The organism is Micromonospora sp. NPDC048839, assembly GCF_040649915.1.
GTDB lineage: Bacteria > Actinomycetota > Actinomycetes > Mycobacteriales > Micromonosporaceae > Micromonospora.
Genome location: NZ_JBEZGL010000023.1, coordinates 1 through 54,861, shown reverse-complemented (window position 1 = coordinate 54,861; position 54,861 = coordinate 1). Strand labels below are relative to the sequence as shown.

At 70.2% G+C, this 54,861-nt stretch carries 62 protein-coding genes (1 of these 62 only partly in view); 31 read left to right on the top strand and 31 right to left on the bottom strand.

Going from position 1 to position 54,861, the window contains the following annotated elements:
* From AB0C25_RS31230 to AB0C25_RS31205, 6 genes are all read right to left on the bottom strand, one after another.
* Positions 1-1,207, bottom strand: partial view of an ABC transporter ATP-binding protein gene (locus AB0C25_RS31230; RefSeq protein WP_357377950.1) — the 5' portion only. Its footprint begins 650 nt before the window's first position; the window shows 1,207 of its 1,857 coding nt (coding positions 1-1,207); its start codon is at positions 1,205-1,207; its stop codon lies beyond the left edge, outside the window.
* 36 nt (positions 1,208-1,243) lie between these two features.
* A complete protein-coding gene (locus AB0C25_RS31225) occupies positions 1,244-1,753 on the bottom strand; it encodes a methylated-DNA--[protein]-cysteine S-methyltransferase (protein ID WP_357377949.1) in 510 nt (169 codons plus the stop codon).
* Positions 1,750-3,273 (bottom strand): AlkA N-terminal domain-containing protein, encoded by a 1,524-nt coding sequence (locus AB0C25_RS31220; protein WP_357377947.1) that lies wholly within the window; start codon positions 3,271-3,273, stop codon positions 1,750-1,752. Before AB0C25_RS31220 ends, AB0C25_RS31225 begins: the two co-directional genes overlap by 4 nt.
* Before the next feature lie 78 nt (positions 3,274-3,351).
* Positions 3,352-4,803, bottom strand: coding sequence for an FAD-binding oxidoreductase (locus AB0C25_RS31215; protein ID WP_357377945.1), 1,452 nt, complete (start codon positions 4,801-4,803; stop codon positions 3,352-3,354).
* A 231-nt stretch (positions 4,804-5,034) separates the two neighbouring features.
* Positions 5,035-5,643 carry a hypothetical protein gene (locus tag AB0C25_RS31210; RefSeq protein WP_357377943.1) on the bottom strand — a complete coding sequence of 203 codons (609 nt, stop codon included), beginning with the start codon at positions 5,641-5,643 and terminating at the stop codon, positions 5,035-5,037.
* The gene (locus AB0C25_RS31205; RefSeq protein WP_357377941.1) at positions 5,640-6,149 is read right to left on the bottom strand and encodes a SigE family RNA polymerase sigma factor; all 510 of its coding nucleotides are present in this window, start codon (positions 6,147-6,149) and stop codon (positions 5,640-5,642) included. Before AB0C25_RS31205 ends, AB0C25_RS31210 begins: the two co-directional genes overlap by 4 nt.
* A gap of 140 nt (positions 6,150-6,289) precedes the next feature.
* Between AB0C25_RS31205 and AB0C25_RS31200 the strand changes: the two genes are divergently transcribed.
* Together AB0C25_RS31200 and AB0C25_RS31195 are read left to right on the top strand one after the other, a co-directional pair.
* A complete protein-coding gene (locus tag AB0C25_RS31200; RefSeq protein ID WP_357377939.1) occupies positions 6,290-6,781 on the top strand; it encodes a hypothetical protein in 492 nt (163 codons plus the stop codon).
* Positions 6,782-6,867: 86 nt separating this feature from the next.
* Positions 6,868-7,602 (top strand): peptidase E, encoded by a 735-nt coding sequence (locus tag AB0C25_RS31195; RefSeq protein ID WP_357377937.1) that lies wholly within the window; start codon positions 6,868-6,870, stop codon positions 7,600-7,602.
* A 13-nt stretch (positions 7,603-7,615) separates the two neighbouring features.
* Here AB0C25_RS31195 and AB0C25_RS31190 read toward each other — a convergent pair whose 3' ends face one another.
* Entirely contained in the window at positions 7,616-8,185 is a 570-nt protein-coding gene (locus AB0C25_RS31190; RefSeq protein ID WP_357377935.1) for an exonuclease, read from the bottom strand.
* 97 nt (positions 8,186-8,282) lie between these two features.
* Here AB0C25_RS31190 and ychF point away from each other — a divergent pair, with 97 nt between their 5' ends.
* Positions 8,283-9,368, top strand: a complete 1,086-nt coding sequence (ychF, locus tag AB0C25_RS31185; RefSeq protein ID WP_357246949.1) for a redox-regulated ATPase YchF — start codon at positions 8,283-8,285, stop codon at positions 9,366-9,368.
* Positions 9,369-9,381: 13 nt separating this feature from the next.
* Here the strand turns inward: ychF and AB0C25_RS31180 are convergent, their stop codons facing one another.
* The gene (locus AB0C25_RS31180; protein ID WP_357377933.1) at positions 9,382-9,954 is read right to left on the bottom strand and encodes a nucleoside monophosphate kinase; all 573 of its coding nucleotides are present in this window, start codon (positions 9,952-9,954) and stop codon (positions 9,382-9,384) included.
* 91 nt (positions 9,955-10,045) lie between these two features.
* On the opposite strand from AB0C25_RS31180, the gene AB0C25_RS31175 reads away from it, so the two are divergent.
* The gene (locus AB0C25_RS31175) at positions 10,046-10,420 is read left to right on the top strand and encodes a hypothetical protein (RefSeq protein WP_357377931.1); all 375 of its coding nucleotides are present in this window, start codon (positions 10,046-10,048) and stop codon (positions 10,418-10,420) included.
* Positions 10,421-10,568: 148 nt separating this feature from the next.
* Here the strand turns inward: AB0C25_RS31175 and AB0C25_RS31170 are convergent, their stop codons facing one another.
* The 4 genes from AB0C25_RS31170 to AB0C25_RS31155 all read right to left on the bottom strand — a co-directional run bounded on the left by AB0C25_RS31170 (position 10,569) and on the right by AB0C25_RS31155 (position 13,229).
* Positions 10,569-10,820, bottom strand: a complete 252-nt coding sequence (locus AB0C25_RS31170; protein WP_357377929.1) for a hypothetical protein — start codon at positions 10,818-10,820, stop codon at positions 10,569-10,571.
* Positions 10,821-11,017: 197 nt separating this feature from the next.
* Complete coding sequence (locus tag AB0C25_RS31165) at positions 11,018-11,359, bottom strand: hypothetical protein (protein ID WP_357377927.1); 342 nt, start codon at positions 11,357-11,359, stop codon at positions 11,018-11,020.
* A gap of 164 nt (positions 11,360-11,523) precedes the next feature.
* The gene (locus AB0C25_RS31160) at positions 11,524-12,252 is read right to left on the bottom strand and encodes a phosphotransferase (RefSeq protein ID WP_357377925.1); all 729 of its coding nucleotides are present in this window, start codon (positions 12,250-12,252) and stop codon (positions 11,524-11,526) included.
* A 170-nt stretch (positions 12,253-12,422) separates the two neighbouring features.
* The gene (locus AB0C25_RS31155) at positions 12,423-13,229 is read right to left on the bottom strand and encodes a nucleotidyltransferase domain-containing protein (RefSeq protein ID WP_357377923.1); all 807 of its coding nucleotides are present in this window, start codon (positions 13,227-13,229) and stop codon (positions 12,423-12,425) included.
* A gap of 231 nt (positions 13,230-13,460) precedes the next feature.
* On the opposite strand from AB0C25_RS31155, the gene AB0C25_RS31150 reads away from it, so the two are divergent.
* The 3 genes from AB0C25_RS31150 (at position 13,461) to AB0C25_RS31140 (ending at position 16,128) form a co-directional block, all read left to right on the top strand.
* A complete protein-coding gene (locus AB0C25_RS31150) occupies positions 13,461-14,609 on the top strand; it encodes a helix-turn-helix transcriptional regulator (RefSeq protein ID WP_357378051.1) in 1,149 nt (382 codons plus the stop codon).
* Between the two features lie 171 nt (positions 14,610-14,780).
* Positions 14,781-14,948, top strand: coding sequence for a hypothetical protein (locus AB0C25_RS31145; protein ID WP_357377921.1), 168 nt, complete (start codon positions 14,781-14,783; stop codon positions 14,946-14,948).
* On the top strand, positions 14,938-16,128 hold the full coding sequence (locus tag AB0C25_RS31140; RefSeq protein ID WP_357377919.1) for a helix-turn-helix domain-containing protein: 1,191 nt from the start codon (positions 14,938-14,940) through the stop codon (positions 16,126-16,128). The genes AB0C25_RS31145 and AB0C25_RS31140 overlap by 11 nt, the downstream gene beginning before the upstream one ends.
* A gap of 24 nt (positions 16,129-16,152) precedes the next feature.
* Here AB0C25_RS31140 and AB0C25_RS31135 read toward each other — a convergent pair whose 3' ends face one another.
* The gene (locus tag AB0C25_RS31135; RefSeq protein ID WP_357377916.1) at positions 16,153-16,524 is read right to left on the bottom strand and encodes a VOC family protein; all 372 of its coding nucleotides are present in this window, start codon (positions 16,522-16,524) and stop codon (positions 16,153-16,155) included.
* Between the two features lie 116 nt (positions 16,525-16,640).
* Here AB0C25_RS31135 and AB0C25_RS31130 point away from each other — a divergent pair, with 116 nt between their 5' ends.
* From AB0C25_RS31130 to AB0C25_RS31120, 3 genes are read left to right on the top strand one after another with little or no spacing between them, the layout of a single operon-like run.
* Positions 16,641-17,099, top strand: a complete 459-nt coding sequence (locus tag AB0C25_RS31130) for an SRPBCC domain-containing protein (RefSeq protein ID WP_357377914.1) — start codon at positions 16,641-16,643, stop codon at positions 17,097-17,099.
* Positions 17,096-17,446 carry a metalloregulator ArsR/SmtB family transcription factor gene (locus AB0C25_RS31125; RefSeq protein WP_357377912.1) on the top strand — a complete coding sequence of 117 codons (351 nt, stop codon included), beginning with the start codon at positions 17,096-17,098 and terminating at the stop codon, positions 17,444-17,446. The genes AB0C25_RS31130 and AB0C25_RS31125 overlap by 4 nt, the downstream gene beginning before the upstream one ends.
* A 2-nt stretch (positions 17,447-17,448) precedes the next feature.
* Entirely contained in the window at positions 17,449-17,892 is a 444-nt protein-coding gene (locus tag AB0C25_RS31120) for an SRPBCC domain-containing protein (RefSeq protein ID WP_357377910.1), read from the top strand.
* Here the strand turns inward: AB0C25_RS31120 and AB0C25_RS31115 are convergent.
* The 4 genes from AB0C25_RS31115 to AB0C25_RS31100 all read right to left on the bottom strand — a co-directional run bounded on the left by AB0C25_RS31115 (position 17,876) and on the right by AB0C25_RS31100 (position 21,627).
* Positions 17,876-19,147, bottom strand: coding sequence for an MFS transporter (locus AB0C25_RS31115; RefSeq protein WP_357377908.1), 1,272 nt, complete (start codon positions 19,145-19,147; stop codon positions 17,876-17,878). The two genes, AB0C25_RS31120 and AB0C25_RS31115, sit on opposite strands and share 17 nt — an antisense overlap.
* 164 nt (positions 19,148-19,311) lie before the next feature.
* The gene (locus AB0C25_RS31110) at positions 19,312-20,043 is read right to left on the bottom strand and encodes a class I SAM-dependent methyltransferase (protein WP_357377906.1); all 732 of its coding nucleotides are present in this window, start codon (positions 20,041-20,043) and stop codon (positions 19,312-19,314) included.
* 235 nt (positions 20,044-20,278) lie between these two features.
* Entirely contained in the window at positions 20,279-20,641 is a 363-nt protein-coding gene (locus AB0C25_RS31105; protein ID WP_355050625.1) for a PH domain-containing protein, read from the bottom strand.
* A gap of 71 nt (positions 20,642-20,712) precedes the next feature.
* Positions 20,713-21,627, bottom strand: a complete 915-nt coding sequence (locus AB0C25_RS31100; RefSeq protein WP_357378049.1) for a LysR family transcriptional regulator — start codon at positions 21,625-21,627, stop codon at positions 20,713-20,715.
* Between the two features lie 115 nt (positions 21,628-21,742).
* Between AB0C25_RS31100 and AB0C25_RS31095 the strand changes: the two genes are divergently transcribed.
* Together AB0C25_RS31095 and AB0C25_RS31090 are read left to right on the top strand one after the other, a co-directional pair.
* Positions 21,743-22,099: a DUF1801 domain-containing protein gene (locus AB0C25_RS31095; protein ID WP_357377904.1), complete on the top strand. Its 357-nt coding sequence runs from the start codon at positions 21,743-21,745 to the stop codon at positions 22,097-22,099.
* Positions 22,096-22,518, top strand: a complete 423-nt coding sequence (locus AB0C25_RS31090) for a VOC family protein (protein ID WP_357377902.1) — start codon at positions 22,096-22,098, stop codon at positions 22,516-22,518. The genes AB0C25_RS31095 and AB0C25_RS31090 overlap by 4 nt, the downstream gene beginning before the upstream one ends.
* On the opposite strand, the gene AB0C25_RS31085 is transcribed toward AB0C25_RS31090, so the two are convergent.
* Entirely contained in the window at positions 22,505-22,813 is a 309-nt protein-coding gene (locus AB0C25_RS31085; protein ID WP_355030656.1) for a 4a-hydroxytetrahydrobiopterin dehydratase, read from the bottom strand. The two genes, AB0C25_RS31090 and AB0C25_RS31085, sit on opposite strands and share 14 nt — an antisense overlap.
* Before the next feature lie 183 nt (positions 22,814-22,996).
* Between AB0C25_RS31085 and AB0C25_RS31080 the strand changes: the two genes are divergently transcribed.
* Complete coding sequence (locus AB0C25_RS31080; RefSeq protein ID WP_357377899.1) at positions 22,997-23,437, top strand: (deoxy)nucleoside triphosphate pyrophosphohydrolase; 441 nt, start codon at positions 22,997-22,999, stop codon at positions 23,435-23,437.
* A gap of 276 nt (positions 23,438-23,713) precedes the next feature.
* Here AB0C25_RS31080 and AB0C25_RS31075 read toward each other — a convergent pair whose 3' ends face one another.
* From AB0C25_RS31075 to AB0C25_RS31050, 6 genes are all read right to left on the bottom strand, one after another.
* The gene (locus AB0C25_RS31075) at positions 23,714-24,778 is read right to left on the bottom strand and encodes a succinate dehydrogenase/fumarate reductase iron-sulfur subunit (RefSeq protein WP_357377897.1); all 1,065 of its coding nucleotides are present in this window, start codon (positions 24,776-24,778) and stop codon (positions 23,714-23,716) included.
* Positions 24,775-26,703 (bottom strand): fumarate reductase/succinate dehydrogenase flavoprotein subunit, encoded by a 1,929-nt coding sequence (locus AB0C25_RS31070; RefSeq protein ID WP_357377895.1) that lies wholly within the window; start codon positions 26,701-26,703, stop codon positions 24,775-24,777. Before AB0C25_RS31070 ends, AB0C25_RS31075 begins: the two co-directional genes overlap by 4 nt.
* A gap of 12 nt (positions 26,704-26,715) precedes the next feature.
* A complete protein-coding gene (locus AB0C25_RS31065) occupies positions 26,716-27,522 on the bottom strand; it encodes a hypothetical protein (RefSeq protein ID WP_357377893.1) in 807 nt (268 codons plus the stop codon).
* Between the two features lie 242 nt (positions 27,523-27,764).
* Entirely contained in the window at positions 27,765-29,171 is a 1,407-nt protein-coding gene (locus AB0C25_RS31060; RefSeq protein WP_357377891.1) for a metallopeptidase TldD-related protein, read from the bottom strand.
* On the bottom strand, positions 29,168-30,604 hold the full coding sequence (locus AB0C25_RS31055; protein WP_357377889.1) for a TldD/PmbA family protein: 1,437 nt from the start codon (positions 30,602-30,604) through the stop codon (positions 29,168-29,170). Before AB0C25_RS31055 ends, AB0C25_RS31060 begins: the two co-directional genes overlap by 4 nt.
* Before the next feature lie 32 nt (positions 30,605-30,636).
* Positions 30,637-31,188: a Uma2 family endonuclease gene (locus AB0C25_RS31050; RefSeq protein WP_357377887.1), complete on the bottom strand. Its 552-nt coding sequence runs from the start codon at positions 31,186-31,188 to the stop codon at positions 30,637-30,639.
* A 376-nt stretch (positions 31,189-31,564) separates the two neighbouring features.
* Here AB0C25_RS31050 and AB0C25_RS31045 point away from each other — a divergent pair, with 376 nt between their 5' ends.
* The 5 genes from AB0C25_RS31045 to AB0C25_RS31025 all read left to right on the top strand — a co-directional run bounded on the left by AB0C25_RS31045 (position 31,565) and on the right by AB0C25_RS31025 (position 37,670).
* Positions 31,565-32,608, top strand: a complete 1,044-nt coding sequence (locus tag AB0C25_RS31045; RefSeq protein WP_357377885.1) for an ABC transporter ATP-binding protein — start codon at positions 31,565-31,567, stop codon at positions 32,606-32,608.
* A gap of 55 nt (positions 32,609-32,663) precedes the next feature.
* Complete coding sequence (locus tag AB0C25_RS31040) at positions 32,664-33,782, top strand: dipeptide ABC transporter ATP-binding protein (RefSeq protein ID WP_357377883.1); 1,119 nt, start codon at positions 32,664-32,666, stop codon at positions 33,780-33,782.
* A complete protein-coding gene (locus AB0C25_RS31035; RefSeq protein ID WP_357377881.1) occupies positions 33,779-34,786 on the top strand; it encodes an ABC transporter permease in 1,008 nt (335 codons plus the stop codon). Before AB0C25_RS31040 ends, AB0C25_RS31035 begins: the two co-directional genes overlap by 4 nt.
* Positions 34,787-34,796: 10 nt before the next feature.
* Positions 34,797-35,783, top strand: a complete 987-nt coding sequence (locus AB0C25_RS31030; protein WP_357377879.1) for an ABC transporter permease — start codon at positions 34,797-34,799, stop codon at positions 35,781-35,783.
* A 144-nt stretch (positions 35,784-35,927) separates the two neighbouring features.
* Positions 35,928-37,670: an ABC transporter substrate-binding protein gene (locus tag AB0C25_RS31025; protein ID WP_357377877.1), complete on the top strand. Its 1,743-nt coding sequence runs from the start codon at positions 35,928-35,930 to the stop codon at positions 37,668-37,670.
* Positions 37,671-37,762: 92 nt separating this feature from the next.
* Here the strand turns inward: AB0C25_RS31025 and AB0C25_RS31020 are convergent, their stop codons facing one another.
* A complete protein-coding gene (locus tag AB0C25_RS31020) occupies positions 37,763-38,389 on the bottom strand; it encodes a helix-turn-helix domain-containing protein (protein WP_357377875.1) in 627 nt (208 codons plus the stop codon).
* A 3-nt stretch (positions 38,390-38,392) separates the two neighbouring features.
* Here AB0C25_RS31020 and AB0C25_RS31015 point away from each other — a divergent pair, with 3 nt between their 5' ends.
* The 3 genes from AB0C25_RS31015 (at position 38,393) to AB0C25_RS31005 (ending at position 40,589) form a co-directional block, all read left to right on the top strand.
* On the top strand, positions 38,393-39,136 hold the full coding sequence (locus AB0C25_RS31015) for a hypothetical protein (RefSeq protein ID WP_357377873.1): 744 nt from the start codon (positions 38,393-38,395) through the stop codon (positions 39,134-39,136).
* Between the two features lie 133 nt (positions 39,137-39,269).
* The gene (locus AB0C25_RS31010; protein ID WP_357377871.1) at positions 39,270-40,040 is read left to right on the top strand and encodes a hypothetical protein; all 771 of its coding nucleotides are present in this window, start codon (positions 39,270-39,272) and stop codon (positions 40,038-40,040) included.
* 9 nt (positions 40,041-40,049) lie between these two features.
* Positions 40,050-40,589, top strand: a complete 540-nt coding sequence (locus AB0C25_RS31005; protein ID WP_357377869.1) for a GNAT family protein — start codon at positions 40,050-40,052, stop codon at positions 40,587-40,589.
* 60 nt (positions 40,590-40,649) lie between these two features.
* On the opposite strand, the gene AB0C25_RS31000 is transcribed toward AB0C25_RS31005, so the two are convergent.
* Entirely contained in the window at positions 40,650-41,117 is a 468-nt protein-coding gene (locus tag AB0C25_RS31000) for a nuclear transport factor 2 family protein (protein WP_357377867.1), read from the bottom strand.
* A 234-nt stretch (positions 41,118-41,351) separates the two neighbouring features.
* On the opposite strand from AB0C25_RS31000, the gene AB0C25_RS30995 reads away from it, so the two are divergent.
* The 4 genes from AB0C25_RS30995 to AB0C25_RS30980 all read left to right on the top strand — a co-directional run bounded on the left by AB0C25_RS30995 (position 41,352) and on the right by AB0C25_RS30980 (position 44,856).
* The gene (locus AB0C25_RS30995; protein ID WP_357378047.1) at positions 41,352-42,536 is read left to right on the top strand and encodes a helix-turn-helix domain-containing protein; all 1,185 of its coding nucleotides are present in this window, start codon (positions 41,352-41,354) and stop codon (positions 42,534-42,536) included.
* 135 nt (positions 42,537-42,671) lie between these two features.
* Positions 42,672-42,839: a hypothetical protein gene (locus AB0C25_RS30990; RefSeq protein WP_357377865.1), complete on the top strand. Its 168-nt coding sequence runs from the start codon at positions 42,672-42,674 to the stop codon at positions 42,837-42,839.
* Positions 42,829-44,001 carry a helix-turn-helix domain-containing protein gene (locus tag AB0C25_RS30985; protein ID WP_357377863.1) on the top strand — a complete coding sequence of 391 codons (1,173 nt, stop codon included), beginning with the start codon at positions 42,829-42,831 and terminating at the stop codon, positions 43,999-44,001. The genes AB0C25_RS30990 and AB0C25_RS30985 overlap by 11 nt, the downstream gene beginning before the upstream one ends.
* Positions 44,002-44,064: 63 nt before the next feature.
* The gene (locus AB0C25_RS30980; RefSeq protein ID WP_357377861.1) at positions 44,065-44,856 is read left to right on the top strand and encodes a DUF1152 domain-containing protein; all 792 of its coding nucleotides are present in this window, start codon (positions 44,065-44,067) and stop codon (positions 44,854-44,856) included.
* Positions 44,857-44,902: 46 nt separating this feature from the next.
* Here the strand turns inward: AB0C25_RS30980 and AB0C25_RS30975 are convergent, their stop codons facing one another.
* Entirely contained in the window at positions 44,903-45,265 is a 363-nt protein-coding gene (locus AB0C25_RS30975; protein WP_357377859.1) for a helix-turn-helix domain-containing protein, read from the bottom strand.
* Between the two features lie 108 nt (positions 45,266-45,373).
* Between AB0C25_RS30975 and AB0C25_RS30970 the strand changes: the two genes are divergently transcribed.
* Positions 45,374-46,213, top strand: a complete 840-nt coding sequence (locus AB0C25_RS30970; protein ID WP_357377857.1) for an NAD(P)H-binding protein — start codon at positions 45,374-45,376, stop codon at positions 46,211-46,213.
* A 92-nt stretch (positions 46,214-46,305) separates the two neighbouring features.
* Here the strand turns inward: AB0C25_RS30970 and AB0C25_RS30965 are convergent, their stop codons facing one another.
* Positions 46,306-47,208 carry an NADP-dependent oxidoreductase gene (locus AB0C25_RS30965; RefSeq protein ID WP_357377855.1) on the bottom strand — a complete coding sequence of 301 codons (903 nt, stop codon included), beginning with the start codon at positions 47,206-47,208 and terminating at the stop codon, positions 46,306-46,308.
* Positions 47,209-47,313: 105 nt separating this feature from the next.
* Here AB0C25_RS30965 and AB0C25_RS30960 point away from each other — a divergent pair, with 105 nt between their 5' ends.
* Both AB0C25_RS30960 and AB0C25_RS30955 read left to right on the top strand, forming a co-directional pair.
* Positions 47,314-47,712 (top strand): helix-turn-helix domain-containing protein, encoded by a 399-nt coding sequence (locus AB0C25_RS30960; protein WP_357377853.1) that lies wholly within the window; start codon positions 47,314-47,316, stop codon positions 47,710-47,712.
* 267 nt (positions 47,713-47,979) lie between these two features.
* Complete coding sequence (locus AB0C25_RS30955) at positions 47,980-48,393, top strand: nuclear transport factor 2 family protein (RefSeq protein ID WP_357378045.1); 414 nt, start codon at positions 47,980-47,982, stop codon at positions 48,391-48,393.
* Between the two features lie 112 nt (positions 48,394-48,505).
* Here AB0C25_RS30955 and AB0C25_RS30950 read toward each other — a convergent pair whose 3' ends face one another.
* Entirely contained in the window at positions 48,506-49,426 is a 921-nt protein-coding gene (locus AB0C25_RS30950; RefSeq protein WP_357377851.1) for an alpha/beta hydrolase, read from the bottom strand.
* 126 nt (positions 49,427-49,552) lie between these two features.
* Complete coding sequence (locus AB0C25_RS30945; RefSeq protein WP_357377849.1) at positions 49,553-51,697, bottom strand: prolyl oligopeptidase family serine peptidase; 2,145 nt, start codon at positions 51,695-51,697, stop codon at positions 49,553-49,555.
* Positions 51,698-51,783: 86 nt separating this feature from the next.
* Between AB0C25_RS30945 and mshB the strand changes: the two genes are divergently transcribed.
* The 3 genes from mshB (at position 51,784) to AB0C25_RS30930 (ending at position 53,785) form a co-directional block, all read left to right on the top strand.
* A complete protein-coding gene (gene mshB / locus AB0C25_RS30940; RefSeq protein WP_357377847.1) occupies positions 51,784-52,791 on the top strand; it encodes an N-acetyl-1-D-myo-inositol-2-amino-2-deoxy-alpha-D-glucopyranoside deacetylase in 1,008 nt (335 codons plus the stop codon).
* Positions 52,792-52,805: 14 nt separating this feature from the next.
* Positions 52,806-53,255, top strand: coding sequence for a hypothetical protein (locus AB0C25_RS30935; RefSeq protein ID WP_357377845.1), 450 nt, complete (start codon positions 52,806-52,808; stop codon positions 53,253-53,255).
* Between the two features lie 65 nt (positions 53,256-53,320).
* Positions 53,321-53,785 (top strand): hypothetical protein, encoded by a 465-nt coding sequence (locus AB0C25_RS30930; protein ID WP_357378043.1) that lies wholly within the window; start codon positions 53,321-53,323, stop codon positions 53,783-53,785.
* A 551-nt stretch (positions 53,786-54,336) separates the two neighbouring features.
* On the opposite strand, the gene AB0C25_RS30925 is transcribed toward AB0C25_RS30930, so the two are convergent.
* Positions 54,337-54,861, bottom strand: a 525-nt coding sequence (locus AB0C25_RS30925; protein ID WP_357377843.1) for a GNAT family N-acetyltransferase, incomplete at its 5' end; no start/stop codon positions are given.

Genomic DNA, 54,861 nt, shown 5'->3' with positions numbered 1-54,861 from the left:
CCAGCGAGAGCAGCGTGCTCTTGCCGGAGCCGGTGGCGCCGACCAGGGCGAGCGTCTCACCTGGCTCGACGACCAGGTCGATCTCGCGCAGCACCGGTGCGGTGGCGCCCGGGTACCGGAACGAGACCCGCTCGATGCGGAGCCGGCCCTGCACCGCGTCGCGGGGCAGCGCGAGCGCGCCGGGAGAATCCACGATCTGGGGCGGGGTGTCCAGCACCTCCTGGAGCCGGTCGGCGGCGGTGGCGGCCTCCTGACCGTTGGCGATGATCCAGCCCAGCGACTGCACCGGCCAGATGAGCATCAGTTGGAGGCTGACGAACGCGACCAGCTCGCCGATGGTGAGCGCGCCCTTCGCGGCGGCGGCCGCACCGGCCACCAGCACCACGCCCAGGGTCACGTTGGGCACCAGGTCGAGCAACGCCGACGTGGTGGCCAGCAGCCGCGCCTTGGCGACGCCCGTGTCGTGCAGCCGCTGCGCCCCGACGCCGAAGCGGGCGGCCAGTTCCGGCCCCCGGCCGTACGCCTTCATGGTGCGCAGGCCCTGCGCGGTCTCCTCGACCAGGGTCGCCACGTCGCCCTGCTGGTCCTGCATCCGCCGGGACGCGGCATGGTAGTGCCTCCCGAACCGGCGGCTGATCAGCAGCAGCGGCACCGAGCTGGCCGCGACAAGCGCACCGAGCATCGGATGCAGGTTGACGAGCAGCACCACCACGACGACGTAGGTGGTCACGTTGAGCACCAGGAAGAACACGCCGAAGGAGAGGAACCGGCGGATCACCGACAGGTCGCTGGTGATCCGGGAGAGCAACTGGCCGGACTGCCAGCGGTCGTGGAAGCTGGTCGGCAACCGTTGCAGGTGGGCGTAGACGTCGGCACGCAGCGCCGCCTCCATGCCCACCGACGAGGAGGACTGCACCCACCGGCGGATGAAGATGAGCACCGCCTCGGCCACGCCGAGCAGCAGCGCCAGGCCGCCGAGCTGGAACAACCCGGCCGGTTCGTGCCGGGCCACCGGCCCGTCCACCACCCGCTGCACGACAAGCGGTACGGCGATCCCGGCCGCCGTGCCCGCGAGGCCCGCGACGAGCAGCCAGGCGAACTCGGCGGCGTACGGGCGAAGGTAGGGGCGTAGCCGCCAGAGGTTGTGCAGGGGGTGCCGGGGCGCGGCGACCCGGGTGGCCGGGTTGCCGTCGCTTTCCACAGGCATACCAGACGGTAGCGTCAATGCCAGGCGACGCCGGTGTCAGCTTGCTGTCAGGCGTCGCTCATGACCGAGAAGCCACTTCTTCACGTCCAGCCCCCAGCGGTACCCACCGAGGGTGCCATCGGTGCGCAGCACCCGGTGGCAGGGCACGAACAGTGCCGCCGCGTTCCGGGCGCAGGCAGCCGCGGCGGCCCGCACCGCCGGTGGTCGACCGGCCAGCGCGGCGTACCCGGTGTAGGTGACCGGGGTGCCGGGCGGCACCTCGCGCAGCACCTGCCAGGCGTGGGCCATGAACTCCCCGCCGGTGCGCTGGCGGACCGGCACCGCGTCGATGGCGTCGAGGTCACCGTCCAGGTAGGAGTGGACCGCTGCGCTGATCGGGCCGAGGTCGGCCCGTTGGCGTACCGGCGCCCGCAGGGTCGGGTGGATCAGGGACAGCAGCGCCGCCGGGTCCGGGGTGAAGCCGGCCGCCCGTACGTCGCCGTCCGGGCCGGCGAGGATGCTCAACGGACCGGCCGGCGTGCTCAGTACGGTGCTGTCGATGCTCATGCCGCTCTCCAGAGTCTCATCGTTGCGTAGGACCGCCAGGGACGCCAACGGTCGGCGTACCTGTCGAGGGTTGTCGGGTTGTCGGGCAGGCCGAGGGCGGCGGCGCCGCGCCGGACGGCGAGGTCGGTGCTGAGCAGGATGTCCGGGTCGCCGAAGGCGCGCATGGCCAGGTAATTGGCGGTCCACGGGCCGATGCCGGGCAGCGCGAGCAGCCCGCGTACGGCCTCCTCCCGATCCACCCCCGCCGCCAGGTCGACGGATCCGTCCACGACCGCCCGCGCCAGCCCCCGCAGGGTCTCCCGCCGCCCCACCGGCATCCCGAACCCCGAGTCCGGCAGGGACAACAACTCCTCCGCGCCCAAGAAGCCCCGCAGCCCCCCGGCCCCGACGTCGCCCCGCCGCCCTCCCTCCGCGCCCCGTTGATCATGAGGTTGGCCTGGGGTTTGATCTCCAATCGCCAGGTCAACTTCATGGTCGTGGTCGGGGGTGGGGGCGGTCAGGAGGCGGGTCAGGGTTTTCTGGGCCGAGGCCACCGAGACCTGTTGGCCGATGACGGCGCGGACGGCCATCTCGAAGCCGTCCACCGCGCGGGGTACCCGGATTCCCGGTTCGGCGGCGACCGCGGGGGCCAGCGCCGGGTCGGCGGCTAACGTGGCGTCGATGGCGGCCGGGTCCGCGTCCAGGTCCAGCAGCCGGCGGCACCGGGCCACCGCGGGTGCCAGGTCGCGCAGGTCGGTCAACCGCAGCGTCGCCGCCACGTGCCCGGTCGCCGGGGTCAGCGCCACCTCGCCGGTGCCGTGGGGCAACCGCAGACCCCGGTGGTACGTGCCGTCGCGGACCTCGTCCACCCCGGGCAGTGCCCGCACCGCGAAGAAGTCCAGGAGCGCCTGGGCGTGCAGCGGCGGACGGTATGCCAGCCGCAGCGCGAGAGTCCCCGCACCGGCCGGCGCCCGCTGACCGCCGCGCGCCGTCCGCAGGTCGGACGGGGCGCTCGCGTACACCTCGCGGAGCGTGTCGTTGAACTGCCGGACGCTGCCGAAGCCGGCGGCGAACGCGATCTCGGCCATCCCGAGGTCGGTGGTCTCGATCAGGATCCGGGCGGTCTGTGCCCGCTGGGCGCGGGCCAGCGCGAGCGGTCCGGCACCCATCTCGGCGCTCAGCATCCGGTGCAGGTGCCGTTCGGTGTAACCCAGGCGGGAGGCCAACCCGGGCACGCCGTCCCGGTCGACCACGCCGTCGGCGATCAGCCGCATCGCCCGGCCGACCACATCCGCCCGGACGTCCCACAGGGGCGAGCCCGGCGCGGCGTCCGGCCGGCAGCGGCGGCAGGCGCGCAGCCCGACACCCTGTGCCGCGGCGGCGGACGGAAAGAACCGGACGTTCTGCCGCTTGGGCGTGATCGCCGGGCAGGACGGCCGGCAGTAGATGCCGGTGGACGTCACGCCGGTGTAGAACCAGCCGTCGAACCGCTGGTCCCGACTGTCCACGGCCCGGTAACACCGCTCGAAGTCCAGCTCCATGTCACCGATGATGCCCCGCTCGACCCGCCGTCGGCTGGCGGGAATCGGACCTTGCCGTGTCGGTGAGCAGGGACCCCGTCAACGGGGGCGGCGGCGACGCCGATGCGGCTGACCGGACCCGGTGGGCTGGCCGGCACGGGTGGGCTGCGCGGAACGGGTGGGCTGGGCGGCCCGATTCGGCTGGGCGGCCCGATTCGGCTGGGCGGCACGGCTTGGTTGACCGGTGAGCAGGGCCGAGCGGAACACGCCGTCCGGGTCGTACCGCTTCCACAGCCGTCGTACCCGGATTCCGGTCTCGCCCGGGTAGATCCGGGCGAACGCGGCCGGGTCCGGTCGGCTCTCGAAGTTGGCGTATGCGCCGTCGGCCCGCGCTCCGACGGCCCGCCAGGCAGCATCCAACGCCGCCCCACCCTGCGGTGGGAACACCGAGGCGATGACGAGCGTGTCCTGGTGGCGATGGGCGTACGCGGTCGCGTCGGGTGCCACGTCGTTGACCGCGCCCCCCAGCGAGCGGAGCTGCACCACGGCCCGCCCTGGCCCGTTCACCGCCCGTTGCACGGCCCGTGCGCCGGCGTCGTCCAGCCCGGTGAACAGACCGTTCGTGGTCGTGCCGCGCTGCTGCCCGACGTTGGGATTGAGGTGCGCGGTCGGCACCAGGGTCGGGTAGGGCAGCAGGTCGGTGCGGTGTTCGAGCACCTTGCCGATGGCGAGCAGCGGCTCCACCGCGGGCCGGGCGCGGCGCAGGCTCTCGGCGGCCACCACAGCGGTGATGGACATGAGGGCCGAGCGGCCCTCGGCGTACACCACCGCCGCCGCGGACAACTCCCGTGGGGCCTGCGCGAGGTAGGCCGTCCACTCCCGGATGGTGCGCCCGTCCGGATGCGCCTCGACGACCAGTTGCGTCACGCCGACGTTGCGCTGCTCGACCGCCTCGATCTCGAAGGCCACCACGATCCCCGCGCCAGCTCCGGCGCCCCGGACCAGCCAGAACAGGTCCGGCTCGTGCGTGGCGTCCGCGCGGACCAGCGTCCCGTCGGCGAGCACCACCTCGACCGCGCGGACGCGGTCGAGGGTGAGACCGTGGGCGCGGACCAGCCAGCCCACGCCGCCGCCGGTGGCCAGGCCGCCGACACCGACGCCGCCGTAGTCACCCGAGCTGATGACCAGGCCGTACGGCGCCAACGCCTTCGCGACGTTCGCCCAGCGTGCGCCGGCCTCCACCCGGACCAGCCCGGCCCGCTCGTCGAGCACCTGCACCCGGTTGAGCAGGGACAGGTCGATGACCACGCCACCGTTGTTCGAGGAGGCCCCGGAGAAGCCGTGCCCGCCGCTGCGGACGGCGATCGGCAGCCGCTGCTCCCGCGCGTAGCGCAGCGCGTCGATCACCTGCGCGGTGGTCTTCGGCAGCAGGACCGCGGCCGGCGAGGCGGTCGTGGTGTACGTGGAGCGCAGCTGCGCGTACCGGCGGTCGCCGGGTGTGACGATCTGCCCGGTCAGCGAGGTGGGCACCCGGGGCATGGTGGTGCTCATCGTCGCCCCTGCGGCTCGCACGTCGGATGTCCGGGATCGGTCATGGCCCAAGGATGGGCGGGCTCGCCGGCCTCGGCAAACCCGGTGGACCACTGCCCGCCGAACCCGGGGACGCGCGGCGCTCGCTGGCGCGGGGAGGGCCGCGTGGAGGTGACCGGTATCTCCGGTCAGGCCGGGGCGAGGACGCCGCCGACCTGACCGGTCCTGCTCAGCGCGACAGGGGCGGTGTGCTCATCGGCTGGCCGGCGCGCCGGGTGCGGTAAACGGTGCCGGCTCACCAGGAACGCCGGGCACGTCCCGCTTGAACGGATCACTGGGCACTCCAGGCGCAGCAGGCACCCCCGGCGCACCGGACACACCAGCCTCGTCACCGGGGGCACCGGGGGCACCGGGGGCACCGGGGGCACCGGGGGCACCGGGGGCACCGGGGGCACCGGGGGCACCGGGGGCACCGGGGGCACCTGGGTCACCTGGCTCACCGGGCTTGCCGGGCACGCCCGGCCGCTGCCACGGGTCCTGCTTCGCACCGCCCGGGCTTGGTACGCCCGGCGGCACCGCGGTCGGCGCGGACGGGTCGGGTGCGGGTGGGCTGGGCACGGCCGCTGGACCCGCCGGGCTGGGGGCGGCCGGCGGCGCCTCGTCCGAGCCGGTCGAGGCGAGGGCGAGCGGAGTGGCGATCAGGACCGCCGCGAGGGTGCCGACCGCCCCCATCGTCACCGTGGCGCGGCGCCTGTTGCGCACCCGCCGTTCCGCTCCGTTCAACTGGTCCTGCACGATCGGTGCCTCCTCGGCGAGGTCGGTGAGGGTGGAGCGGATGAGGTGCTCGAAGGGGTCGGTCATCGCCGTACCTCCAGCATTTCGACCTCCGGCAGCAGTTCGCGCAGGCGCGTGACCGCCCGGTGGGTACGGCTGCGAACCGTGCCCACGGAGCAGCCGAGCAGTTCGGCCACCCGGGCTTCGGGCAGATCCTCGTAGTAGCGCAGAACCACCACGGTCCGCTGTGCCGGTGTCAGGTGGCGCAGCGCGGCGCGCATGGCCAGCCGCACGTCGGAGCCGCCGCTCGGATCGACGCCGACCGGTTCGTCCGCCGGGTTGAGCGGCGTCTCCCGCCATCGGCGCAGTCGTCGCCACCAGCTGATCTGCTCGCGGTACATCACCACGCGGAGGTACCCCTCGGGATCGGCGTGCCGGATGGATCCCCACTTCGGGATGGTCCGTGCCAGTGCCGACTGGAGCAGGTCCTCGGCGGCGTTGCGGTCCCCGGTCAGCAGGTACGCGACCCGCATCAGCGCCGGCGTCCGGCTGCCGACGAACTCGGCCAGCCGAGCCCGCTCGTCCTCGTCCACCCACCACCCCCGTTTCGTTGTCACAGATACAGACGCCGCAGGTCATCGTCGCTATCCGCGATCCGACGGGTTTTTCCGGCCCGGAAGTGTCGGTCGTGACGGGTACCGTCCGGCCACCAACTCAAGAAGGGGTGCGACGGATGACGAGCGTGGCGGGTTGGGCGGCGGCGTCGACACCTGGCACATTTCCGCCGCTGCCCCGCGCGGTGGCGCAGTCCTTCTACCGCCGGATGCGGGCCGTCGCGCCCGCCGCCCGCGGCGCCATCGACCGGGACCGGGCGACCGACCCCGAGCAGGCCTTCACCGACACCGCCTGCGGCCGACTGGTCGGCTCGCTGGACGACGCGGGCCTGCGGGCGCTCGGCATGTGGACGCACCACTGGTGCATGCGCTTCTACGACGACGACACCCGGGTCGGCCGGCGGCTGGTTCGCGAGATAGCCGCTCGGCCAGGGCTGGGCTGGACGGCCGACGAGGTGCACTGGATGCTGCGCGAGTCGATCTCGGCCGGCCCGGCCGCCGCCGACCGGTTCACCCTGCCCCGCGCCGCCGCGGCCCAACTACCCCCGGACGGCCGGCCATTCGACGAGCTGCCCGAGGTCAGGGTTCCTCGGCAGCGCCACGGCAACTGACGGAGTCGGCCGGCACCGGGGTTGACGGTCTTACGTCGGCCGGCTGCGGCAGGATGGACGCCGCATCCCCGACGGAAGGACGCCCCATGCCCGCCAGCGCACCTACCATCCTCGCCACCAGCATGGGCTTCTTCCGGGGTGAGCGCGGCCCCTACAACCTGCGCCCCAGCCCGGTCTTCGAGTTGGCGGCCGAACTGGCCGAGGCCGGCCCGCAGCCACGGGTCTGCTATCTCGGTCAGGCCATCGGGGACCAGCCCACCGTGCTGAGCGCCATCTACGGCGCGTTCGCCGACACCCGGTTCCGGCTGTCGCACCTCGCCCTGTTCCCCATGCCGAACATCGAGGACATCCGCGCCCACCTGCTCGCCCAGGACGTGATCTGGGTCGACGGCGGCAGCGTGGCCAACCTCGTCGCCGTGTGGCGGGTGCACGGGCTCGACGAGATCCTGCACGAGTGCTGGCAGGCCGGCGTGGTGCTGGCCGGGGTGTCCGCGGGCTCGATCTGCTGGCATGTCGGCGGTGCCACCGACAGCTTCGGCCCCCGCCTGCGCGGCTTCACCGACGGCCTGGCCTGGCTGCCGTACGGCAACGGGGTGCACTACGACAGTGAGGGGCAGCGACGCCCGCTCATGCACGAGCTGGTCGGCAACGGGACGCTGCCGACCAGCCACTGCACCGACGACGGGGTCGGCCTGGTCTACCGGGGCACCCAACTGGTCGAGGCGATCGCGGACCGCGAGGGCGTCTCGGCGTACGAGGTCAGTCGGGGCGCGGACGGCAGCGTCCGGGAGGCGGTCATCGCCCCGCGCCTGCTGGGCTGAGCGCCGGCACCTGTCACGCCTGCTCGCCGGGCTGGCGGCGGCGGAGCACCGCGTCGAAGACCTGCGCCAGTTCGGCGGCGTCCTCCCCGGCGTGGTGGGTGTGCGGCACGTCGTGCAGGCCCAACTCGTGCTTGATCTTGCCCTTGTGGGTCTGGACCCACTCGCTGCCGGTCACCCCCATCCAGTAGCTGCGCAGATCGACACCCGAGCCGGTGGCACCGAACGGGCTGTGGCCGACGAAGCGGACGAAGTACCAGTGCACGAACATGCCGTCCCAGACGGCGGGAGCGGCGAGGAAGACCGGGCGGCCGATCCGCCGCAGCCCGTTGACCCAGGCCGCTGCGGCGGACATCGCCTCCGGCGCGGTGGGCGCCTCCCGCAGCAGGCGGTCCCGGTCCAGGCCCGAGACGGCAAGTGCCGCCGGCACGAAGTCGTCGGAGATGGGACGCAGTTCGGTGTAGAAGGACAGCTCCGGGTGGCCGGCCACGGCCATTCCCAGCGAGATCATGCTGTACGGCCCGGGGATGGGACCGTCCGCCTCCACATCGACGGCGACGTACAGCTCGGGCAACGTCGAGGTCATCCCACCTCCAGCAGCGAGACATCGAATTCGGCACGGTAGCAACGTGTAGCGGGTCCCGTCGCCGACATAAACCGTTCGCCGCGTAAGCTGGGCGGTCGTGAGTCTCTCCATCGGCATCGTCGGCCTGCCCAACGTCGGCAAGAGCACGCTTTTCAACGCGTTGACCAAGAACGACGTGCTGGCGGCGAACTACCCGTTCGCCACCATCGAGCCCAACGTCGGCGTGGTCGGGCTTCCGGACGAGCGGCTGGGCAAGCTGGCCGAGATCTTCTCCTCGCAGAAGGTGCTGCCGGCTCCGGTGTCGTTCGTCGACATCGCCGGCCTGGTCCGCGGCGCCTCGAAGGGGCAGGGCCGGGGCAACGCCTTCCTGGCGAACATCCGGGACGCCTCGGCGATCTGCCAGGTGGTCCGGGCCTTCTCCGACCCCAACGTGGTGCACGTCGACGGCAAGATCTCCCCAGCCGACGACATCGAGACGATCAACACCGAGCTGATCCTCGCCGACCTGCAGACCCTGGACAAGGCGCTGCCCCGGTTGGAGAAGGAAGCCAAACTCCGCAAGGACCGCTTGGCCGCGGTCGCCGCCGCGAAGGCCGCCATCGAGGTGCTCGACGGCGGCACCACCCTCTACTCCGGGGCCGCCGCCGCCAAGATCGAGCTGGAGCACCTGCGCGAGCTGCACCTGCTCACCACCAAGCCCTTCCTGTACGTCTTCAACGTCGACGAGGCCGAGCTCGCCAACGAGGCGTTCCTCGACGAACTGCGCGCCCTGGTCGCCCCCGCCGAGGCCGTCTTCATGGACGCGAAGATCGAGTCCGAGCTGGTGGACCTCCCCGAAGAGGAGGCCCGCGAGCTGCTGGAGTCGATCGGGCAGAACGAGCCCGGCCTCAACCAGCTCGTCCGGGTCGGCTTCCGCACGCTCGGCCTGCAGACGTACCTCACGGCCGGCCCCAAGGAAGCACGCGCCTGGACCGTCCCGGTCGGCGCCACCGCGCCGGAGGCCGCGGGTGTCATCCACAGCGACTTCCAGCGCGGCTTCATCAAGGCCGAGGTGGTCTCCTACCACGACCTGGTCGAGCACGGTTCGATGGCGTCGGCCAAGGCGGCGGGCAAGGTCCGCATCGAGGGCAAGGAGTACGTCATGCAGGACGGCGACGTGGTGGAGTTCCGCTTCAACGTCTGAATCCAGCCTGTTCTCATAGGTCGGCAGCGATCGAAAGCAGTTTGGCCGCTACCTCCTCGTGGTCGCCAGAGCCACTGGCGGTCCACAACATGCCGCGAGTTCGGTAGTAGGCGCGCAGCGGCTCGATCTGCTCCTGGTAGTTCTCCTGATAGTGCGAGTACATCAGCAGCAGTTCGTCGCCTCGCCCGGCCTGCTGTGGGTCCAGTTCTATCCGACGTTCTATCCGGCGGCGGGCCATGAGGTCGAGTTCGTCCTTCGTCAGGACGAGCTCGATCACCGTGTCGGGTGCATGGCCGCTCTGCGCCAACAACTCCGCCTGATCGATCCTGCGCGGGTAGTTGCACAGCAGCCAGCCGCCGTCCACGGCGGCCAGGGCGTCAGCGATGGCCTTCGTGGTCAGCACATCCGGGATAAGGTGCCCGGTCTGCATGTACCGGTTCATCTGCTCGCCCAGCGGCGTCCGCAGTTGCACGTGCTCACGGCAGACGTTGCCTGGGCTGATGACCTGCAGGCCGGTCGCTTCCAGAACCGCGGCAGCGGAGGACAGGTCGACCAACGGCCCGGCGAGAAGGGCAACGTTCCGCATGCATGCTCCCAGGTGCATGTAGCCGGCGAACGGCAGTGTGGGCTCCGGGGTCGAGCTGGGAGCTACAGTGCGCGTCATGGTAGGTGACGGAGTGCGCGAGATGCACGGCTTGCCGGACGACATGTACGGACACGTCGTAGAGACCGAAGCCGCTGTCGTGCAGTTCATGCTGGGCGGCGGCGATGATGCCGAGACGGTCGACAACGTTGATGCGCACATCTATCTCGCGGACGGCACTCACCGGTACGCCACCTTCTTCACTCCTGACGCAGTGAAGGAAATCCTGCAGAGACACGCGAGCACCGGAGAAACCGATGGTGGCCGTTACTTCTGGTGTTCGGATCAGGTGATCGTTCCCGAACCCGGTGTTGCTGCCATGGTCGCGGCAGTTGACGAGATGATCCGGTCTGGCGAAATCGAGGTCATGTGCGGCCGGGTCGAGGAGCGCCTGGACGACCAACCTTGACAGCCCGAGACGCCAGGTGAGGTGTCGGATGGTGCCGCCGCTGGTAGCGAGACAGCGACTCTGAGTTCGCCTCGACGTCTGACTCCGGTCCGACGTCTGCTGCCTAGGCTGGCCACATGGTGCAGGTAAGGGAATTCCGGTGAACGCCTCAGCCGACGATGACCGGCCGCGTTACCTTCGTGATCGACAGTGGCTTGAATACGCGGTTCACGAGCTGCCAGCCGGTGTGCTGTGGGGCGCCGATGGCGCGACGCCTGCCCAGTGCGCCGAGATGCTGGACGGCCTGGACAAGTTCGCACGTCTCTGTGCTCGGCTGGGCCTCGATGACCACACAGAGTTCCTCGAGGCCTGCCGGTGGCACTTCGATCACTACCCGCACTTTCTCGGCCGGCGTCGCCATTTCGCGGACTATGCGACGTACGTCCGTGACCGCCGCGGACCGTTGCAGGTCTCCGCACCCGCAGCTCCGGACTGGCTCAGGCGTCAATGACAGACACGCCTGCCAGTGAGTCTCGGCGGTCAGTTGGGCCCTCGACGACCTGATCGACTCGGCTTCATTGAAGTCGTGGTGTTCCGCCGACCTCGATAGCGCGGTATTCAGGAAGGCGAGCCCGCCCCGTTAGGCCCGGTGGGAAACTCGCGGGCGGCGGCAGCAGCGCTCTTCAGCAGGCCCTCGTAGAACTCGACATACTTGTCGTTGCTCTGGTCGAGCGTCCGCATTCGGCCGACCACACCCGCACTGAGGGCGGCGATGATGCGCCGCGCTCGATCCGGTTCCCTGGACCGCAGATCGAGCAGCCCCATCGCGCGGCCAGGCCGCAGGTGCTCGTCCATGTCATCGTCCTGAAGCATCCCGACGGGCACGGCATCGACGATTTCGTCGAAGACCCATCCCTGGATGTACCAGTCGCGATTGTCGTCGAAGGCCACAATCATCATTGCCGTTCCCCCAAGCCCCTCTGCCCTACCTCGACCGCAGCCTAGCGGCGTCCTTCGGTGCCTGGACAAGGGTTTTGCGGGGCACGCAGAGGGCACAGGACGTGCCGCCACAGAGACGCCCGCCGTAACCGCGAGCACGAACGCCACGCGTCTCTGTTGGGGCCTTACCAGTGGCCCCTGATCAGGACGGCAGCGGCGTCGAGCTGCTCCCGCTCACGTGCGGTGAGTGCCGGATCGTGCCGCCGTACCGCCACGGCGTCGTCCAGCACGGTCAGCAGGCCGCCGCCGACGCGGTTCAGGAAGGCGTCCAACAGCGTTGCGGCCGGCGGGGCCAGGGGATGTTCACCATCGACAGCCACCTGGGCGAGGATGACGGCGGAGAGCGCGACATCGAGGTTTGGTGGTCCCTCGGTGGCGTTGCGCCAGTCGATGAGGACCGGTCCCCGTGACGTCAGCATGACGTTGTCCGGGTGCAGGTCGAGGTGCAGGATCCGGTCCTCGTCGCGTTCGCCGAGCCGGGGCGGCAACGCGTGGAGCCGGCGATGCAGATCCGCCAGACAGTCGGCCGCTGCCAGGGCATCGAGCTGACCGGCGACGAGCGCCGACAGCATGGTGCCCCCGTCCAGGCGTTCCAGGACGAGATCGGTACCGCGCGCCTCGTACACAACGGGCACCGGAAAACCCAGACCTCCCACGTACGCCATGACAGCCGCTTCGGCGGCCACGTCTCCACCCTTGCGGTAGCGCCGGAGGACGCGCCGATCGTCGATGGCGTAGACGTCGGCGTCTCGCCCCGACGCCAGCGGAACCGGATCCACCACGCCCCGACGGTAACCGAAGCAGTCATCCGCCCCGATGCCTTCGAGGAGGATCGGCGTGCTTCGCAGCCGCACAGAGTCACCGCATGGACGACCATCTACTCCGATCATCCTTTGGCGCGGCAGCGACCACGTACGCCGAACATCGCCCGGATTACGCGCGGCCAGCGGTGCGCTGTCCTCGACGACATGTTCGGCCGTCGGGTGATGAGCGGTGCCAACCTCGGATAGGGAATGGCGCACCGTCAGGGACGAACCGCCTTCTCACCATGGACGGCCGCGTACTTCACCGCGAGCCATGGCCCCAGGTCGTCGATGAGGTGGCGTAGTACCGCCGGATCCGCCGAGGGCGCGCGCCCGATCCGGGCAGCCGCGCGCATCTGCTCGGCGCGTTCCGGGTAGTAGCGACCGAACGCCTCGGCGGACTCGACGAGGTCGCTTGTCCAGCCTCCCCAGCGAGGCATGACCAGCGTGAATCCCGTCCTGACGATGCGACGAGCGACGAGCCGGCAGAGACTCCTACGGTGCTTGTCGGTGCTCGCTTCGGCCGCTTGCCGACGCCAGCCGGGAAGCGCGATCGACAGGTCGCCATTCGTCTCCCGGGCGAGCAGGGGAGTGGGCCGGTAGCCGGGGAGTTGGTCGGCGAGGTCGTCACCCAGCAGGGGAGTGCACAGGCACGCGACGAAGAAACCGAGGTCGTGGCGTTCCAGCTCGCTGAGCAGCGTACGTGCGCTGAACAGCAGGATGCCCACGCCGTCGATCTCGTCGAAGGACTGGTCGAGGGCTTCCTCGATCCGCGTGGCATCCCGCCGGTCGGCCTCGGTCGGCTCGGCGTTGAGAGCGAGCAAAAGATCAAGATCAGAGACTCCGGGTACGGCGGTGCCACGCGGGATGCTGCCGTAGAGGTAGGCGCTGTGCAGTCGGCCACCGCCGAAGGCCTCGACTATCCGGGTGCGTGCCGCGTCGACGACACCACCGAATGTCGGTGGGACCTGACTCAGGGCGCCTTCGCGCGCGATCGATCCGTCGACGGTCAATCCTCTGCCGGTCATGGGATCACTGTGCCGCAGCAGGTGATCTTCAGCGAGTGGCTGTCCACGCACGGACCTCGCTGTGGCCAGTTGCGTGGCAACCCGGACGACCTGGGCGCACCGACGACCCATCCAAGCGCAGCCGCGGGTCACTGACGAGGATGTTTCTTCGGTGTACCGTCCGAAGTGCCAGCAGTTCACCACCTGGGAGTACCGCTGATGCCTCGCCGCCCGATACCTGACGATCCGTCGATCGGTGATCGCATTCGTGCTCGCCGCGAACTGCGTGGCTGGAGCGTGCGGTATGCCGCCAGCCGCGCCGGCATCTCGCACACGTCCTGGTCACGAATCGAGCGTGGGCAGCAGCGCACCGACCGGTACATGGTGGTTGACCTGGCCGCCGCTCTCGAATGCTCGGTGGCCGATCTGACCGGGCAGGCGTACACGCCGGCCGATCGGCAGCTCGATGCCGCTCGCATCGACGCGGAGCGGGTGTGGCGGATCATGATGGACACGCCGATGACCGGGCGTGCCGACTCCGCTGCGACGACCGAGCAGGTGCAACGTGAGGCGGCTCTCGTGCGTGGCCTGTACGGGCGGTGTGACTATGCGGGTGTCCTGCGCCGGCTGGTCGATCTGGTGCCGGCAATGCACAGCCTCACCGATCGGCGTGCAGCGCTCACCGAGATGGTGCCGGTATACGGCGTGGCGATGGGTTCGCTCCTGAACGTCAGCTTCCCTGCTCACGCGTGGCTGGCCGCGGAGCGCTGCGCGCAGGCCGCGGGTCTGCTCGACGATCCGGTGGCCGCGGGGGTTGCGGCTGCCAACCGCGCCCGGGTTTCCGCGTACTCCGGGGCATTCGGGCCGGCGCGAACGCTCTGCGACGTGGCCGCCGCTGACCTGGCGGGCAGCGCGAGGGACGGCACTTTGGACGTACTCGGCTTCCTGCACCTGGCGCGGGCGCTTCACCTCGCCGGCCTGCGCGACCACGCAAGCGCCGAGGGGCATCTCACCGAGGCCGCGCGGATCGCCACGCGCACCGGTGAGACGGAGAGCTGGGATCTCGCCTGGGGGCCACGGAATGTGGCGCTGTGGCGGATGGCCTTCGAACTCGACACGGGCCGTCCCGAAGCGGCGTTGGAGACGGCTGCGGGTGTCGAACTGGCGGGGCTGCCAGCGGTGCGGCAGGTGTATTTCTGGCTAGACATGGGTCGGGCCGCCGAGGCGGTGGGTCGGGATCGGGATGCCGTCCGGATGCTGCTCACCGCCGAGCGGGTCGGTCCGCAACATGCCCGTTCGTCAGCGGCGGCGCGGGAGACCGCGCGGGCGCTGCTGCGCAAGAGGGTTGGCTCGCCGGAGTTGCGGGGCCTCTGCGAACGAATGAGCCTGACCATCCAGTAGCAGGCAAGTAGTGGTGCGTAAGCGTTCCAGTCATCGCCCCTACTGTCCGTAGTGTCCCCATCGCAGGGGTGCGGGCTGTTCGTGCAGCAGCCGCAGCGCGCCCCGAGTCCGGCGTGGCGGTCGTGCTCCTTCGGGACCACACCAGCCGCGCCCCGGAGCGAGGGGGTGCAGGTGGGCGGTACGCGGCATGATCCAGGGTCCAGCCAGGGTGAGCAGGCGGAGGCGGCCGAGCGGGAGGCGGCGAAGGAGCGCCTGCTCGCCCAGGCCGAGGCGGAGCGGATGCCGGTCGAGGAGACGACTCGGGCGGTGCCGGATCGGCGGTGGAGTCGTGAGCGGTGATCACCTGCCGATCGGGCGACGGGTCGCCTACCTGCGTGTCCGGCGGAGGCTGTCGCAGCAGACCTTCGCTGACCGGCTCGGAAAGTCGAAGAGTTGGGTCGACAAGGTGGAGCGCGGGGTGCGGTCGTTGGAGCGGGTCTCGACGATCCGGGACATCGCCGCGGTCCTGCGGGTCGATGCCGCAGCGCTGCTCGGGCGGGATGCCCAACCGGTCGACGCGACCGGGCGGGCCGAGGGTGTCGCGCGGATCCGGGCGGCGCTGTCGACGTACGCGATGGCACGTGGCCCTTCGGCGGCGGGCCGTGACGTTGTGCCGGCTGATCGTCTTGCGCGGCAGGTGGGGCATGCCTGGGCCACCTTTCAGCATGCGCGGTATCCGCAGGTGGTCGACCTGCTGCCGAAGCTGCTGGTCGATGTTCAGCGTGCGCCTGTCCAGGATTCGAGGGCTGGCCGGACGGCGTTGGTGGAGGCGTACCGGGTGACAGCGTCCGTGCTGGTGAAGCTCGGCGCACCGAGCCTTGGTTGGTTGGCCGCCGATCGGGCGATGGCCGCCGCGACCGGTGACCGGGTGTTGGTGGCCGCCGCGGCGGTGCAGCTCGGCCAGGTGCTGCGGGCATCGAAGCGGGCGCGGTCCGTGCTGCTGGCCGTCGCGTACCGGATCGCTCCTGATGATTGTGCTGAGGGCACTCCGCAGGAACTGTCGCTGTGTGGGTCGCTGTTGGTCCAGGCGGCGTTGATGGCGGCACGGTCCGGCGACGACCGAGTCGCCGTCGAGCTGCTGGACGAGGCAGCCGAGATGGCTGCTCAGGTGGGCGATGGGTGCGACCACCACCGGACCGCCTTCGGGCCGACTGCAGTCGACCTGGCCCGGGTCGCTGCGGCTGTCGACCTGGGCAACGGGCGCGACGCGGTGGCGCTGCACGAGGCGGCAACCAGGCGGGAAGGCTGGCGGTGGTTGCCCGCCGAGCACCGTGCCGCGCACCTGCTCGACGCGGCCCGCGCCTACCTACTGGTCGACGACCCCGCCAACGCGGCACGGGTCCTGGTGCGGGCCGACAGCATCGCGCCCGCGGAGGTGCGGCACCGACCGGCGGCCCGGGACCTGGTCGCACAGGTGGCCCGCGACCCGGACGCGCCGACGACGATCACCCACCTCGCCAGCGACCTCAGAGTCGTCTGACCGGCGTGCGGGACCCGGACACGGTTACCGCTCGGCCCAGGCGCCCAGCTCGTTGCCGCTGGGGTCGGTGAAGTGGAACCGGCGGCCACCGGGAAACTCGTACGGCCCCTTCACCACCTGGCCGCCGGCCTCCTTCACGGCCTGCACGGACCGGTCCAGGTCGGCCGAGTAGAGCAGCACCAGCGGACCGCCTTGCTGGACGGCCTGGTCCAGGCGGAGGCCGCCGACCTCGGGGCCGGAGTCGTGCGGGCTGCGGATGCCCGCGTACCCGGGGCCGTAGTCGTTGAACTGCCAGCCGAACGCGTCGGCGTAGAAGCGCTTGGCCTCGGCGAGGTTGGTCACCGTGAACTCGACGTAGTCGATGGCGTGGTGCCGGTGCGGCGATGGCTCAGACATGCACGGCATTGTGCGCCCCGGGTACGACCAGACCACGACATGCAACGAAAGGTTGCGCGAGAACGGAGGACTGTCGTAGGTTGAGTGCAACCAAAGGTTGCGAAAGGTTGGGGCGCATGGAACAGGGAACCATCGAGCGCGACATCCACGTCGACGCGTCACCCGAGGTGGTCTTCGAGGTGGTCAGTCAGCCCGAGCACATGCGGGAGTGGTGGCCCGACGACGCGCGGTTCGAATCGGTCGCCGGGGCACCCGGCGAACTGGTCTGGCGCAACGCCGACACCGGCGAGACGACGACCGTCGCGCTCGCCGTCGTCGAGGTCGACCCGCCGAAGCGATTCTCCTTCCGGTGGTGCTTCACCGAGCCGGAGCGGAGTGGGCCGGCGCTGCTCGTCACCTTCGACCTGACCCCGAGCGGCACGGGCACGCAGATCCGGATGACCGAGACCGGGTTCCGCGAGATGGGCTGGGAGATCGCCGTCCTGGAGGCGCAGTACCAGGACCACGAGAACGGTTGGGACCACTACCTGCCCAGGCTGGGCGGGTACGTCGCACGGCTGGTCGCCACGCCGTGAGCACCGCTGTCGACGACGAGCTGTGGTCGGCGATCGGTGACCCCACCCGTCGTACGATGATCGATCTTCTGCTCTCCGACGGGCCGGGCACCGCGACGTCGCTGAGCCGGCGGCTACCCGTCACCCGGCAGGCCGTCTCGAAGCACCTGGCCGTCCTGGACCGGGTCGGGCTGATCCACGCCGAGTCGGCCGGTCGCGAGCGTCACTACCAGGTCGACGAGGCGCAGCTCGCCCGCGCCGTCGCCCAGTTGTCGGCGGTGGGCTCCACCTGGGACGCCCGGCTCCGCCGGATCAAGCGGATCGCCGAGGCGATCGAGCGCAACCGCCACCACGACGAAGGAGAATGACAATGGTCGACATCCTGCACCAGGTCGGCGTCGTCGCCCCGCTCGACGACGTCTACCAGGCGGTGGCATCTCCCGAGGGCGTTGCCGGCTGGTGGTCGGTCGACACGACAGGCAAGAGCGAGGTCGGCGGCCGGTTGGTCGTCCGGTTCGGCGACGACCCAGGGTTCGACCTGGAGATCCTTGAGCTGGACCCGGCCGGCCGGGTGCGGTGGCGGGTCACCGACGGCCCGACGGAATGGATCGGCACCGAGATCGGCTGGCGTCTCGACAGACGCGGCGAGTTCACGATCGTCCAGTTCTCACACGAGGGCTGGCGCGAGCCGACCGAGTTGATGCACCAGTGCAGCACCAAGTGGGCGACGTTCCTGCTGAGTCTCAAGGCGCTCGTGGAGACCGGGCACGGCCAGCCGGCACCGGACGACGTGCAGATCAGCGACGGGCACTGACCTCGGTGCCGGTCGGCCCGCCGGGGGTTCGCGCGCTCCACCGGGAGATCGCGAGCCCTCCGGCGACCAGGCCGAGTGCCACGATCGCCACGGCGCAGAGCAGCATCGTCGGGCGCGCGCCCACGGCACGCACGAGTGGCCCGCCCAGCATGGTGCCCAGGGGCACCGCCAGCACGAGGACGGCGCCGTTCGCGGCGAGCACCGCCGGCAGTTGCTCGGTCGACGTGCTGCGCTGGAACAGCGCCATCGACGTGGACATGTACGGCGCCCAGATCAGTCCCGCCAGGGCGAAGGCCGGCAACGACACGACGAGCGGCGCACCCAGGCCGAGAGGCAGCATGGCGATCCCGAACCCGACGACGATGCCGATGGTGGTGACCCGCAGCGGCCAGCGGCGGAGGTAACCGGCGACCAGGCCGCCGACGAGACCGCCGACGCCGAAGGCGGCGTAGAAGATGCCGAGCAGCGTCGCCGAGGCGTGCAGGTCGTCTTTGATGTGGAACGGCATGGCCACGTACACCGGTCCGAAGAGGAAGAAGAACCCGAGGCTCAACACCAGGAGGCCCAGCAGGGCGGGGTTGCGGCGGATGACCGCGAGGCCGGCGGTCCGCGAAGCGCCGCGCTCGGCCCGCGGGGCCTCGTCGCTGGTGGGAAGGGCGAGGCGGTACGTGAGGGCCAGCGCGGCGAAGGTGGCGGCGTCGATGGCGATGACCCACACCGGTCCCGCCCAACCGATCAGGATGCCCGCCAGTGGTGGGCCGACGATCGTGGCGAACCCGGCGATGGTGCCGAGCACCGCGTTCGCGGGCAGGTGGTGTCGCTGCGGCAGCAGTTCGGCGATCAGGGTGAACCGTCCGGCCGAGCCCCACGAGTGCAGCAGGGCCGACGCGGCCAGCAGGACCACGTACAGCCCGAGGGTGAGCACGCCCGCGAGGTGGGCGAGCGGGATCGCCGCGAGCGCGCACGCCCGCAGGATCGCGTCCCAACCGGCGAGTTGGGCGCCGCCGCGTCCACGTAGCAGCCGGCCGAAGACGACAGTCCCGACCGCGCTCGGCACGGTGTACGCGGCCATGGCCAGCGCGACCCAGGTCTCGCGCTGACCGGGCGGGGCGAGGTCGCTGGCGAGCCAGATCACCGCGACCACCGCCATGCCGTCGCCCAACGCGGACACGGCGAGCCCGGGTAGGACGCGCCGGAGCTGCGGGTGACTGACCACCGGCCAGTACGGCGAGCTGCGGGGAAAACGGGCTGTCATCTGGCCAGTTGACCCGGCGCTGGCCCCGCGGATCAACAAAGACTGCCATCAGCAGAATCAGCCCAGGGCGGAAACGTCCCGGAGGTCGACTCGGGTTCCTTGAAGTCGGGGTGTCGTCGTGGCGATGACACCCCGACTTTCCGGAACCCGAGTCGATCACACCGCTAGGGGGCGCGGTAGACGGAGATGTGCGACGGGCTTTCCGCGGTGAACGGCTGCCGGTGCCAGTCCGCGTACCGCTCGGTGAGCCGGAGCCCCGCCTGCTGCGCCATCTCGTCGATCTGGTGCGGCCAGGCGTACCGCATGGCGAACGGCTTCAGGTGCACACCGTCGGCGTCGAAGGTGATGGTCTGCCGGATGAAGGACTGCGCCGGTCGGTCGTACCGATGCAGTCTTATCGTCGCGGAGTCCTCGGTGACGCCCCAGACCTGCAGCTGCTCGTGGGCGTCGAAGTCGCGCGGGTCCGGCACGAACGTCTCGATGACGAACGCCCCGCCCGGCGACAGCACCCGGGCGACGTTGCGGAAACAGTCCGCCTGCCGCTCGGCGTCCACCAGGTTGAACAGCGTGTTGAAGACCAGGTACACGAGCCGGAACTCACCCGTCACCGGTACGTCCGCCATGTCGGCGACGACCACGGGGACCCGGTCGCCGCCGGGCTTGGCCAGCATCTGCGCCAGCATCTCCTCGGACGCCTCGACACCGTGCACGTCGAGACCGCGCTCGGCCAGCGGCAGCGCGACCCGGCCGGTGCCGATCGCCAGCTCGAGGACCGGACCACCGTCGGCCAGATCGGCCAGGAAGTCCACCGCTGGCACCGGGTCGGGGTTGCCTGGGCTGTCGTAGCCGGCGGCCCACAGCCGGCCGAAGAGGCCGGGATCGTCGAAGACCGACATCAGCGGCCTCCGGGGTTGGTCAGGGGGTCAGTGGCGCGGTCCCGCGCCACGGGAGTCGGAGCAGATCTGCTCACGAAGCCTCGATTCCTCAGGTCGGATGACGTTCGGTCGGAGGGACTTCGTCGTGTCGGGCATGGTGGCTGCTCCCTTCGCGCGGCTGTGGACCGAGCAGACCAGAGACGGCCGCGGCCCGGCAAGGCATATCTGCCGTGCCGGGCCGACGACGGTCGAGCGGTCAGGAGATGTGGTGCAGGATCACGTTGTGCACGTGGTGGCTCTTCTGCGCGCCACGGAACTCCACCTCGTAGGTGTGCGTCCCCACGTGGATGGCGATCGCCCCGGTGGAGAAGAACGAGCCACCCCAGGACTTGTTGCTGACCACACTCACGCTGGTGATCTTCGAGTACGGGATGCTGGTGATCGCGTACCGCTTCCCGACGAAGGAGCGGTCCTGGATGATCACGCGACGGTCCGTCAGCCCGATGAACCCGGTGCCGGTGCCGACCGCGTCGTAGACGGCGATGATCTGCTCACCGTCGAGAAGGCCGCTCTCGATCTGCTGGACCTGCTCCTTGCGGTCGTACGCGATGTTCGCCATGGGTCCAGGTTAGAAAATCGGTGCCACCGGCCCAGCCGGGCGAGGACCACGACTCCGCGGCGTACTCCGGATCAGACGGTGGTGGCCGAACTCGGCGTGTCTGATCGGGGGTTCGCGTCGGTCGCGGCGCGGACGAACTCACGGACCCGGGTGGTGGTGTTGCTGGGCAGCCAGACCGGCCCTCGTTCGATCGGTGGGGCGTCGTGGATGGGCACGTACGTCACGTCGGGGCGCGGGTAGTAGCGCCGCGTGTGCTCGCCCACCGGCAGGACACCCCGGCCCAGCGCAACCAGGGACAGCATCTCGGAGAAGGTGTTCCCGGCGGGTCCCTTCGGCACCGGCCGGCCGGACGGGGTGCGCTCCGGGGTGCGGTTCCGCTTGAACTCCGTCGAGGTCACGGCCGGGTACTGCACCACCGGATGCTCGGCGAGCACCTCCAACGACACCGACCGCTCCCGGGTGAGGGGGTGACCCGCTGCCACCGCCAGTACCCGATCCTCGGCGAGCAGCGCCGGACCGGTGGCCATCCCGTCGAACGGGTAAGAGGCGATCAGAACGTCCGTCGAGCCGTCGAGCAGCCCCGATCGGGTGGTGGACAACTGCGCCTCGTGCACCTCCACCCGACAGTCCGGGTGCCGTTCAGCGAACAGGGCCACCGCCCGCAGCAGCACCGGCGCGGTCCATTCGCCGAGGAACGCCACCCGCAGCGTCCCGGTCACGCCCCGGGCGGCGTCGGTCGCGCGGCGAACGGCCTTGTCCATCTCGGCGACCAGCGGAGCCAGCTCGCCGGCAAGCTGCCGGCCGATCGGAGTGAGCCGGACGACCCGACTGGTGCGGGCGAACAGCGGTGCGCCGATCCGGCGTTCCAGCTTCTTCACGATGTGGCTGACCCGGCCGGTGCTGACTGTCAACCGCTCGGCGGTCCGGCCGAAGTGCAGCTCCTCCGCGAGCGTCAGGAACGTCTCCACCTCGTACCGCTCCAGCACAGCGTTTCCCATCGTTGACCTGTGAGCAACGATCGTAGCGGCATCAGATCTTGGTTGGCGTCCCTCGTCCGGGCATCGTGAACGGGCAGGTAACACCGAGCGAAAGGCGCTGTGCGTGAGCATTGACGACTACCTGGCCGGCCTGGCCGGCCCACTGCGCGAGATCGGCGAGAAGCTGACGCCGATCATCGCGGCGGCCCTGCCCGGAGCGACCGGGGCGATGTGGCACGGGCACCCGGTCTGGGGACTGGGCGACCGGCCCGGCCAGCGTCCGGTCTGCCTGGTCAAGGCGTACGGGTCGTACGTCACCTTCGGGCTGTGGCGGGGGCAGGAGATCACCGACCCGTCGGGGCGGCTGATCCCCAGTGCGCGGACGATGATGGCGGCGGTGAAGTTGCGCGACGTCGCCGACGTCGATCCAGCCCTGTTCAGCGACTGGCTGCGCGCGGCGGCCCAGATGGAGGAGGCGTGAGCGGGGTGCGGGTAACCGGTTTCGACCACCTGGTGCTGACCGTCGCCGACGTGGAACGGTCCTTGGACTTCTACTGCGGCCGGCTCGGGCTGGCACCGGTACGGGTCGACGAGTGGCGCGCCGGCACCGTCCCGTTCCCGTCCGTGCGGATCAGCCCCGACAGCATCATCGACCTCGTCCGAGGTGCGCCGCAGGGCACGAACGTGGACCACTTCTGCCTGGTGGTGGCACCACTGGACTGGGCGCGGGTGATCGAGTCGGGGGTCTTCACGGTGCTGACCGGGCCGGTCAGCCGGTTCGGCGCCCGCGGTTCGGCTACCTCGATCTACGTGCGGGACCCGGACGGCAACTCGGTGGAGTTGCGCTACTACCCGCAGGACGCCGGGTCGGAGTCGGAGACGATGGTCAGGACTCGGTGACCGCCCGGTAGGCGTCCTCGATGCGGGCGGCCAACAGGACCTCGCCCTCGGTCAACGGCTCGCCGTTGCCGTGCCCGACCCGGATCTGGGTGCGGTCGGGCAGGCGGCTGATCTCGGGGCGCAGGTGCAGCGCGTCAGCGACGACCTTGACCCGTTCAGTTAGGGCGGCGTGTTGGGTATCGTCGATCGCGAGCGTCCGTCGGATCTGCTCGCCTTCGCGTGTCCAACCAGCTAGCAGGGTCAACGCGTCGGAGAGGTAGTCCTGCTTGGCCCTGCTGCTGAACAGCACGCGCATCACCGCACCCCCCAAGCGCCGTTGTCGGCTCGTGGCCAAATCGTCGCCATCCCGTGTCTTGTCGGTGTCCTCTAGTTTGTCGTCGCTCGGAAGGGGTGTCCACGCCCACACTTCCGTGATCTGTTGGCCTAGCGGACGGCTACGGTACCCAAACCGCCGATTGATCTGGCACCCTGGACGCCCGTGCGGACCGAACGGGCGAATGGCGGCGGGCAGACCGAACGACGGGACCTGAAGGTGATCGTCGGTGCGGCGATCATCCGGGACGGGCGGGTGCTCGCCTGTGCGCGTGCCGCCCCGCCCGAGGTGGCCGGAATGTGGGAGTTTCCCGGCGGGAAGGTCGAGCCGGGGGAGACCGAGACCGACGCGCTGATCCGGGAGTGCGCCGAGGAGTTGGCCGTACGCGTCGAGGTCCACGATCGGGTCGGCCGCGACGTACGAATGGCGCACGGCCGTTCGGTCCTCAAGGTGTACGCCGCCCGCCTGCTCCACGGCGACGAGCCCCAGGCGCTGGAACACGAGGCGCTGCGGTGGCTCACGGCCAACGAGCTAAACTCGGTCACCTGGCTCCCCGCCGACGCCCCCATCGTGGCCGCCCTCCGCCCCCTCCTCAAAACCCCCTGACCCCCCGGCCCCCTCCCGCGCCCCCTCCCGCGGCCCCCTCCCGCGGCCCCCTCCCGCGACCCCCTCCCGCGACCCCCTCCCGCGGCCCCCTCCCGCGGCCCCCTCCCACCTCGGCCCGCAGCTCCCGTTGATCATGGAGTTATTGCCACGACACGCCGAGAGGGAGGGCTATAACTCCATGATCGACCGGGCCGGGCCGGGCCGGGCCGAGCCGGGCCAGGGGGTACGCGACGGGGGCCGTGGCGATAGCCACGGCCCCCGTCTTCGTTTCGGTTTTTAGTGCTGCTTGTCCTGGTCCGGGTGCGCGAAGTTGAGGTGCTCCGGAGGCAGCGGGAAGGTCACGTCGTCACCGAACGGCGACGGCGCGGCGGCCCGGTCGAAGGTGAGCTCGGTCAGCGGCAGCTTGCCCCGGTCGTCCACCGCCGGAGCGGTCGGGTGGGGCACCTCCCGGTCCCAGTTCACGCCACTCTGCGCCTGCGCCTCGGCGCGCGGGTCGTGGGAACCACCCGCGTGCGAGTGCACCCCGCCCCTGGCCGAGCCCGACGTCGTCGAGCCCTGACGGGCGGTGGTCACGCTGGTCTGGGGAGTCTCGCCCCGACGGAAGATCTTGCTACCAAGCCACACAAGGGGATCGTACCTGCGGTCGACGACCCGTTCCTTCATGGGGATGATCCCGTTATCAGTGATCTTGATGTGCTCGGGGCAGACCTCGGTGCAGCACTTGGTGATGTTGCAGAAACCGAGGCCCTGTTCGGCCTGCGCGTACTCCTTGCGGTCCGTCCGGGTGTCCAGCGGGTGCATGTCCAGCTCGGCCGCCCGAATGAAGTACCGGGGGCCGGAGAACGCCTGCTTGTTCTCGTCGTGATCACGGATCACGTGGCAGACCGTCTGGCACAGGAAGCACTCGATGCACTTGCGGAACTCCTGCGAGCGCTCGACGTCGACCTGCTGCATCCGGTAGTCACCCGGGGCCACGTCCGCCGGTGGGGCGAACGCCGGGGTCTCCCGGGCCTTCTGGTAGTTGTACGACACGTCGGTGACCAGGTCCCGGATGACCGGGAAGGTCCGCAGCGGGGTGACCGTGACGGTCTCCTCGTCGCCGAAGGTCGACATCCGCGTCATGCAGCCCAACCGCGGCTTACCGTTGATCTCCATGGAGCAGGAGCCGCACTTGCCGGCCTTGCAGTTCCACCGGCAGGCCAGGTCCGGCGCGTCGGTGGCCTGGAGGCGGTGGATGACGTCGAGGACGACCTCGCCCTCGTTCACCTCGACCATGTAGTCCTGCAGGTCCCCGCCGGTCTCGTCACCCCGCCAGATTCGGAACTGACGCTTCGCGCTCATCGGTTGTCCGCCTCTCCAGCGTCGGCGACGAGGGCGTCGAAGTCGGCCAGCTCCTCGTCGGTGAGGTACTTGGAAAGCTCCGTACGGTCGAAGAGGCCGATCAGCTCCGGCCGCATCTTCGGCAGCGGCTTACGGGTGAGCCGTACGCGGTCGCCGTCCAGCGAGCAGACCAGGTTGACCTGCCGCCACTTCGGCTCCATCGCCGGATAGTCCTCCCGGGTGTGCCCACCGCGCGACTCCTGCCGCTCCAGCGCCGCCTTCGCGGTGCACTCCGAGACCACGAGCATGTTGCGCAGGTCCAGGGCGAGGTGCCAGCCCGGGTTGTAGCGCCGCCCACCGAACGCGCTGACCTTGGCGACCCGCTCGCGCAGCTCGGCCAGCCGCACCAGCGCGTCGGCCAGCTCACCCTCCCTGCGGATGATGCCCACCAGGTCCCCCATGACCGCCTGGAGGTCCTGCTGGAGGGTGTACGGGCTCTCGCCGGTGTCCCGCTGCAACGGGGCGAGGGCGGTCTCCACGGCGGCCTCGACCGCGTCCACGGCCACCTTCGGCCGGGCGGCGAGCCCGTCGGCGTAGCTGGCCGCGTGTCCGCCCGCTCGCTTGCCGAAGACCAGCAGGTCGGACAGGGAGTTGCCGCCCAGCCGGTTGGAGCCGTGCATACCGCCGGAGACCTCACCGGCGGCGAACAGTCCGCGTACGTGGCCGAAGGCGGCACCCGAGTCCGGGTCGACCTCGACGCCGCCCATCACGTAGTGACAGGTCGGCCCGACCTCCATCGGCTCGGCGGTGATGTCGACGTCGGCCAGCTCCTTGAACTGGTGGTACATCGACGGCAGCCGCCGGCGGATCTCGTCGGCCGAACGCCGGCTCGCGATGTCCAGGAAGACGCCACCGGCGGGGGAGCCCCGACCGGCCTTGACCTCGCTGTTGATCGCGCGGGCCACCTCGTCGCGGGGCAGCAGCTCCGGTGGACGTCGGTTGTTGTCCGGGTCGGTGTACCAGCGGTCCGCCTCCTCCTCGGTCTCCGCGTACTGCTTGCGGAAGACGTCGGGGACGTAGTCGAACATGAACCGCTTGCCCTCGGAGTTCTTCAGGACGCCACCGTCACCACGCACCGACTCGGTGACCAGGATGCCCTTCACCGAGGGCGGCCAGACCATGCCGGTCGGGTGGAACTGGAGGAACTCCATGTTGATCAGCGTCGCCCCGGCGCGCAGCGCCAACGCGTGCCCGTCCCCGGTGTACTCCCAGGAGTTCGAGGTGACCTTGTAGGAGCGCCCGACACCACCGGTGGCGAGCACGACGGCCGGCGCCTCGAAGAGGATGAACTCACCGGACTCGCGGTAGTAGCCGAACGCGCCGGCCACCCGGTCACCATCGAGCAGCAGCTCGGTGATCGTGGTCTCGGAGAACACCTTGATCCGGGCGTCGTACGAGCCGAACTCGCGCTGGTCCTCCTGCTGAAGCGAGACGATCTTCTGCTGGAGGGTGCGGATCAGCTCCAGGCCGGTCCGGTCGCCGACGTGCGCCAGGCGCGGGTACTCGTGGCCACCGAAGTTGCGCTGCGAGATCTTGCCGTCCTTGGTGCGGTCGAAGAGCGCACCGTACGTCTCCAGCTCCCAGATCCGCTGCGGCGACTCCTTCGCGTGCAGTTCGGCCATCCGGAAGTTGTTCAGGAACTTGCCGCCGCGCATGGTGTCGCGGAAGTGCACCTGCCAGTTGTCCCGGCTGTTCACGTTGCCCATGGCGGCTGCCGCGCCGCCCTCGGCCATCACCGTGTGCGCCTTGCCGAAGAGCGACTTGGAGATGATCGCGGTCTTCTTGCCGGCGAGCCGGGCCTCGATCGCCGCGCGCAGACCGGCGCCGCCGGCCCCGATGACGACGACGTCGTAGTGGTGTCGTTCGATACGAGTGGTAGTGGTCATGTCAGGGGCCCTTTAGTTGATGAACCGCAGGTCGGAGAACCAGCCGGCCGCGAGCGCCATGATGTAGAAGTCGGCCAGCGCCAGGGTGCCGAGGGTGATCCAGGCGAGCTGCATGTGCCGGACGTTCAACGCCGAGACGACAGTCCAGGCCTTGTACCGCACCGGGTGCTTGGAGAAGTGCTTGAGCCGGCCGCCGATGATGTGCCGGCAGGAGTGGCAGGAGATCGTGTACGCCCAGAGCATCACCACGTTGAGCACCAGGATGATGTTGCCGAGCCCGAAGCCGAAGCCCTTGGGCGAGTGGAAGGCGAGGATCGCGTCCCAGGTGTTGATCAGCGAGATGATCGCGGCGGCGTAGAAGAAGTAGCGGTGCAGGTTCTGCCCGAGCAGCGGGAAGCGGGTCTCCCCGGCGTACTCCTTGTGGCCGTCCGGGACGGCGCAGGCCGGCGGCGACAGCCAGAACGACCGGTAGTACGCCTTGCGGTAGTAGTAGCAGGTGAGCCGGAACAGCAGCAGGAACGGCAGGGTCAGCGCGGCGTCCGGGATGACCCACCAGCCGGGCAGGAACCGGCCGAAGTGTGAGGCCGCCTCGACACACCGGTCCGTCACGCACGGGGAGTAGAACGGGGTCAGGTAGTGGTACGCGTCTACCCAGTAGTTGTCATGCTGGAAGACCCGGACCGTCGCGTACGCGACCCAGGCACTGAGCCCGATCACGGTGATCAGCGGAGCGAACCACCAGCGGTCGGTGCGCAACGTCTTCGCCGCGATCGCGGCGCGCGCCCGCGCTCCCCGCGGCTTCGTTGCCGTTGAAGTCATTCGAGTCGTCTCCTCGGCGGGCCCGTACGGGCGGGCTGATCTTTCTCCGGTCGGCACGCGGACCGGCGAACCCGCACCCGCTGCCACGTCCTGCGCACACCAACGACCACGCCGGATCGACCGACGCAGCTAAGTGACACACGTTACGCCGATCTCTGCGAGCCGTCCGCGCAAGGGAGTGTCCCGTGTGTCTGGCCTGCGGAAAAGCCGCGGTACGTCGGTCGGCACCGGTCCGTCCGCGGTCATCCCGAGGCGCCTCCGCTGAAGTGCCAGGACGCCAGTCGCAGCGAGGGAGCCGTCCACCAGGCACCGTCCACCCGATCCGGTTGCCGCACCGCCCGCGCGCCCACGCCGAGCACCGCCCCGGGTCCGAGCGCCCGCGGGTACGACTCGGTGAACCGCAGATCACGGACCGCCCCGACCACCGTGCCGTCCTCGATGAGCCAGACACCGTTGCGGGTCAGCCCGGTGACGACGAGGCTCTTCGGGTCGAGCACCCTCGTGTACCACAGGTCGCTCACCAGCAACCCCCGGCGTACGCCGGCGACAAGCGCCGCGGTGTCCGCGTCGACCACCGCGCCGGCTGCCCCGCCGGTGGTGCTCCGGCCCGTCGCGCTGGCCGGGCCGGCCGCCGCGCCGGACAGCCGCAGGTTACGGGCCATCGGCCCCCAGGTGGCTCCACCCGCGACCGCGTGCCCGGTGGACTGCACACCCGCCGCGTCGGCCGTCCTCCGGTCGTGCGCCACCGCCCGGGTGGTGCCCGCCTCGACCAGGGTCAGCGCCCGACGACCGGTGCCCTCCGCGTCGAACGGCAGCCCCGACGCGCCGAGCGGGTCGTCCACCAGGGTCACCGCCCGGTCGAACTGGGCCGTACCCGGCTCGGCGAACGACTGCCGCTCGGCGTACCGCTTGCCGTTGAAGCCGTACCAGGACAGGTTCTGCAACAGGTCCGCCACGGCGGCCGGCTCGAACACCACCTCGTAGCGACCCGGTGGCAGTTCGACCGGGTCGGCCGCCGCCCGGGCCTTCGCCGCCGCCTGCGCGCCCAGCTCGGCGCCGTCGAGGTCGGAGAGCCGGTCGGCGCTGCGCCGGGCCACCCCGTCCGAGCCGTCGCTGCGGGCGATGCCGTCCATCGCCGCCTCCGCCGAACGGCCGGACGCCGTGTGCCCGGCCGAGTTGGCGTACGCCGACGAGCGATGCGCGGTACGGCAGTAACCGGCCGTGCTGAGGCCCCCGGCGGCGGCCACGAAAGCGCCCACCCGGTCGGCCCGCTGATCCGGCTCGGCGTGCGCGGTGGCCTCGTCGACCGCCGGCGCGTCCGGCGTGGGCGTGGGCGGGGCCAGCCCCGGCCAGCCCGGGTCGGGCGGGCAGAGCCGTGCCGCCGCCAGGGTGCGCTCGACCAGCGCGCTCAGCCCGTCGGCGGTGACCACGCTGCCGCTGCCGGCGGCGGTCCGACCGTCGACGTGCACCCGTAGCCGGACTCCGACCGTCGACTCGGCGACGTTCTGGTGGATGGCCGAGTTGGCGAACCGGGTCAGCGCCAGATCCGCCCGCGTCACCACCACCTCGGCCTGCGCCCCCGACCCACCGAGGCGACGCGCCAGCTCGATGACCTGACCCGCCAACTCCACCTCGGTAGGCCCCGTCACGCGGACACCCCCACCCGGACGTTGCGGAACCGGGCCGGCGCGGCCGGGTGGCCGGTGTGCCCGATCTGGCCGGGCTGGCCCTTGCCGCAGTTGGGCGTGCCCCAGGAAACCGTCTCGCTCGACAGCATGTCCATCGAGCGCCAGAAGAGCGGGCCGATCCCGGTGTACGTGGGATTGCGCAGCATCCGCCCCCGCCGCCCCTTCTTGATCTCCCACCCGACCTCGCAGCCGAACTGGAAGTTGAGCCGCTTGTCGTCGATCGACCAGGACCGGTTGAGGTCCATCAGCACCCCGTCGTCGGTCGCCGCGATGATCTCCTCCAGGGTGTGCGGGCCGGGTTCCAGGCCGACGTTCGTCATCCGCACCATCGGCAGCCGAGCCCACCCGTCGGCCCGTACGCTGCCGCCGTAGTCGAGGCTCGCCATGGCCGCGGAGTCCCGGCCGGCGAGCACCCCCACCCAGCGGCCGTCCCGGACCGCGTCCCGCTTGACCGCCGGCGACCCCTCGTCGTCGAAGCCGAAGCTGCCCAGCGCGCCCGGGATCGTGGGGTCGATGGTGATGTTCATCAGCTCGGAGCCGTAGCGCAGCGAGCCGAGCTGCGCCAGATCCAACCAGGACGTGCCGGCGAACGCCGCCTCCCAGCCGAGGATCCGGTCCAGCTCGATGGCGTGCCCGACCGACTCGTGGATCTGCAGGGCCAACTGCTCGCCCCCGAGGATCAGATCCGTCTCGCCGGCCGGGCAGACCGGCGCGGTGAGCAGCGCCCGGGACTCCTCGGCGATCTGCGCGGCGTGCGCGGCCAGGTCCAGCGACTCGACCAGCTCCCAGCCGGTGGTCCCGTACTGTCCCCGGTAGCTGGGCCAGGACCGGCGCTGCGTCTCCCCGTCGCCGATCGAGGTGGCGGAGATGCCGGCGCCGCACTCGCGGATCCGCTGGTCGATGCGGTGACCCTCGCTGGAGACGAACCACTTCGAGGTGTCCCAGATCTGGTACAGGCCTTCGGCCAGGTCCGCGCCGTGGTCGGCCATCGCGCGGGTCGCTCCGACCAGCAGGTCGCCCTTGTCCGACAGGGGCACCCCGAGCGGGTCGATCTCGCAGCCGGAGGCCCAGCTCGCGGTGACCGCCCGCGCCGGGACCAGGTCGACAGGCGGTCCCGGAACACGCGCGCTGGCCATGGCGGTCCGCGTCGCGCGCCGGCCGGCGTCGCCGGCGGCGGCGTCCGAGAGATCGGGTACGGCGTGGAAGCCCCAACTCGCACCGACAAGTGCCCGGACGCCGAGCCCGATGCTCTCGTCCTGGGTCAGTTCCTCCACGTCACCGTTGCGCGCGGTCATCGACTCGTAGCGGCGGTGCATGACCCGCGCGTCGGCGTACCGGGCGCCCGCATCGAGGGCGGCCTGGACGGCGGCACTGGCCGCGTCGAATTCGGTCATGGACCGACCCTAGGCCAGCCGACCGACACCCGTCAGGGGACGAGGTCCTCCGGCCGGATCGTGGCCTTCACCGGCTCGGTCAGTTCCAGAACCTCGCCGCGCTTCGTCGTTGCCCTCTCCACGTAGTGGCCGCCCCGTAGCTGGTGGAGCTTCACGGTCAGGCTCTCCTGCTCGACGAGCAGATACCACCCGACCCCTGCTGCGGCGTACAGGTGCGGCTTGAGCACCTGGTCGATGGTGGCGGTGTGCGGTGCGCTGACCTCACCGATCAGCAGGACCGCGTCCGCCGGCACGCAGGCCGCCGTAAGGTCCAACTCCGCCGTCACCACGAGGTCGGGGTTGAGGATCCGCGTGGGGTTCAGCCGCAGGTTGATCACCGGGAGCAGAGTGCGATTCGCTGCTGCGCAGCCGGGTTCCAACGCTGCCGCCAGACCACGGACGATCACCTGGTGTCGGACCGACGGCGATGCTCCGATGAGCAATCCGCCGTCGAGGAGTTCGATCCGCTGGGCCGTCTCACCGAGGGCGAGATAGTCCGACTCGGTCCAGGGCAGCGAGTGGTCAAGAACCTCGGCAGTATCCACCCGCCCAGCACAACTCGTTGCGATTCGCTGAGGTCGCACCCGACGTGCGAGAACGAGATGAGATGCCCGGTCAGACGGTGTGATCGGCAAGGTTGAGCTGCAAGATCGCGCTAGATCTTGGATGTAGTGGTATCGGCGCTTCGGCGATGCCACTAGATCCTGGTTCGAGCGTGACCTTGGCGGCGGAGGGTGCCCGAACTCCACTTCCGGTCACTCGGGGGGCGGTGATCGTCGTCAAGATTCGCACGAGGTGACGGGGGTGCGGGGCCGATGCGGACTCGTTACGCTCGGGCCCGCTGACACGTACGGACTTTGTAGCTTATTTTCACCCTCAGGACTTTCATGTAAGTTCTCTTCGTCACTGAGGGAGGCGGCCGTGGACAGTTCGGATGCCTACCTGCGGGTGCGTGACCTGCGGGTCCGGTTCGACACCGAGGACGGCGTGGTGCGCGCGGTCGACGGGGTGTCGTTCGCCGTGGAGCGGGGTCGCACCCTCGGCATCGTGGGCGAGTCCGGCTCCGGCAAGAGCGTCACCTCGCTGGCCATCCTCGGCCTGCACGACCCGAAGCGGGCCACGATCACCGGAGAGATCTCCGTCGGTGGGCGGCAGTTGGTCGGCCTGCCCGACGAGGAGGTACGCCGGCTGCGCGGCCGGGACATGGCGATGATCTTCCAGGATCCACTGTCGGCGCTGCACCCGTACTACACGGTGGGCCGGCAGATCGCCGAGGCGTACCGGGTGCACCACCCGAAGGCCAACCGGCGCGAGGCCCGCCAGCGGGCGGTGGACATGCTGGACCGGGTCGGCATCCCGCAGCCGGCCCGCCGTTTCGACCAGTACCCGCACGAGTTCTCCGGCGGCATGCGCCAACGGGCGATGATCGCGATGTCCCTGGTCAACGACCCGGCGCTGCTGATCGCCGACGAGCCGACCACCGCGCTGGACGTCACCGTGCAGGCGCAGATTCTGGACCTGCTCGCCGACCTCCAGGCCGAGTTCCACTCCGCGATCATCCTGATCACCCACGACCTCGGCGTGGTCGGTCAGGTGGCCGACGACGTGCTCGTCATGTACGGGGGGCGTGCCGTCGAGCGGGGCAGCGTCGAGCAGGTGCTCCGCTCGCCGCAGCATCCGTACACCTGGGGGTTGCTCTCCAGCGTGCCGTCGCTGCACGGCGACGCGGACGCGGACCTGGTGCCGATCCCCGGCAACCCGCCCAGCCTGATCAATTTGCCGTCCGGCTGCGCTTTCCATCCCCGCTGCCGGTACGCGGACCGGGTCGGCAGTCGGTCGCGCAGCGAGGTGCCCGAGTTGCGGGCGGCCGGGGCCGACGGTCACCTGGTCGCCTGCCACCTCGGCGCCGAGGAGCGCGCCACGTTCTACGCCGAGGACATCGCACGAGTGGGGGTGGCTGTGTGAGGGCGAGGAACGCAGCGCAGCGGAGTACCGCAGTCCCGAACGGAGGACTGTAAGGATGACCGACGAACCACTGCTGCGGGTACGTGGGCTGACCAAGCACTTCCCGGTACGCCAGGGGCTGCGCGCGACCGGCCAGGTGCGGGCCGTCGACGGGCTCGACTTCGACGTGCGCCCCGGTGAGACGCTCGGCCTGGTGGGGGAGTCGGGCTGTGGGAAGACCACCACCGGTCGGATGCTGGTGCGGCTGTTGGAGCCGACGAGCGGCAGCATCGAGTTCGCCGGGCGGGACATCACCCACGCCGGCCGCCGGGAGTTGCGCCCGCTGCGCCAGGATCTCCAGATCATCTTCCAGGACCCGTACGCCTCGTTGAACCCCCGGCACACCGTCGGCCGGATCGTGGCGATGCCGTTGCAGGTCAACGGGATCAAGCCGCCGGGTGGTGTGAAGGCCCGGGTGCAGGAGCTGCTGGAGCTGGTCGGGTTGAACCCGGAGCACTACAACAGGTATCCGCACGAGTTCTCCGGCGGCCAGCGTCAACGCATCGGCATCGCCCGCGCGCTGGCCCTGCGGCCCAAGCTGATCGTCGCCGACGAGCCGGTGAGCGCGCTGGACGTGTCGATCCAGGCGCAGGTGGTCAACCTGCTGCGTGACCTGCAACGGGAGCTGGGGCTGGCGTTCGTGTTCATCGCGCACGACCTGGCCGTGATCCGGCACTTCAGCCAGCGGGTCGCGGTCATGTACCTGGGTCGGATCGTGGAGATCGGCGACCGGGCGGACATCTACGAGCGCCCGCAGCACCCGTACACCCGGGCGTTGCTCTCGGCGATCCCGGACGTCACCCAGCTCGGTCCGGCGGGTCGGATCCGGCTGACCGGTGACGTGCCCACCCCGCTCGACCCGCCGTCGGGGTGCCGGTTCCGTACCCGCTGCTGGAAGGCGCAGGACGTCTGCGCCACCGAGGAGCCCGCGCTGGTCCCGCGCGACGGCGGCCGGCAGGCCACCGCGTGTCACTTCCCCGAAGGGGAGCCGGCCAGCACGAGCCCGGAAAGGGAAGCGGCCAGCACGAGCCCCGAAGGGGAACCGGCCAGTACGAGCCCCGAAGGGGAACCGGCCAGCACGAGCCCCGAGACCGCGGGGTCGGTTACCGAGGTCGTCGAGGAGGTGCCGTCGTGAGCCTGTCCCCGGTGGAGGGTGTGGCGCTGGCCGAGATCGAGTCCGACCCGGACGCGAGCACGCCCGCCGCGAAGGGTGTGGTCGGGCGCTCGCCCGGTCAGCTCGCCTGGCTGCGGCTGCGCCGGGATCGGACGGCCGTGGTCAGCGGCGTACTCCTGGTGTTCTTTCTGCTGGTGGGGCTGGCGGCTCCGCTGATCGAGATGGCTTACGGTGTCGGTCCGCGGGAGCAGTTCCAGAACCTGCTGGACGGCTTCGGCATGCCGCTTGGTTACGCCGGCGGCGTCACCGGCGAGCACTGGTTCGGCCTGGAACCGGGGCTGGGACGGGACATCTTCATCCGGCTGATCTACGGGCTGCGGACGTCGTTGTTCATCGCGTTCGCCGCCGCGTTGATCACCGCGACGATCGGGATCGTGCTCGGCGCGCTCGCGGGCTACCTCGGCGGCTGGCTCGACGCGGTGATCAACTGGATCACCGACCTGACCCTGGCCATGCCGTTCCTGATCATCGCGCTTGCCCTCACCCCCACCATCACGCTGCGGTTCTACGGTGAGCGAGGGCAGGTGTCGTCCGCCTTCGGGATCGGCGTGCTGATCGCCGTGTTCGCCATCTTCGGCTGGACCAGTACGGCACGGCTGGTCCGCGGGCAGGTGATCGCGCTGCGCGAACGGGAGTTCGTCGAGGCGGCCCGGGCCAGCGGGGCCGGGCTGGGGCACATGCTGTTCCGGCAACTGCTGCCGAACATCTGGGCGCCGATCCTGGTGTCGTTCTCCCTCGCCGTGCCGCAGTTCATCACCAGTGAGGCGGCGCTGTCGTTCATCGGCGTCGGCCTCAGCGACGAGACCCCGAGCTTCGGCCGGATGATCTACGACAGTCTGGACTTCCTCCAGACCGACCCGGCGTACGTGTTCTTCCCGGGCATCATGATCTTCGCGCTGGTGTTCGCCTTCAACCTCTTCGGCGACGCGTTGCGGGACGCGCTCGACCCGAAGTCGTCCCGGTAGGGGTGGGCTCATGTCACGGTTTCTGATCAAGCGGCTCTTCTCCGCCACGCTGACCCTGTTCGCGGTGAGCGTGCTGACCTTCCTGATGTTCTTCGCCCTGCCGCGCGACCCGGTCAGCGGTATGTGCCCGAAGAACTGCAACCCGGAGCGGCTGGAGCGGGTCCGCGACGACCTGGGCCTCAACGACCCACTGATCAGCCAGTACGCCGGTTACATGAAGGGCATCGTCACCGGTCGGGACCTGGGCAGCGCTCAGGGTGGCCGGTGTGACGCGCCCTGCCTGGGCTGGTCGTACGTCACCAACGAGGCCGTCTCGGACACCATCGGCCGAGTGCTGCCGGTGACGCTGAGCATCGTCATCCCGGCGGCCATCCTTTGGCTGCTGCTCGGGGTCGGTCTGGGGATGGTCTCCGCGTTGCGGCGCGGCACCTGGCTCGACCGGGCGGCCATCGGCTTCTCGCTGACCGGCGCGTCGTTGCAGCTCTACTTCGTGGGCGCGGTGCTGCTGCTGGTCTTCGTCTACAACCTGCGGCTGCTGCCGGTGCCCAGTTACACCTCCCTCTTCGACAACCCGGCGAAGTGGGCCAGCGGGCTGGTGCTCGCCTGGGTGGCGCTGGCCTTCCTCTTCTCGGCCATCTACGCCCGGTTGTCACGGGCGCAGATGTTGGAGACGCTGTCCGAGGACTTCGTCCGGACCGCGCGGGCCAAGGGCCTGGCCAAACCCGCTGTGTACGGGAGGCACGCGCTGCGCGCGGCGATCACCCCGGTGGTGACCATCGCGGGGCTGGACGTGGGCGGGGCGCTGGGCGGCACGGTGATCACCGAGACGACGTTCGGCATCCAGGGGTTGGGGCGTACGGCGGTGGACGCGGTGCGCTCGGGTGACCTGCCCACCATCATGGCCACGGTGTTGATCGCGGCCGTCTTCGTGGTCCTGGCGAACGTGCTTGTGGACCTGCTCTACGCGGCCATCGACCCCCGGGTGCGGCTGCGCTGACCCGGCCGCTGTCCAGGGCGTGGCTGCTGGCGAAATTTATCGACAACTGTTACACAACTCGTAGGTTTTCTTCCTTACGATCCTCGGGACGTCGGCGGTTCTCGCCCCGGCGAAACGCACGGCACATGGGTGAAGGGGGTATTCATGAGACCACGCGTGGTGGCCGCCGCGGGCGGCGCGATCGCTCTGGTGGTGGCATTGGGTGCGTGCTCGAAGAACACGGGCGAGGGCACCACCGTGGACACCGACCGGCAGCAGACCGGGGTCATCGCGACCGACCCCAAGGACTCGCAGGGGCCGGCCGCCGAGGTGAGCGGTGCCCAGAAGGGCGGCACCTTCACCATCATCCGGGAGTCGCCGATCTCCCACCTGGACCCGCAGCGGACGTACTCGTTCGCCGGTCTGATGACCAACCCGCTCTTCGCGCGCTACCTGACCACCTGGAAGGACGACGGCAAGGGCGGCCTGGTCCTGGTTGGCGACCTGGCCGAGACGCCGGGCAAGAACGTCAACAACGACTGCAAGGTCTGGGAATTCACGATCAAGGACGGGGTGAAGTTCGAGGACGGCCGGCCGATCACCTCCAAGGAGATCGCGTACGGCATCGCCCGGTCCTTCGACCCGGACCTCTCCGGCGGCCCCACCTACATCCAGGAGTGGCTGGCCGACACCCCGCAGTTCGACACCAAGTGGGACTTCAAGAAGAACAAGACGTCGCTGCCGCCCGGCCTGAGCACTCCGGACGCCAAGACGCTGCGCTTCGAGTTCGCCAAGCCCCGCTGTGACCTGCCGTTCGCGGTCTCGCTGCCGACCACCGCGCCGCTGCCCGCCGACAAGGACACCGGCGTCGACCTGGACAAGCAGCCGTTCTCGTCCGGCCCGTACAAGGTCGCCAAGAACCAGGTCGGTGTGCAGATCACCCTGGACCGCAACCCCAACTGGGACGCGAAGACCGACCCGGTCCGGCACCAGTACCCGGACCAGTTCGTCTGGAGCTTCGGCCCGACCGCGGACGCCGCCAACAACCGGGTGATCGCCGACAACGGCGCCGACCAGAGCGCCCTCGCCTTCAACACCGTGCCCGCCTCGCTTGTCGCCAAGGTGGCCGGGGACGCCGCGCTCAAGTCGCGGACGATCCTGTCGCCGACCCCGAGCGCCAACCAGCTCGTGATCAACAACCAGCGGGTGACCGACCTGAAGGTCCGCCAGGCACTCAACTACGCCATCGACCGCGAGGGCTTCATCAAGGCGATGGGCGGGCAGACCGTCGCCGCGCCGCTGACCACGCTGATGCCGTCGGCCACCATCGGCTACAAGGCGTACGACGCGTACCCGGCGGGCGCCAACGGCAACGTGGACAAGGCCAAGGAGCTGCTCGGCGGCAAGACGCCGGAGCTGGTCCTCGGCGTCGCCGACAACTCGACGGAGCAGCAGCAGGGCGCACAGCTCAAGGCCAACCTGGAGCGCGCCGGCTTCAAGATCACGCTGCGGAACATCTCCGACGACGCGAAGCTCGACGAGATCAAGAAGAAGGACAACCCCTGGGACCTGTACATCGGTAACTGGGCGGCGGACTGGCCGAGCGGGGCGTCGATCCTGCCGGTGCTCTACGACGGCCGCACCATCAAGGCCGAGGGCAACAGCAACCAGTCCTACTTCAACGACCCGACGATCAACGCGGAGATGGACCGCATCCAGGCCATGCCCGCCGCCGACCAGGGTCCCGAGTGGGCCAAGCTCGACGAGCGGATCATGAAGGAGCATGCACCGGTGGTGCCGCTCTTCGTCGACGTGGCCTACAACGTGCACGGGTCGAAGGCCGGCGGGATCTTCATCTCCAGCGTCTTCGGCTACCCGTCGTTCGTGAACGCGTACGTCACGCCGTAAGTCACACTTTGGCAGGCAGGGTCCCCTCTCGACAGCGTCGTCAGGGGACCCTTGCCATCTGGACGGCCCGAAATGAGGCGCCTCACGACACGTCAGGCCAGGAGCTCGCGGGCCAGGGCCTCGGTCCACCAGCGTTCGACCTGATCGGGTTGCCAGCCGCGTTCGTCGGTAAGTGTGGCGTAGACGTCGATGTTGCAGATTGCCGCGTAGATATCGACGGCCGACCGTATGTCTAGTCCTTGCCGGAGAACGCCGCCTGGCCACGACGAGAACACCTGGATCCTGGTCTTGTCCCCCTGCTGACGGCCGTCGCGGTAGGCGGTCGCCAGCGCGGGCTCGGTGCGGCCCGCCTCGCGTACGAGCGCGATGATGTCACCGGCACGCTCGAAGAGTCGCCGGTCGTAGCCGGCCATCGCCGCGAGCTGCCGCACCGGATCGTTGTCGGCACCTTCCAGTTCGGCGAGCGACTGCGATGGATCCGCGGCGATGTCTGCCGCGTCGGCCAGGGCCTGGATCAGCCCGGTCTTGTTCCCGTACACCGCGTAGACGGTCGGCACCGAGACCCCCGCCTCCCGCGCCACGTCACGTACCGTGGTCGCCGCCCAGCCGCGGGAGAGGAACAGCCGACGAGCGGCGCTGGCGATCTCACCCCTGGTCTCTGCCGCTTGCGCCACCCGGCGCAGCGACTCGTACCTCCGCCTGCCTGTCTCGTCGGTCATGGCTTGCCTCTTTCGGTTTCCGGGTCATATATTGAATGTATGTTGCGCAAACTCGGCGTCGGAAACACCTGGACGTTCTCTCGGATCGCCGGACTCGCCGGACTCGGCTTCGCCATCCTGATCGCCTCCACCAACGCATTCCTGGTGCCAGCCGGCCTGCCCCACACCGGCGCAGAGACCAACGACGTTGTCGAGTTTTTCACCACCCAACAGAACACCGTCGGCCTCGCGTCGGCACTCGCCCCGATCGCCTGGGTGCTGGCAACCCTGTTCGGCGCCGGCGCGGTCTCCGTGCTGTGGCGATCCGACCGCGAGCACGGCACGGCCTGGTGCCTGGTCGGATTCGCCGGAGTGATCATGCAGAACATCACCTTCACCGGCGTGATGGCCACCCGGCTCGCGCTCGCGTCAACGACCGCGCAGGACAGCAGCACGATCGCCGGACTCTGGGCACTACACAACGCGCTGTTCATCTTCAACGGCACCTTCCTGGCACTGGCCCTGACCGGCCTGTCCATCAGCGGCCGGCGCGCCGGCCTGATCCGCCGCTGGCACAGCGGAATCGGTCTGCTTGCCGCCGCACTCCAGTTCGGCTCGGCCGTGCTGAGCCCTCTGACCATCGACGACCCCGGTACGGTCGGTCTCCTCGGCCTTGTCGGATGGCTGATCTGGGTCGTGTGGATCGTCGCCTACGGCATCACCCTGATCCGCCCGACATCCGTTGCCCATCCAGGCGAAACCGAATAGTCGACGCCGAGCGCAAACCAGCTCGTGATCAACAACCAGCGGGTGACCGACCTGAAGGCGGGTCCCCTCCCGACAGCGTCGTCGGGAAGTTCTGCCGGACGGGTCGCCGAAACCGAGGCGATAGGGTGGCACGGTGTTCTCCGCCGGCGAGCGTGACTCGATCCGAGAGCGGTTACTCGGCCTGGCCGAAGAAGACCTCGCCGTCGTCGGGGCCGCCATCACCGGATCCCACGCCCTCGACGGCAGCGACCGATGGTCGGACATCGACCTGGTGTTCGGCATCGAAGGACCGCTGGAATCCGCGATGCGCCGCTGGACCGATCTGCTCCACCGGGACTTCGCCGCCGTGCACCACTGGGACCTACCGTCCGGCTCGGCGGTGTACCGGGTGTTCCTGCTCCCCGGCCTGCTCGAGGTGGACATCGGGTTCGTTCCGGCCGCGGAGTTCGGGCCGCACGGCCCGACCTGGCGTACCGTCTTCGGGCAACCCCTACCGGCGAAGGAAGACCCGTCCCCTGCTCGGCGGACCCTGGCCGGGCTGGGCTGGCACCACGCCCTGCACGCGTGGACGTGCATCCAACGACACCGATGGTGGCAGGCCGAGCAGTGGATCGCCGCCCTACGCGGCCAGGTTCTCGCCCTGGCCTGCTTGCGACTCGGTCACCCCACGAGCCATGCGAAGGGCGCCCACCTGCTTCCCACGGAGGTGACCGCGCCGCTTAACGCCACCCTGGTACGCGCGCTCGACGAAGCCGAACTCACCCGTGCCCTCAGCGCGGCGACGGCTGCGCTGATCACGGAAGTCGCGCTCGCGGACGCGGCCCTTGCGGCCCGACTCGCCGCCACCCTCAGCGACCTGCGCGACGATGCCAACCGGGTCGTGAATCTCCACACCGGCTGTTAGCGTCGCGGCATGTTCGCCACCGATCGGGTCCGACTGCGCCCGCCCACGCCCGACGACGCGCCGGACATGTTCCGCCTCTACGGTGATCCCGAGTTGCACCTGATCACAGACGGCGAGCCGTTCCTGCCGCGTCACGTCGGCCAAGTCCGCGCCCGGCTGGAGAAACAGGTCACCGAGCCGCTCGACGGTCAGGCCCCGGTGCCGCTGCTGGCCGAAACCGTGGCCGACGGCACGTTCCTCGGTGGCGGCGCGCTGTGGGGGATCAACGCGTTCAACCAGTACGCCCACCTCGGCATCTCGCTGCTACCCGAGGCACGCGGCCAGGGGTACGGGACCGAAGTGATCCGGTTGCTCTGCCGGTACGGCTTCCGCAACCGCAACCTACGCCGTCTGGAACTGGAGACGGTGGTCAGCAACACGGCCATGCGGCGTACCGCGGAGAGGTGCGGCTTCACGCACGAAGGCACTCAGCGGGAGCGCGAGTACGACGGCGACGGCTTCGTGGACATGGTGATCTACGGTCTGCTCCGGCGCGACTGGACGCCGTAGCCGGCCAACGCCGTCCAGTCGTGATCGTGCGGCTCAGGCGCTCGGGACGTCGGACGTGAATCAGGGCTGGGCCGTGTCGTCAATGGTGGTGCTCTGCTGTGGACGAAGCGCGGTCAGCAGACTGTCGAGTTGACCCCAGGCCCGCGCGCTGGAGATGTGGTCGATGTAGTCGCGGGACTCGATGATGAGCCCGTCGCGGATGCGCATCACGAAGACACACGGCACCGTGAACTCCTCGCCTGTCTCGTCGACCCACCCCTGATAGGCGAACTCGGCGACGATCACCTCCGGGTCGGCGGTTTCGTGAATCGTCACGTCGACCGGCTTACGGGTCAGCGTCCGGGCGACCGGAGGTGGCGCGGTGAAGTGCTCGTGCAGCTCACTGCGGCTGAGCAGTGGTGGCGGGCTGAGCGGGTGGAACGGATGCGTGACGTGGGTTTGTTCGGCGTACAGGTCGGCCAGGTCTTCGTACGGACCGTCGCAGACGCCGTTCACCAGCCGGAGGAAGGTTTCGCGTGGGCTACTCATGCCGGCATCCTTCGAATCGGTAGATGTCACTTTGGGGCATGCCGAGGACTGCATCCGGGAATGGCCGGCACCCCATCGACGGCACCCTACCGACCTCAGCTCCGACTTGACTGCCCCGAAGAGGCGACACCTCGGCGGCATGGCGGACGGCATGCGGTCCGCACCAAACCGTGTTTGCTCGATGTACCGTCCGTAGCAGTGGTCCTCGGATCCGGCCTGCTGTCCGGATAGTCGATTGGGGGCGTCGTCGTGTCGCATGTCGATCCGCGCTTCGGTGCCCACCTTCGTGCGCTGCGCACCAACCAGGGGATGTCTCTACGGGCACTGGGGCAGCTCGCTCATCGGGGCAAGAGCCACCTGCACGATCTGGAGACCGGGGCGAAGGCCCCCACCCCGGAAACGGCCAGGCACCTCGACGAGGTACTGCAAGCCGGCGGGACACTCATCCGCCTGGTGGACGAGCCTGTCGACCACGACACCGAGGCCGGGGAATTGCTGGCTCGCGTGCGGGTCAGCGATGTCAGTGGCGAGACTCTCGCTCGGATCGAGGCGGGTGTGGACGACCTGGCAAGCGCGTACGCGACGACGCTACCGGTCGATCTGCTTCCCCTGGTGCGACGGCAGTTGGCCTACGTGGGGCGGCTGCTCGACGGTCGTGGGACGTTGGCGCAGCGGCGACGGCTCGTCGTTGCCGGTGGTTGGCTGACCGTGCTGCGGGCGACCGTGCACATTGATCTGCTGCAACCACCTGCGGCGGGTGCTCACCTGCGCACGGCCATGGCTCTTGCCGAGCATGCCGAGCATCCGGAGATCCAGGCGTGGTGTCTGGAGACGCAGGCGTGGGACTGGCTCACGCACGGCGACTACCGGCGGGCGATGGACCTGTCGCGGCAGGCGCAGCGGGTGGCTCCTCGGGGTAGTTCGGCGTACATCCAGGCGACCGCCCAGGAGGCGCGGGTGTGGGCGCGGTTGGCTGATGTAGGGCGGACGCGTGAGGCGTTGGATCGGCTGGAGCAGTTGACCGCGAATCTGCCGCTTCCGGATCGGGCCGAGCACCACTACCGGTACGACCCAACGAAGGCGTTGGCGTACACGGCGACCACGCTGTCATGGGCGGGTGACCCGGCCGCCGAGCAGATGGCCCGGACCGCCCTGTCGGAATTGGACCCCCGCGGCGATGGCGGTGAGCGGCCACGGCGCTCTGCTTCCGCCCGTCTGGATCTCGCGATGGCACTGTTGGCCACCGGTCAGCCAGACGAAGCCAGTGTCGTCGCCGCTGACGCGGTCCGGTCGGGGCGGGTGGTGTGCTCGAACTGGTGGCGGGCGCGGGAAGTGCTCCGGAAGGTCGAGCACACCGGGACGGCGGAGGCAGCAGCATTCCGCGAGGTGTACGAGGCGTACCGGCCCGTGGCCCGATAGCGGACGGCACGCGCGACCAGCGGACACCCGCTAGCTTTCTGTGATCGCCTGTTCACCGGATGCTGTTCGTGAGGGCGGGATCGGTACGAGCAGGTCGCCAAGCGACACCACCCGCCCCTGCCAGCGGAGGTGGGTATGAGCGGCAAGGACGACACCGGTACGCCCAACACGGGCGAGCGGATCGACGCCGACGAACAGGAAGCGGCCAAACGTCGGTTGCTCGCGCAGGCCGAGGCGGAGCGGATCCCGGTGGAGGAGACGACTCGGGCCGTGCCGGATCGGCGGTGGCGTGGTGAGCCGTGACCCGGTGCCCATCGGCCGGCGGGTCGCGTACCTGCGGGTGCGGCGGAGGCTGTCGCAGCAGTCGTTCGCGGATCGGTTGGGGAAGTCGAAGAGCTGGGTGGACAAGGTCGAGCGTGGGGTCCGGTCCCTGGAGCGGGTGTCGACCATCCGGGACGTCGCGGCGGTGTTGCGGGTCGACGTCGCGGCGCTGCTCGGTCGTGATGTGCAGCCCACCGGGGTGGCCGAGCATCGCGAGGGCGTCGCGCGGATTCGGGTGGCGCTGTCCGCGTACCCGATGGCTTTTGGTCGCCCGGCGGGCCGGGAGGTGATGTCCGCCGAGCGGTTGGCGCGGGAGGTGCGGCAGGTGTGGATGACCTACCAGCATGCCCGGTATCCGCGTCTGGTCGAGTTGCTGCCCACAGTGGTGACGGAGGTGCACCGCGCCCACGTGCATGACCCGGAGGCCGGGCGGGCGGCGGTGGTGGAGGTGTACCGGGTGACGGCGGCGCTGCTGGTCAAACTGGGTGAGGGGAGCCTCGCGTGGTTGGCCGCTGACCGGGCGATGTCGGCCGCCGCCGGTGACCGGGTGTTGCTGGGTTGCGCGGCGGTGCAGCTCGGTCAGGCGTTGCGGGCATCAGCTCGGGCGGGACCGGTGCTGCTCGCCGCCGCTTCCCAGATCGCCGACGGCACGCCGGATGGGATGTCGCTGCGGGGATCGCTGCTGGTGCAGGCCGCTCTGGTCGCGGCCCGGGCGGGTGACGACCGGGCGGCCGGTGACCTGCTGGACGAGGCTGCCGAGCTGGCCGCTCGGGTGGGCGACGGACATGATCGTTGCTGGACGGCGTTCGGGCCGACGGCCGTCGAGCTGGCCCGGGTCACGGCCGCCGTGGAGTTGGGCGACGGGCCGCAGGCGGTCGCGCGGCACGAGGAGGCGACCGGGCGGGACGGGTGGCGGTGGCTGCCGATCGAGCACCGGGCGGCGCACCTGATCGACGCGGCGCGCGGCTACCTCCAGGCGGACGACCCCACCAACGCGGCCCGGGTCCTGTTGCGGGCCGACAGCATCGCGCCCGCCGAGATCCGCCACCGGCCGGCCGCCCGGGACGTGGTCGCCCAGGTCGCCCGCGCTCCGGACGCCCCACCGATGATCACCCAACTCGCCATCGGACTCGGCGTGCTGTAGGACCGGCGCGATATGCGTCCTGCCTCATCCAAGTGCGTTGCAGGCGTCAGTGATCATTGGGCGGTGATCACCCCTGCCGCGCTCTCGGCCGACTCCGGTGCGTTCTCGTTGGCCGTTCCGCCGCTGGTTGCCGCTCTGGCTCCGGCGCGGAGCATCCTCATCGCCGGAGCGGGCGGGGGGTTCGACGTGTACGCGGGCCTGCCCCTGGCGTTCGCCCTGTGGCGCGCCGGCGCGCAGGTGCACCTGGCCAACCTCTCCTTCTCGGAACTTGAGTTGATCGACCGGGACGCGTGGGTGGTGGACAACGTCGCAGCCGTACAGCCGGATACCGCCAGCCCCGACTGGTACTTCCCCGAACGGACGCTCGCCCGATGGCTGGCGGCCCAGCAACTGCCGTCGACGGTGTACGCGTTTCCGCCGCTCGGTGTCCAGCCGCTGCGGGCGGCGTACCGGCACCTGGTGGAGCACCTCGACATCGACGCGGTGGTCCTGGTCGACGGCGGCACGGATGTCCTGCTGCGGGGCGACGAGAGCGACCTCGGCACGCCGGTGGAGGACATGACCAGCGTCGCCGCCGTGGCCGCGCGGCCGAGCATCGTCCAAGGGCAGATCGCCGCCGCCACCAGCGGCGCTTTCGGGGACGTCCGATTCACCAGGCGTACCGGCGGCGGCGACCTCTTCGTCAACCCGCTGATGGCCATCTATTTCACAGTGGATCTGGACAAACTCGCGGCCCGATGCCTGTACCTCGACCGTATTGAGAACACCGTCGGCAGACGGCAGGTCATCACACGCATCCAGGCGTTCCGCGACGAACTCCTCGACGCACGCATCCCCCGCGCGTTCCCACACTGATCGCTCGCCAGCGGCGGAGCGTGCGCCCGGGGGTGTCGCTGTGACCTCACCGGTCGGCGTCGTAGGCCTGCCGTGCCTGCTGCACCTCGCCGAGGTGGGCGTCGGCCCAGGTGGTCAGGTGCGCGAAGAGCGGACCGAGGCTGGCACCCAGCTCGGTGATCTCGTATTCGACCCGGGGTGGCATTTCGGCGTAGTAGGTGCGTGCCACCAGCCCGTCGCGTTCGAGTTGGCGTAGCCGTTGCGTGAGCACCTTCGGTGTGATGCTGGTCAGCCGGCGTTCCAGCTCCACGAACCGTTGCCGCCCGTACTCGTGCAGAGCCCACAGGATGGGTGTGGTCCATCGACTGAACACGATGTCGACGACCGGCGCGACCGGGCAGGCCAGCTCGGGGTGCGCTGACCGTTGCATGTGGCCTCCGTCATATAGCCATTACTATCCTCTAGGTACCTACTATATCGGCGCTACTAACGTCGCCTCCAACCGCGTGAACGACGCGGTCGACTTGGAGGTTCAGACATGTTCGTCGTGACAGGTGCCACCGGGAACGTCGGTCGGAAGCTGTTGTCGATCCTCGCGGCGTCGGGTGCCGCGGCGTCGGCGGTGTCCCGTGCACGACGTCCGGTCGTCGTACCGGACGGCGTGCGCCACCATCGCGCGGACCTGGAGCGGCCGGAGAGCCTGCGGCCGGCGCTCGCTGGCGCCGAGGCGTTGTTCCTGCTCGTGGAGGGCGCCGGGGCGCATCTCGACGTGCCCGAGATCCTGCGGGTCACCACGGACGCCGGCGTGAAACGCATCGTGCTGCAATCCTCGCAAGCGGTCGGCACCAGGCCTGGGACCGCGTCGCACGCGCCGCTGCACGCCATCGAAGAGCAGGTACGCCGCTCCGGCCTCGACTGGACGATCCTGCGCCCTGGCGGCTTCGCCTCCAACGCCCTCGGCTGGGCCGAGTCGGTTCGCAAGGGACGTACGGTGGCCGCACCGTTCGGTGAGGTCGGTCTGCCGGTGATCGACCCGGACGACATCGCCGAGGTGGCGGCCGTCGCCCTCCGCGACGACGCCCACGCCGGTCGCACGTACGAGTTGACCGGTCCCGTGCTGAGCACACCACGTGAGCGGGTTGCCGATCTCGCCACCGCGCTCGGCGAACCGATCAGCTTCGTCGAGCAGACGCCCGACGAGGCCCGCGAACAGTTGCTGCGGTTCATGCCCCCGGCGGTGGTCGAGGGAACGCTGGCGATCATCGGCGCGCCGACCGCACGGGAGCAGCGGATCAGCCCGGACGTGGCGGAGGTCCTGGGCCGACCGCCACGCCCCTTCGCCGCGTGGGCCGCGCGCAACGTCGACGCCTTTCGCTGACGCGGCAGGCCATCGACCGTCTCCTCCCTCGGACTGATGACCGGCCAGCCGTGCGCGGCTGGTCGGTCATCAGCAGGGCCGTGAGCGGCTGATCAGGGGACGATCACCACACCGCCGCGCACGCCGCCTCGGGCCAGCCGGTCGTGGGCCGCCGCCGCGTCGGCGAAGGGGTACACGTCAGCGACCCGGAGCGGGATGTCGCCGCTGGTGACGAGTTTGACCAACTCACCCAGCCGGGATCCGTCCGGTAGCACCTCCAGCCCGAAGGTCCGGATTCCCCGCACCGGCTCCGGGCGAAGTGGAGGTGACGCCGCCACGTATCCGCCGCCGTCCCGGACGAGGTCCAGCAGCGCGGGGCCGATCACCGCCAGGTCGATGACCGCGTCGAACGTCCCCGTCGGATCGTCGGCGCGCGACAGGAACGCCGCGCCCAGCGACTCGACGAACTCGCGGTCGTCGGGCCCGGCGAGTCCCGTGGCGCGCAGGCGGGCCGCCCGGGCCAGCGCCAGCACGAACCCACCGACCTGTCCCGCGGCGCCGGTGACGAGCACGGTCGAGCCCGCGGGTAGCGCGAGCAGGTCAAGGGCCTGGGCGGCGGCCAGGCCATTGGTCGGCAGGGTCGCCGAATCGGTGGCGGAGACACCGGTGGGCGCGGAGGTCAGCCCGGCGGCGTCGAGGACCACGTACTCCGCGTGGGCGCCGACCGTGGTTTGCAGCCAGTGCGAGAAGCCGATGACCTCGTCGCCGACCGCGAACTCCTCGACCGACGGCCCGACCGCGTCGATGCTGCCGGCAACGTCCCAGCCCGGCGTGTACGGCAGGCCGGTCGGCAACGGGGCCGGAAACCGGCCGGAGCGGAGCATCAGATCGACCGGATGGACGACTGACGCCGCGACCCGCACCCGGACCTGCCCCGGACCGGGCTCGGGCACCGGCACGTCGATCACGTGCAGGACCTCCGGCCCTCCGAACTGTGCATAGCTGACTGCGCGCATCGCCGACTCCTTCGTGGGACCTCTTTGATCACCACAACCGTACGAATCCTCGGCACTGTCAGTAAGTAGGTACCGTAAAGTGCCTAGGGAACCGGAGGAGACGAGATGGCGACGATGACTGCGGCGCAACGCCGCGAGCAGGCCAAACGTGACTACGACGCGTTCCTGGAACGATGCCCGACCCGCGAGCTGCTCAGCAGGCTCACTGACAAGTGGGTGGCCCTGGTGATCCCGGCGCTCGCCAGCGGCCCGCAGCGGCACGGCGAACTCGCCCGCCGCATCGCCGGCGTCAGCCAGAAGATGCTCACCCAGACCCTGCGCACGTTGGAACGCGACGGCCTGGTCACCCGCACGGTCACCGCCTCGATGCCGGTCCGCGTCGACTATGCGCTCACCCCGCTCGGCCATGAGCTGTTCCCGGTCATGATCGCGATCAAGGACTGGGCCGAGACGCACATGGACCGCGTCTTCGAAGCCCGGACCCAATTCGACGCCCGCCCCTGAGAGCCTGCGAACGCCTCTCATGTCAGAGTCAGTTGGACCGTATCCGTCCATGGGCCATGCTGGTGCGCACTGCCAAGATCACCGTCGCTTGCCACTGTGCGAACAGGAGATCTTGGACAGTTGCCGTTCCTCGCTGACAGTTCCTCGCTGACGGAAACTGTCCAAGATTCACGGTCCCGGCGTCGCCGGATCAGGTCATCTGGCCTTGGGAGACGTGCTGCGGGCATCGGTGCGGGAAGCCCGGTGATGCACCGACGGCTCGCCAGACTGTCGCTGGCAGCCGCTAGGGTCCGCGTCGTGGACGACACCTCGACGGCCCGGCGGACCGCCCACGCGTACGTCGATCTTCTGGAGCGCCGCGACTGGTCCGGGTTGGCCGCGCTGCTCACCGATGACGTGGTCTACGAGATGCCGCAGACCCGGGAGCGCATTCGCGGCCGGGACACGTTCCTGCGGTTCAACACCGATTATCCCGGCGATTGGCACCTCCGGCCGCGACGAGTGGTCGCCGATGGCCGCTTCGCCGCCCTGTTGCTCGACGTCCGCGTCGGCGACGAGCAGCAGGACGCGTGCGTCTGGCTCGAGATGTCCGAGCATGGGCTGGTCAACAAGATCATCGACTACTGGCCCGACCCGTACGATCCGCCGTCGGGTCGGGAACACCTCGTGGAGCGTTGGTGACCGTGGCCCTACCGCAGCTCTAGTAGCCGAGTGGCTTCGTGAAATCCGACACCGCCGCAGTTTCCCCGCTGCGATGCCGGAGTCCAGCCCCAGCCCCCAACCCGTCCTGATCTCAGGAACGACCGATGGTGCGGTCGAGGAAGTCGTGGATCATCGGCGCGGCGACGTCGATCTTGTCTTCCAGCAGGAAGTGACCGGTGTCGAGCAGGTGGAATTCGGCCGCCGGCAGATCCTTGCGATAGGGGTGGGCACCAGCGGCCGGGAAGACCGGGTCGTTCTGGCCCCAAACGACAAGCGTCGGCGGCTGGTGGTCGCGGAAGAAGGCATGGAACTCCGGGTACAACGTGACGTTGCTGCCGTAGTCGTAGAACAGGTCCAGCTGGATGTCCGCGTTGCCGGGGCGAGCGAGCTGCATGTCGTCGTGGGCCCACCGGTCGGGGTCGAGCCGACTGAGGTCCTGCACCCCCGCCGTGTACTGCTGCTCGACCGTGTCGGAGTTGAGGATGAACGCGATTGCCTGACGGCGCTCGTCGGTCTTCTCCGCCCAGTATGCCTTGATCGGATCCCAGAACTCGCTCAGGCCCTCCTCGTACGCGTTGCCGTTCTGCACGATGAGCGCGCTGATCCGCTCAGGCCCCTTGAGGGCCATCCGGAACCCCGTCGGCGCCCCGTAGTCGAAACAGTAGAGCGCATAGCGATCCACGCCGAGTTGGCCGAGGAGGCCGTCCATCAGATCTGCGAAGTTGGCGAAGGTGTAGTCGAACGTCGACCGGTCCGGGCTGGCGCTGTGGCCGAAACCCGGGAAGTCCGGTGCGATCACCCGGTACCGGTCCGCGAGCAGGGGAATCAGGTGGCGGAACTGCGAGGATGCCGTGGGAAATCCGTGCAGCAGCAGGACGGCCGGCCCGTCGGCCGGGCCGGCCTCGCGGTAGAAGATATCGATTCCGTTCACGGTCGCCGTGCGAAAGTGCGTGACCGGGAACTCGCCTTCCTGCACGGCGGCGACCGAGGGTTTCTGCGCAATGCCCACCATTGTGGAGTCCTTTCGGAATGAGGGATAGCGGTGTCGCCCTCGGCAATCCCGGAGCCGGGTCCCGCTTTCGTCAGCATGGCATGCGGCAGGACCCCTGACGTGCCGAAATCGGTTATCGAATACCGCCTACAGCAGATGTGTGCGGAGGAAGTCGAGTTCCAGCGGGAGCAGTCGCTCGGCGGTGCCGTTCGCGGCCAGGTGGGTGGCGCCGGTCAGCGGCAGGACAGCGTGCGGGCGGCCGGTGCTCAGCAGGGCCGCGGAGAGCCGGAGCGTGTGCGCGGCCACCACGTTGTCGTCGGCCAGGCCGTGCACCAGCAGCAACGGGCGGGCCTGATCGGGGCCGGTGAGCGGCTCGGCGGCCAACTCGACGAGTGAATGGTGCGCGTAGACGTCCATGCCGTCCTCGGGCAACCCCAGATAACGTTCGGTGTACGCCGTGTCGTACAGCGTCCAGTCGGTCACCGGCGCTCCCGCGATCCCGCACCGGAACAGCTCCGGGTGGCGCAGCACCGCCAACCCGGCCAGCCACCCGCCGAACGACCAACCACGAATCCCCACCCGTCCCATGTCCAGGTCGGGGTGCTTACCGGCGAGCGCGGTCAGGGCGTCGATCTGGTCGGTCAGGGTCACGTCGGCCATCCGCCGGTGGATCGCCTTCTCGAACGACGGGGCCACCCCCGGCGTACCCCGGTTGTCGATGGTGACCACCGCGAACCCGGCATCGGCCCACCACTGCCGCTCCAACCACGCGGCCCGGGCCGCCACGACCTCCTGGTGCCCCGGCCCGCCGTAGATGTCCAGCAGCACCGGCAGCCGCCGGCCCGTCACGTGGTTGTCCGGGTAGAGCACCGCCGCCGGCAGCCGCCGATCGGTCACCCGTTCCAGCAACGGCAGCGGAGAGTACGGAGGGGTGGCGGCCAGCGACCGCAGCTCGGCCAACTCGTGGTCACCGCGCCGGACCGTCCACCGCACCCCCGCGTGGTCAAGTGACGCGACCCCGACGGCCAGCACGTCACCGCCCACGGCGGCGGTGTACCAACCCGGGTCGGTGGTGATCCGGCGCGCGTCCACCCCACCGCCGATGGTGGTACGGACCCGGAACAGGTGCCGCTCGCTCGGCTCACCGTCGCTGGCCTCGACCAGCAGGTCGGCCGGCCCGGAACTGGCCGGCAGTCGACCCACGACCCGCCGCACGTACAGCGACGGCGGAGTGAGCAGGGTGCCGTCCGCGAACAGGCACCGCGCGTCGTACCCGTCGTGGGCCAACTCCCCGCCGACGAGCACCCGGCCGTCCGGCAGGTGCGCCGGGGTGCCGGTGATCGGCTCGACCCAGCGCGGATCGGCCAGCTCCGCGTGCACCTGCGTCTCACCCGTCCGGGGATCCACCGCGAGCACCAGCCCGTGCTGCTGCGACCGGCGCAACACGGTGATCAGTGGGCTGCCCTCGACCCAGCTGACCGCGGTCAGGTACGGGTAGGTCTCCCGGTCCCAGTGCACGTCGACCCAGCCGTCGTCGAGGTCCAGCAGGTGCAGGCTGACCTCCGCGTTCGGCCCACCAGCCCGGGGGTACGCCACGGCGGTCGGCGCGCTGGCCGGCTCGGCCGGGTCGTGCAGGTGCCAGCGTTCCAGGCGGGACTCGTCGACGCGGGCGGCGAGCACCATGCGCCCGTCCGGCGCCCACCAGTACCCCCGGAACCGGCCGAACTCCTCCGCCGCGATGTGCTCGGCCAACCCCCAGCTCACCCCGGCGTCCTCGCCGGCCAGCAGGGTGTCGGTGCCGTCTGCCTCGATCACCCGCAGCTCGCCGCGACGCACACCCTCGCCCGCGTCGGTCACGTACGCCAGCCGCTGCCCGGTCGGGTCGGGACGCGGATCCAGCACCGGACCGACGGTGGCCACCTCCACCACGTCACCGTGCACCAGATCGGCCCGGAACAACCGCCCGGCCAGCGCGAACACCGCGATCCGCCCGGCGGCGTCCAGCGCGTACGAGCCGATGCCCGCGGCACTGAGCCGTAGGCGCTCACGAAGCGCGCGTTCGCCGGGGGAGAGGGACCGCACGTCCCCGCCCTCGCCCAGCAGGGTCGCCGGGTCGGCGATCAGTCGCTCCTCGGCGGTGGCCACGTCCAGCAACCAGAGCGCGTCCGCCGGGTCCTCCGGTCCGGCCGAGCGCAGGAAGATCACCCGGGAGCCGTCGTCGGCCACGGAGACAGCGCGCGGCGCGCCGTGGCTGAACCGGCGGGTGCGGGCGGCCAGCTCCGGAAAGTCCACAGACCAAATCGTAGAGCGGTACGGGAGGTGATGTGGCCGACCTGGGCGGACGCGTCGACGCCGGTGGGACCTGGCTGCCGGTTAGAGTGACCGTCGTGACGATGCTGCCCGACCGCCGCCTGCTGCTGGTCCACGCGCACCCCGACGACGAGTCGATCGGCACCGGCTCGACGATGGCCCACTACGCCGCCGACGGTGCCCACGTCACGCTTGTGACCTGCACCCTCGGCGAGGAGGGCGAGATCCACGTGCCCGCGCTGGCCCAGCTCGCCGCCGCCGAGGCCGACCAGCTCGGCGGGTATCGGATCGCGGAGCTGACCGCCGCGTGCGCCGCGCTCGGCGTCAGCGACCACCGCTTCCTGGGCGGCGCCGGCCGCTACCGCGACTCGGGGATGATGGGGCTCGCCACCAACGAACACCCCCGCGCCTTCTGGCAGGCCGACCTCGACGAGGCCGCCGGGCATCTCGTGGAGATCATCCGAGAGGTACGCCCGCAGGTGCTGATCACGTACGACCCGAACGGCTTCTACGGCCACCCCGACCACATCCAGGCCCACCGGGTCGCGATGCGCGCTGTCGAGCTGGCCGCCGCCGAGGGCTGCGCCCCGCTGAAGGTCTACTGGACCGCGATGCCGCTCAGCGTCCTGGAGGCCGGCATGGCGCACTTCGCCGGGTCCTCCGACAACCCGTTCGGTGGCATCGCCGACATCGCCGACCTCCCCTTCGGCACCCCGGACGCCCAGATCGCCGCCCGGATCGACGGCACCGACCAGCACGCGGCCAAGGAAGCCGCGATGCGGGCGCACGCCACCCAGATCCCGGCCACCTCCTGGCTCTACTCGATCGCCGGCAACTTCGGCGGCGAGTTCATGGGCGTGGAGTTCTTCACCCTCGCGGTCGGCGAGAAGGGACCAGGCTCCGGGCCGTACGCCTGGGAGGACGACCTCTTCGCCGGGCTCCCCGAGGAGACCGCGCCGGACCGGTCTCCGGTCGGGGCCGCGTCGGACCGGTCTCCGGTCGGGGCCGCGTCGGACCGGTCTCCGGTCGGGGCCGCGTCGGACCGGTCCTCGGTCGCGGCGGCGGGTTCCCGGTGACCCTGCCCGCGTCGATGACGGTTTTGGACGACCAGGATGCCCCGCCCCCGGCGGGACCACCGCCGCGACTGTTCGACCTGGGCCTGCGGCTGGCCGGCGCGGTCGTCGTGGTGGTCGCCGGAGTGCTGAGCGGGGTGCTGGAGTTGCTGCTCTCCACGGTCCGCGTCGGCGGGCAGTTGATCGGCGTGTCGGCGCTCCTCGCCGTCGGTGCCAACATCGTGCTGAGCTGGTTCGCGCACGAGGCGGTCGGGCGCAGGTGGGCGGTGGCGCTGCCGGCCGTGCCCTGGTTCGCGCTGATGGCGGTGGCCGCCATCCGGACCAACGAGGGTGACCTGTTGCTGGCCGGCGACAACTGGGTCGGCCTGGCCATGATCGTGGCCGGCGCGATGACCTTCGCGGTGATGGGCTTCCGGCAGATCCTCGCTCCGCCGTCCACGGTCGGGCTGATGACGCCACCCAGGTAAGGGTGGTAGATATTCCAGCCAGGGATGTGAGCCCCGCGACGGGGCGTACGGCAGGAGGTCCGGTGGTGGACAGACGGTGGCGTGACATCGCGGTGCTCGTGGCAGCACTGTTCGCGGTCAACATAGTCGCCCGGCTGATCATCCGGTTCGGCTTCGAGCAGGATGACACTGCCGCCGACCGGGTGTCGTTGGCGATGTTCGCGGTGATCGGGGTGACCCTGGCGGTGATCGCCTTCCGCTGGGGTCGTCGCCGGCCGGTGGCGGACTGGGCGGCCGACATGGCCCTCGTGGTGTTGGCGGCGATGCTGTTGACCGTGTTGGTCGGGCCTCTGCTGATCGGCCACAACCCGTTCGCTGGCGGCGCGCCGACGTTCTTCGCCCAGCTCTGGCTGTACCTGCTCGCCTCCGGCGCCGGGGTGCTGATCGGCTACCTGGTGCTCACCGCGCTGGGGCGTGACTACCGCTCGTGGCAGCTCAAGCGGTACGCCGAGGTCAAAGCCGCCAAACCCCGCCGCGTCGTCCGCCGCTGACAAGCTCGCAAGCCACGACCGACCGAACCGGTGGGCAAGCGGGGCGTGCGTGGCTCGGCGGGCCGGCGTGCGGGCTGGGCGGGCTGGGCGGGCCGGCGTGCGTGGCTGGGCGGGCCGGCGTGCGGGCTGGGCGGGCCGGCGTGCGTGGCTGGGCGGGCCCGGCGTGCGGGCTGGGCGGGCCTGCGTGCGTGGCTGGGCGGGCCGGCGTGCGGGCTGGGCCGGGCGTGCGTGGCTGGGCGGGCCCGGCGTGCGTGGCTGGGCGAGCGTGGGCCTGGCTTAGGGGAGGGCTTAGCTTAGGCGGCCTGATCTGCCCGGGCTCGCGGCTTGATCAACTCGGCTTTCAGTAAGTCGGGCTGTCCCGAGCGGTCGGATGCCCCGGTTTCTTGTTGGTCAACTCGGGTTTCGTGAAGTCGGGCCGTCCTGGGCAGGCGGATGCCGCGACTTCCTGAAAGTCGAGTCGATCACGGTGCCGGGCTTACCGCGTGTGCTGGGCTTGCCGCGTGTGCCGGGCTTGCCGCGTGTGCCGGGCTTGCCGCGTGCGCGGGGCTGGGTCAGTGTGGGGCGATTCGGGTCAGGTAGGTGTGGTGTGTGCTGAAACCGAGTCGCTGGTAGAGCGCCACCGCCGCCGTGTTGTGCTGCTCGACCTGGAGGAATGCGTGCGTCGCGCCACTGGACACGCCCCAGCCGGCCAACTCGTTGATCACCCGGACAGCCAGCCCTTGACGGCGGGCGGCCGGTAGAACCTCGATGAGGCTGAGGCCCAGCCAGCGCCCCTGACCGGTCACCGTGCCTCGGCCGACCGCCACCAGCGTGCCGTCGACGTACACGTGGGCGAAACGGACCAGGTTCACGGCGGTGAGCACGGCCCGTGCGGCGTCCGGCAGGCCGCCCTTGCGGCCGGCGGCGATGGCCAGCCACTCCGCGCTCGGCGCGCTGGCCAGCTCTACGACCGCACTGCTCCACGCGCCGGCGTGCTCGACTGCGCCGGCGTGCTCGACTGCGCCGGCGTGCTCGACTGCGCCGGCGTGCTCGACTGCGCCGGCGTGCTCGACTGCGCCGGCGTGCTCGACTGCGCC

Coding starts and splice junctions, on each gene's coding strand:
- AB0C25_RS31085 (WP_355030656.1), bottom strand. CDS start 22,813: ATGCGCGTGCTGTTCAGCAGCAGGGCCAAGCAGGACTACCTCTCCGAC.
- AB0C25_RS31005 (WP_357377869.1), top strand. CDS start 40,050: ATGTTCGCCACCGATCGGGTCCGACTGCGCCCGCCCACGCCCGACGAC.
- AB0C25_RS31220 (WP_357377947.1), bottom strand. CDS start 3,273: ATGGAGCTGGACTTCGAGCGGTGTTACCGGGCCGTGGACAGTCGGGAC.
- AB0C25_RS31200 (WP_357377939.1), top strand. CDS start 6,290: ATGACGAGCGTGGCGGGTTGGGCGGCGGCGTCGACACCTGGCACATTT.
- AB0C25_RS31065 (WP_357377893.1), bottom strand. CDS start 27,522: ATGACTTCAACGGCAACGAAGCCGCGGGGAGCGCGGGCGCGCGCCGCG.
- AB0C25_RS31025 (WP_357377877.1), top strand. CDS start 35,928: ATGAGACCACGCGTGGTGGCCGCCGCGGGCGGCGCGATCGCTCTGGTG.
- AB0C25_RS31170 (WP_357377929.1), bottom strand. CDS start 10,820: ATGGCGACGCCGGCCGAGAAAGTGCGGGTAGTGATCGAAGTGCCACCG.
- AB0C25_RS31165 (WP_357377927.1), bottom strand. CDS start 11,359: ATGATGATTGTGGCCTTCGACGACAATCGCGACTGGTACATCCAGGGA.
- AB0C25_RS31115 (WP_357377908.1), bottom strand. CDS start 19,147: ATGACAGCCCGTTTTCCCCGCAGCTCGCCGTACTGGCCGGTGGTCAGT.
- AB0C25_RS30965 (WP_357377855.1), bottom strand. CDS start 47,208: ATGCGCGCAGTCAGCTATGCACAGTTCGGAGGGCCGGAGGTCCTGCAC.
- AB0C25_RS30950 (WP_357377851.1), bottom strand. CDS start 49,426: ATGGTGGGCATTGCGCAGAAACCCTCGGTCGCCGCCGTGCAGGAAGGC.
- AB0C25_RS31075 (WP_357377897.1), bottom strand. CDS start 24,778: ATGAGCGCGAAGCGTCAGTTCCGAATCTGGCGGGGTGACGAGACCGGC.
- AB0C25_RS31225 (WP_357377949.1), bottom strand. CDS start 1,753: ATGAGCATCGACAGCACCGTACTGAGCACGCCGGCCGGTCCGTTGAGC.
- AB0C25_RS31030 (WP_357377879.1), top strand. CDS start 34,797: ATGTCACGGTTTCTGATCAAGCGGCTCTTCTCCGCCACGCTGACCCTG.
- AB0C25_RS31120 (WP_357377910.1), top strand. CDS start 17,449: ATGGTCGACATCCTGCACCAGGTCGGCGTCGTCGCCCCGCTCGACGAC.
- AB0C25_RS31110 (WP_357377906.1), bottom strand. CDS start 20,043: ATGTCGGTCTTCGACGATCCCGGCCTCTTCGGCCGGCTGTGGGCCGCC.
- AB0C25_RS30970 (WP_357377857.1), top strand. CDS start 45,374: ATGTTCGTCGTGACAGGTGCCACCGGGAACGTCGGTCGGAAGCTGTTG.
- AB0C25_RS31155 (WP_357377923.1), bottom strand. CDS start 13,229: ATGACCGGCAGAGGATTGACCGTCGACGGATCGATCGCGCGCGAAGGC.
- AB0C25_RS31130 (WP_357377914.1), top strand. CDS start 16,641: ATGGAACAGGGAACCATCGAGCGCGACATCCACGTCGACGCGTCACCC.
- AB0C25_RS31105 (WP_355050625.1), bottom strand. CDS start 20,641: ATGGCGAACATCGCGTACGACCGCAAGGAGCAGGTCCAGCAGATCGAG.
- AB0C25_RS31215 (WP_357377945.1), bottom strand. CDS start 4,803: ATGAGCACCACCATGCCCCGGGTGCCCACCTCGCTGACCGGGCAGATC.
- AB0C25_RS31040 (WP_357377883.1), top strand. CDS start 32,664: ATGACCGACGAACCACTGCTGCGGGTACGTGGGCTGACCAAGCACTTC.
- AB0C25_RS30935 (WP_357377845.1), top strand. CDS start 52,806: ATGACGGTTTTGGACGACCAGGATGCCCCGCCCCCGGCGGGACCACCG.
- AB0C25_RS31020 (WP_357377875.1), bottom strand. CDS start 38,389: ATGACCGACGAGACAGGCAGGCGGAGGTACGAGTCGCTGCGCCGGGTG.
- AB0C25_RS31055 (WP_357377889.1), bottom strand. CDS start 30,604: ATGACCGAATTCGACGCGGCCAGTGCCGCCGTCCAGGCCGCCCTCGAT.
- AB0C25_RS30990 (WP_357377865.1), top strand. CDS start 42,672: ATGAGCGGCAAGGACGACACCGGTACGCCCAACACGGGCGAGCGGATC.
- AB0C25_RS31210 (WP_357377943.1), bottom strand. CDS start 5,643: ATGACCGACCCCTTCGAGCACCTCATCCGCTCCACCCTCACCGACCTC.
- AB0C25_RS31135 (WP_357377916.1), bottom strand. CDS start 16,524: ATGTCTGAGCCATCGCCGCACCGGCACCACGCCATCGACTACGTCGAG.
- AB0C25_RS31070 (WP_357377895.1), bottom strand. CDS start 26,703: ATGACCACTACCACTCGTATCGAACGACACCACTACGACGTCGTCGTC.
- AB0C25_RS31195 (WP_357377937.1), top strand. CDS start 6,868: ATGCCCGCCAGCGCACCTACCATCCTCGCCACCAGCATGGGCTTCTTC.
- AB0C25_RS31180 (WP_357377933.1), bottom strand. CDS start 9,954: ATGCGGAACGTTGCCCTTCTCGCCGGGCCGTTGGTCGACCTGTCCTCC.
- AB0C25_RS31000 (WP_357377867.1), bottom strand. CDS start 41,117: ATGAGTAGCCCACGCGAAACCTTCCTCCGGCTGGTGAACGGCGTCTGC.
- AB0C25_RS30975 (WP_357377859.1), bottom strand. CDS start 45,265: ATGCAACGGTCAGCGCACCCCGAGCTGGCCTGCCCGGTCGCGCCGGTC.
- AB0C25_RS31190 (WP_357377935.1), bottom strand. CDS start 8,185: ATGACCTCGACGTTGCCCGAGCTGTACGTCGCCGTCGATGTGGAGGCG.
- AB0C25_RS30960 (WP_357377853.1), top strand. CDS start 47,314: ATGGCGACGATGACTGCGGCGCAACGCCGCGAGCAGGCCAAACGTGAC.